Genomic DNA, 57,671 nt, shown 5'->3' on the forward strand with positions numbered 1-57,671 from the left:
CTAGGAATATAACCAAATAAGATGGGTAATGTTAAACTTTTACCCCGTGAATAACACTAATAACAAGAATCTGGTCCGGCTCAGCGCCGCGGCATCGGTGATTGTTATTGGTGTTTTTTCTTTTTGGGGTGGCTTCGTACGCCGCTGGATTTCCGACGATGGCCTCATCGTCCTGCGCACCGTACGCAACCTCGAAGCCGGAAATGGCCCCGTGTTCAACATGGGCGAGCGCGTCGAGGCTAACACTTCCACGCTCTGGCAGTACCTGATTCTGCTGCTGCGCTGGATCACTGGCGCCGACCTCGCAGGCATTGCCATCTACTTAGGGCTTTTCTTTGCTGTCTGTGCGATGGCGCTCGGCGCATTTGCCACCGCTGGTCTTGTTTCGCGGGGCAAGAGCGCAACCCTCGTCGCTCCTGCCGGCGCACTGGTCTACCTCGCGTTGCCACCAGCTCGCGACTTTTTCACCTCCGGCCTCGAATGGGGCCTAGCCATCTTCTATCTGGCCGTGCTGTGGTGGATGCTGCTGAAGTGGGCTCGGGGCGTCGACAAGCATGCGGCGAATGCCAGCGACTCCATGCCATATTGGCTGGCTGTCTGGGCTGGTCTGTCCTGGCTCGTGCGCCCAGAGCTCGCTCTCTATGGCGGGCTGGTTGGTGTGCTGCTGCTGGCTGCCCACCGTAATTGGAAAGCATGGCTCGGCATTCTCGCTGCGGCGCTGCCTTTGCCGCTGGGCTACCAGATTTTCCGCATGGGCTACTACGGCCTACTTACCCCGCACACTGCGGTGGCGAAGTCCGCATCCGGCGCAGTGTGGAGCCACGGCTTTAACTATTTGGGCGACTTCGCTCTGCCTTATGCGCTCTACGTACCGCTCATTGTCCTCGCTGCGTGGGCGCTGTGGAGCCTGCGTCGTGAACTGCGTCCCAGTGGGTTTCGTACTCCGGCCACCGCAGCCTACCTTTTGCTCGCGGCCGGTCTTTTGCATCTGATTTATGTCCTGCGCGTCGGCGGTGACTTCATGCATGGCCGAATGCTTTTGTTGCCGCTTTTCGCTTTGCTGTTGCCGGTCTTCGTCCTCCCGTTGCGTTCGATTCTTGGGGGTCTAACCGCTGCTATCTGCGCAGTCTGGGCATGCGTGATTGTTCTGCGTGGGCATTCCGTTGACTGGGATGATTTTTCTGGCCCGCTCAACATCGTCGACGAGCGTGAGTTCTGGACGCATGCCACCAAGCGCCAAACCGGCCACCCGCCGCGCTCGCTGGAAGACTTCGGCCACATGCGCTTTATTGAGCACTACAAAGAGGGCATGGATGAGCTCGAAGCTGGCGACGCCCTTGCCGTTCTTTATGCCAAGAAGGGTGAGGAGGATGCCTATGGCTGGATGGGCATCGAACGAGACCCCAGCATTGATGAATTACCCACGGTCTACTTCATCAACATGGGCATGACTTCTATGTACGCACCGCTCGAGGTGCGCGTGCTCGATGACATCGGCTTGGCGACGCCGCTCGCCGCCCGCCAACCACGCATCGCCGACGGCCGCATCGGTCACGACAAGAGCCTGCCGACATATTGGCAGGCGGCGCAGACCGCGGTGGACATTGACGAGCTGCCATCCTGGTACGACAAGGAAGAAACCCGGAAGGCGCGCAAAGCCTTGCAGACTGAGGACTTCCAGAAGCTGTTTGCCACCTACAAAGATCCGCTTGATGCGAAGAGATTTTTCGAAAACATCAAATTCGCGCTAACCGACGGCCGCACCCTGACTTTTTCCGAAGATCCTGGCGATTACCTTGGGAAATGATAGGGGTTTAATCTCCGTTACGGCGTGGCAGCTTCCCTAAACTGCCCTGCGCCTACCCAGCTAACGTGGTTCTGGATGGGACTTTGCTGGCTAAGTGGGTTAAGCTGCTAGAGATTCCTCGTTATATTTCTGTGACGTTAACGTTTCCAGATGTGGCGACGATATGTGTCAGTAGCACTAAATTTTTCTATCTAGCTCTTGTTGAGAAGTACATAAAGGAGAGACATGACTTCACTGAGTTCGGGTCTCAAGGCGCGTGTTCTCACAGTTGTGATGGCCGTTGCGGTCGCGCTTGGACTCGCTGTTGCCGCCGGTAGCCAGGAAGCGTCCGCTGCAAACCGCGACTTTTTGCGTGCCGATGCCACGGGCACCTGTGACTGGGATGCCGTCGGTTGGTGGGTGCAGCGCTGTGACGTTTGGTCCCCAGCAATGGGCCGCAACATTCCGGTGCAGATTCAGCCGGCTAAGAACGGCGGCAACGCTGGTCTGTACTTGCTCGATGGCCTGCGCGCGACGAACCGCACCAACGCTTGGGTCAACGACGTAAATGCTGCCCGCACCTACGAGCCGCACAACATCACCCTCGTAATGCCGGTTGGCGGAGAGGCCTCCTTCTACGCTGACTGGGAGGGCCCGGCTACCTACAACGCTGTTTCCCCGATCAACTACAAGTGGGAAACCTTCCTGACCTCCGAGCTGCCAGGCTACCTGGAGCGCAACTTCGGCGTTGCTCGTAACAACAACTCTCTTGCTGGTCTGTCCATGGGCGGCACCGCAGCCATCACCCTGGCTGGCAAGCACCCAGACCAGTTCCGCCAGGTTCTGTCCTACTCCGGCTACCTGACCACCACCTTGCCGGGTGCGCAGACCTTTATGCGCCTCGCGCTTCTCGACGCCGGCGGATTCAACATCAACGCAATGTACGGTTCTCTGATTAGCCCGCGCCGTTTCGAGAACGATCCGTTCCGCGTCATGGGCGGTCTGCGTAACACTGACATCTACATCTCTGCAGCTTCCGGTATCCCAGGCGCAGGCGATGCAGGTTACTTGCCGCAGCATCAGCTGTCTGGCGCCGTTTTGGAGATGTTCGCTGGTGCGACCACCCGCATCTGGGAGGCTAAGGCTCGTGCAACTGGTCTGCGCGTGACTTCCAACTACCCAATGCAGGGCCTGCACAACTGGGCACAGTTTGGCTACCAGTTGGAGCACTCTAAGCCACAGGTTCTCAATGTGATGAACGCTTGGTAAGCATCTAGGGAATTCGTTAGGAAATCGCTCCGGCGAATTGTCCTAGATGGGTTCTTAACCGGCCGCAGGTTTTCCTGCGGCCGGTTTTGTGTTTTTGGCGTGTTCCTCTTCCAAAAGTCTCAAGTTCAACTTAAACTTGAGCGCACAATAGACAGCACTTCGCGGCCTAGATGAGGAAAGTCCGGAGGAGGGGAACCTTCGGAAAACCACGCCTAGTCCGCTACCTCGACATTAAAACCTCGACTTCATACAAGGACTCATCTATGCGTAAAAATGCGTCTGCATCCAGCCTGCGCTCTCCAGGTTCCCCGACCAAGGCTCGTAAGGGTCTGGCCATCGCAGCTTTGCCTACTGCTGTAGCGGTGGGCTTGTCTCTCCTGCCGAATGCAACGGCTCAGTCCTCCCTTGGTTCATTGACGCAGAACCTGGGTAGCTCCAACCTATCTGATGCTTTCGCTCCTGGCACCCCGCCGGAGCGCACTCCGATTCAGACCGAGTACCCAGAGGTTGAGGGTCTTCCGAAAGGCGTCGATATTTCCCGCGTGGAATACCTGACCAACCGCAACCTGCGCGTCTACATCAAGTCCGCAGCGATGCCGGACAAGGAGCAGGTTGTCCAGATCCAGCTTGCTCGTGACTGGTACTCCAGCCCGGATAAGAAGTTCCCAGAGGTATGGGCACTCGACGGCCTGCGCGCACGCGATGACGAGTCCGGCTGGACCATTGAGACCGACATCGAGACTCAGTTCGCTGACCGCAACGTCAACCTCATCATGCCGGTGGGCGGCGAGTCCTCTTTCTACTCTGACTGGCAGAAGCCGGACAATGGCCGCAACTACAAGTGGGAGACCTTCCTGACCAAGGAGCTCGTCCCGATTCTCGATAAGGCCTACCGTTCCAACCAGAAGCGCGCCGTTACCGGCATCTCCATGGGCGGTACCGCGGCTATGAACTTGGCGGAGCGTAACCCGCACCTGTTCAAGTTCGTTGGTTCCTTCTCTGGCTACCTGGACACCACCACGCAGGGCATGCCTGAGGCTATCGCCGCAGCCCAGATGGATGCTGGCGGATTCACCTCCACCAACATGTGGGGCCCGCACTACTCTCAGGATTGGATCGACCATGATCCGAAGCTGGGCATCGAAGCACTCAAGGACATGAAGGTCTACGTCTCCGCCGGCTCCGGTAAGGACGACTACGGCAATCTGAAGTCCGTGGCAAAGGGCCCCGCAAATGCTGCTGGCGTTGGTCTCGAGGTAATCTCCCGTATGTCTACCCAGACCTTCGTCGATTACGCGAAGCGCGCCGGTGTGCCAGTTGTTTCCCGCTTCCGCCCATCTGGCGTTCACAGCTGGGAATACTGGCAGTTTGAAATGCGCGAGGCTTGGCCAGTCATGGCTGACGCCCTCGGCATCGCTAAGGAAGACCGCGGCGCAGATTGCACCCCGGTTGGAGCTATCGCAGAGGCAACCAAGTCCGGCATCCTGGGCTCCTGCCTGAACAACGAGTACGACGTCGCCGGCGGAAAGGCCGAAGACTTCCAGGCGGGTACCGCTTACTGGTCCCCAGAGACCGGCGCACACGCCATCTTTGGCCGCATCGGCGCACGTTACGCAGAAAGCGGCGGACCGACCTCCTGGCTGGGCTTCCCAACCACCGGCGAGACCAAGACCCCAGACGGCAAGGGCCGCTTCGTCCACTTCCAGCACGGCTCCATCTACTGGACCGCAGAAACCGGCGCTTGGGCTATTCCAGGTGACATGGTTGAGGCATGGGGCAAGAACGGCTTCGAAGGCGGCGACCTTAAGTACCCAACCGGCCCGGTCACTAAGGTCGGCGAGGGCTTCGCACAGGACTTCCAGAATGGCGTTCTGACCCGTAACCCGGATGAGTCCCACTCCATCGTCCACGGTGCTATCGGTGCCAAGTACAAGGAGCTGGGCGGCCCGTCCTCCCCGCTGGGCTTCCCGAAGGGTGGCGAAAAGCCAATCAAGGGCGGCTTCTTCCAGGAGTTCGAGCACGGCAACATCTACTGGTCCGCTGAATCCGGTGCGCACTACATTCTGTACGGCGCAATCATGGACGAGTGGGGCAAGCGCGGCTTCGAGCAGGGCGAGTTCGGCTGGCCAACCAGTGACTACAACCAGATTGCAGCCGGCGGCATCTCCCAGACCTTCCAGCACGGTGAGATCCGCGAAATCATGGGCAGCGTTCAGGCGGAAAAGAAGTAATCATGCGTACCTCCTTCCGGGTTCCTGTAATGTGCGCAGCCTTCATGGCTGCAGCACTCGGCCTAAGCGCCTGTGGTTCCGCAACGGTTGAAAGCGAGAACTCTCCCGAGCAGACGAAAGTCGCCCCGCTCGAGCGTTCTTCGCAGCCTGCAAGTGCTTCGGAAAGCGCCTCTGAAGCTAGCTCGCAGTCGGCGGATTCTTCGGACGAAAAGTCCTCTTCGGAATCCAGCGCTGCTTCGGCAAGCGATGAGCCTGAAGACCGTGGCGCCCGGGAAATCTCCGCTATCCCTTCGCCTAGCCAGACTCAGGGACCTGAGCAAGATTTCCTAGCTGCAGTTCAGAAAGCTGGAGTAGAAACAGAAGGTGCAGAAGATCAAATCATCGGTGCAGGCCAAGCTGCATGCAACGAAGGCGATGCCGTAACCATCCCCGCTGTTGCAGGTCAGCTCATCGAGCAAGGCCGCGCACCTTTGTCACATGAGGAGCTAACCGCCGTCCTCACGGCCCAAGCGCGCGGCACCCTGTGTGCTAAATAAGGTAGAAATTTATGCGAAAAACACTCACGGTTGTTGCCGTCCTCGTCGTATTAGCTGTCATCGGCGCGGGAGCGGTTCACTTCTTAAACGCCAACAAGGCAGGAGAATCCAACAATCTGAGTGAGCCGGCGCCCACCGAGCAGGGCGGGGGAGTCGAGGCCCCTGCCCAGCCGGATTGGTGCCCGCGCTTCGAAGTGATTTCTGCCCCTGGCACTTGGGAATCTAAGGCCGATGATGACCCCATCAACCCGAGCGCCAACCCCAAGTCCTTCATGCTTTCCATCAGCAACCCGCTGAAGGAGGCCTACGTTCCTGAAGACGTAAAGGTCTGGACGCTCCCTTATACCGCGCAGTTTAAAAACATCAACGCTCAACAGGAGATGAGCTACGACGAATCTCGTGATGAGGGTACCTCTCGCCTCGAGGGCGAGCTGACCACCATGCACGAGAACTGCCCAGCCACCAAGTTCATCATTGCCGGTTTCTCTCAGGGCGCTGTCATTGCGGGCGACGTCGCAGACCGCATCGGTGGTGGCAATGGCCCAATCCCAGCCGAGGCTGTCTCGGGCGTTGCGTTGGTGGCAGATGGGCGCCGCCAAGCAGGTGTAGGCCAGAACCCCGGCGTGCCCGTTGCTGGTGTCGGTGCAGAGATTGCTCTGCAGCCGGTTGGCATGCTCATCCAGGGCATCGTTCCTGGCGCATCCATGCGTGGTCCACGCGCAAACGGCTTCGGTTCCTTGGCAGATCGCACCTTCCAGATTTGTGCACCTGATGACTCCATCTGCGACGCCCCACTCGATGGCCCAAACGGCCTTGAGCGCGCACGCGGGCTCATTGAAGCAAACGGTGTGCATGCAATGTATGCCACCAACCCGAACGTGATTCCGGGTACCACTGCTAACCAATGGGTCGTCGGCTGGGCGCGGGAAATTATCGACCGCACCTAACTTCGTTCAAACTTAAAACGGCCGCGTTATGTAACACTGCGCGTCTCCGAGATGATATTTTTAATGTCAAAAGTAAACAATCTAAGCCCAAAAGGAGATTAGATGGACCTCCAAGCATTGATTGGCCAGTTCTTTGACGGGAATGGTCGCATTGTTCTGCCGCCTCACTTGACCCTGCCGGGGCTTGGTGAGCACGTCTTTGAAATGGAACAACAATCAGGAGTTCCTGATCGCCCGGTTTTGCGCCAGTGGCTTTTTGATGATGACCCCGCTGGTACTCCGCGCGATTTCACCCGCTCAGAGGTAAACAAGCGAATCAAGGTTGTGGCCGCGCGCCTGCAGCAGGTCGGCGCAGTAGGGGACCGTGTAGCCATCCTCGCTGGTAACTCTCCGGAGTACCTGTTTGGCTTCATGGGTGCGATGTATGCCGGAATGACTCCGCTGCCACTCTATGATCCCAACGAGCCCGGCCACTCCGAGCACCTGCGCGCAGTCTTTGGTGATTCGAATCCTTCGATTGTGCTGACTAACAACGTTTCTGCAGCCGCAGTTCGCCGCTACTTCGCAGACTTGCCGTCGGCGCAGCGCCCACGCGTGATTTCCATCGATTCTCTGCCGGATTCGCTCGCGGCTTCGTGGAAGAATCCAGTTGAACAAGGCGCCGGTGAGGGAGCAGCAGCGCCCGTCGACGCTCCCGCTTTCCTCCAGTACACCTCCGGCTCTACCCGCACTCCAGCGGGCGTGTTGCTGACTAACCGCTCGATTTTGACGAATGTGCTGCAGATTTTTGCTGCGGTACACATCAAGACGCCGCCGCGCATCGTTTCCTGGCTGCCGTTGCACCACGATATGGGCATTATTTTGGCTTCTTTCGCCACCATTTTGGGCTTGAACTTCGAGATGATGTCACCGCGTGACTTCGTGCAGCAGCCGAAGCGTTGGGTGCGCCAGATTAGCCGTCAGCCGGGTGATGAGAACTTTGCGGGAATTTATGCCGTGGTTCCGAACTTTGCGCTCGAGCTGGCTGCTCGTTATGGCGCACCGGTTGCGGGTGAGGATATTGATCTGTCGCATGTCGATGGCATTGTCATCGGCTCCGAACCTGTAACAGAGACTGCAGTGGACAATTTCTGGGAGGTCTTTAGCGAATACGGGCTCAAGCGCGAGGCTATGCGTCCTTCCTACGGCCTGGCAGAAGCTTCGCTGATGGTGGCTACTCCGCAGGAAGGCGAGCGCCCGCTCATCACGCACTTCAACCGTGAGCAGTTGACGGCAGGCAAGGCCGTTGTGGAGGACAAGTCCGAGCAGACGGTGGCTTTTGCATCAAATGGTCAGGGCATGCCTGCTCAGTATCTGACGATCGTGGATCCAGAAACCAAGGCTGAGCTTGCCGACGCCCAGATTGGCGAGCTGTGGTTGCACGGCGACAACATGGCGGCCGGTTACCTGGGCCGCGAGGACGAGACAGCTTCTACTTTCCGGAATACTTTGGCCACGCGCCTGCCAGAGGGCTCCCGCGTTGTTGGGGCGCCGGAAGATGACAAGTGGATGGCCACGGGCGACCTTGCCACCATCGTGGATGGTCACCTCTACATCACGGGCCGTTTGAAGGACTTGATCGTGGTTGCAGGACGAAACCACTACCCGCAAGATATCGAGGCAACCGTCCAGGAGGCCTCGGCGCATGTGCGACCAGATTCCATCGCTGCTTTCTCCGTGGAAGGTGGAAATACCGAGCAGCTAGTGCTGCTGATCGAACGTGCTGATGATGCAGATTCTGCAGGCGATGAAGCAGCGACCGAGGTTATTCGTACCGCCGTCTCGAAGGCACACGGTATTACGCCGGAGGTCATTCGCTGGTTTAGTGCGCATGAAATCAATCGCACTTCTTCTGGGAAGATTGCACGCCGTGTAGCAAAGAAGCACTTCCTCGCGAGCTAACGCCGCGCTCTAATCGCTTTCTCACCTCTGCTGTATTGCACTGCCATATAGCAGAGGTGAGTTGTTATCGTGACAGAAGTTAACAAAATGAGACAATAAAGCGATAAAGATTGCAGGCATGCGGCAACCAGTGCTGTGCAGAATTGTGCGGAAACTCCCCATTTATAGAAAGCTAATTTAGATGACTGTTGAAGAACTACGAGGCTGGCTACGCAATTGGGTCGCGCAAACCACCGGCCTATCCGCTGAGGAAATTACTGATAGCAAGCCTCTAGAAAACTTCGGGTTGTCCTCCCGCGATGCAGTAGTTCTCTCCGGTGAGCTGGAGAACCTACTCGGGATGAAGTTAGAACCGACTGTCGCTTATGAATACCCGACTATCGCACAGCTCGCTGACCGTCTGGTCAACGGCGTAGCATCCTCGAGCAACTCCGCGGTCGATTCCAGCAGCGGTGCCGCCTCCACGCGCAATGCCGGCATCATTGGCGGCGATATCGCGATTATCGGTGAAGCTGGCCGTTTCCCCGGAGCACAGAACGTCAAAGAGTTCTGGGACATGTTGGTCGAAGGCCGTGCCGGAACCGGCCCGCTACCTATGGGCCGCTGGTCGGAGTACGCCGCAGAGCCGACGGTCTCGGAAAAGATCGCTAACCAGAACACCGATGGCGGTTACCTCGAAGACATTGCTAGCTTCGATGCGGAGTTCTTTGGGCTTTCTCCCCTCGAAGCCGCGAACATGGACCCTCAGCAGCGCATTCTTCTTGAACTAGCTTGGGAAGCGCTCGAGGACGCAGGGCTTCCAGCCAACCAGCTGCGCGGCACTGCAACGGGCGTGTACATGGGTTCGACTAACAATGACTACGGCATGCTCATCGTCGCTGACCCTGCAGAGGCGCACCCTTATGCCATGACCGGCACTTCTTCTGCAGTGGTGGCCAACCGCATCTCCTACGCACTGGACCTGCGTGGCCCTTCCATCAACGTGGACACTGCATGCTCTTCCTCGCTGGTCGCTGTTAGCCAAGCCGTCAATGACCTGCGCACAGGTGCCTCTGACGTAGCTTTGGCCGGCGGCGTTAACATCCTCGCTGCTCCGCACGCCTCGACTGGATTTAGCGAACTTGGCGTTATCTCCCCGACCAGCGCTATCCACGCTTTCTCCGACGACGCCGACGGTATCGTCCGCTCTGATGCCGCCGGCGTTTTGGTGCTCAAGCGTCTCGCCGATGCTGAGCGCGATGGCGATAACATCCTCGCCGTCATCAAGGGCACTGCCGTTAACTCCGACGGCCACTCCAACGGACTAACCGCCCCGAACCCAGACGCGCAGGTTGACGTCCTCGAGCGCGCCTACGCCGACGCTGGTATTGACCCGCAGCTAGTCGACTACGTCGAAGCACACGGCACCGGCACCATCCTCGGAGACCCAATCGAGGCCACCGCCCTTGGCCGTGTTCTCGGTTCCGGGCGCGAAATGGCAGCGCCGATGCTTCTCGGTTCTGCGAAGTCGAACATCGGTCACTCTGAATCCGCTGCCGGCGTAGTTGGCCTCATTAAGGTCATCGAGTCGATGCGCCACGGCGTCATCCCGCCAAGCATCAACTTCTCCGCCCCAAACCGCTACATCGATTTCGACAACGAGCACCTCGAAGTCGTTGAGGATCCCCGCGAGTGGCCGGAATATTCGGGTCAAAAAGTCGCTGGTGTTTCAGGCTTCGGCTTCGGTGGCACTAACGCGCACGTCGTCCTCACCGACTACCGCGGCCTGACTGCCGAGACCGCAGCGCAGGTCAACATCGACGAGGGCGCTCCAGTCTCCCTGCCGATTTCCGGTCTTCTGCCATCCCGTCGCGCGGCTGCTGCAGGCCAGATCGCTGACTACATCGAGCAAGAACATCCTGACCTGCTTTCTCTCGCGCGCACTCTTGCGCGCCGAAACCATGCACGCTCCCGTGCAGTGGTGACGGGCGTCAGCGAAGAGGACGTCGTCAAGCGTTTGCGTCAGGTAGCCGACGGCAAAGTCTCCATGGGAATCGCCTCTGCAGATTCCCCGTCTGTACCAGGCCCCGTCTTTATCTACTCCGGCTTCGGTTCCCAGCACCGCAAGATGATTAAGGACGTTCTCGAGATTTCTCCAGCGTTTAAGGAACGCTTGGAAGAACTCGACCGAATCGTCGAATTCGAGTCCGGGTGGTCCATCCTCGACATCGTTACCGACGACGCCCAGACCTACAACACCGAAACCGCCCAGGTAGCGATTACCGCAATCCAGATTGCTTTGACGGACCTTCTTGCATCCTTCGGCGTTCGTCCGGCGGGTGTTATCGGTATGTCCATGGGCGAAATCGCCGCTGCCTACGCTTCCGGCGGTATCACTGCAGAGGACGCCATGCTTATCGCCGCTCACCGTTCCCGCTTGATGGGCGAAGGTGAAAACTCGCTCGGTGAGGAAGAACAAGGCGCAATGGCTGTTGTCGAGCTTACTTCTGCCGAGATCGAAGCTCTGGACGGCAACATTGAGCCTGCCGTCTACACCGGCCCTGGTATGACAACTGTTGGCGGTCCGCGCCCTGAGGTCCTCGCTTTGGTGGAAAAGCTGGAAGCAGAAGGAAAGTTCGCACGCGCGCTTAACGTGAAGGGTGCAGGACATACCTCGGCTGTGGACCCAATTCTGGGCGAGCTGTATGCAGACATCGCTGGTATCGAACCACGGCCGCTGCACACGACGCTGTACAGCTCTGTCGACCGCGGTGAAATCTACCGCCCAGGTGCCCTTGTCCACGATGAGGATTACTGGATTCGTATGACTCGCCAGCCGGTCATGCTGCAGGATGCTACGGAAGCCGCTTTTGCCTCTGGGCATACGCAGATTGTGGAAATATCACCGAACCCGATTGCGTTGATGGGGCTAATGTCGACTGCTTTTGCGGTTGGTAAGTCTGATGCGCAGTTGCTGTTTAGCTTGAAGCGGAAGGTCGATCCGACGGAGTCTTTGTTGGACCTTCTGGCGAAGCTGTATGTGGCTGGCGCACCGGTAGACTACACGGCGGTCTTTGGTTCGGGCGCGCTTGTCGACGCCCCTCACACCCAGTTCAAGCGCCAGCGCTTCTGGACGAATGCCCGTCCTTCTTCTGGCATCTCTGGTTTGCCAGGTGCGCGGGTTAACCTGCCGGAGGGCAAGGTTGCGTTCTCGACGAATGCAGACCAAGCTCCTTCTGCTCTGGCAATTTTGGAGGCTGCTGCTGAGGCAGTTACCCCGGGCTCGCAGATTGTGGCTTCGGAGGAGCACGGTGACTTGCCGCCGCAGGGTGAGGTAACCACTGTGGTGTCGAAGTCATTGGGCGGCCTGTCGATTGCGGTTTACTTTGTGAACGGTCCGGCTACGCAGCTGGTGGCAGAAGGCTTTGCATCTGCGCTGAACTTGACTGAAGCTTCTATTCCGGGCGTGGCTGCGATTGCCGAACCTGCCGCACCGAGTGCACCGGCGTCGTTTACTGATGTGAGCGATGTGGAGGCTGTGCGTTGGGACCCATCGAAGGAGACTGTGGAGGAGCGGCTTTCGCTGATCGTCTCTGAGTCAATGGGCTACGACGTTTCTGACCTGCCGCGTGAGTTGCCGCTAATCGACCTAGGCCTGGACTCGTTGATGGGCATGCGTATTAAGAATCGCGTGGAAAATGATTTCCAGATTCCACCGATGCAGGTGCAAGCGCTTCGCGACGCCTCCCTCGCCGATGTCATCACCATGGTCGAGGATGCCGTTGCTGGTAAGTCTGTTGCTGGTGCTGCCGAGACCGGCGCCGTGGACGTCGGCGCTGGAGAAGTCGGCGCCGTGGACACCGGCAATGCAGGAGCCAACTCTGCAGAATCTAGCGCTGCGGAGGTAGGCGATGTAGAAGCCGATGCTGAAAAGGACGGCGTCGACAAGCACGATGCAGAAAACAGCGCTGAAGGCGTGGGTGTTGCCCCTCGTGATGCCTCGGAGCGCATGGTCTTTGGTACCTGGGCAACGTTTACGGGCAAGGCAGCAGCGGGCGTGACCTCTCAGCTTCCGCAGATTGATGAGTCTGTAGCGGCGGATATCGCGCAGCGCCTGAGCGAGCGCGCCGGCATCGAAGTCACAACTCAGCAAGTCCTCGATGCACAGACCTTGGAGCCTTTGGCAGACCTCGTACGCGAGGGGCTGGAGACTGAGGTCGAAGGCAACATCCGCGTTCTGCGTGAAGCCGAGGGGCCCGCTGTCTTCATGTTCCACCCAGCTGGCGGAACGACGGTTGTCTACCAGCCACTGGCGCGTCGACTGCCAAGCGATGTCGCAGTTTACGGTGTCGAAAGGCTCGAAGGCTCCTTGGAGGAGCGCGCTACTGCCTATATAGATGACATCATCAAGTACGCCCGCGGCCGCAAGGTAGTTCTCGGCGGCTGGTCCTTCGGTGGTGCTTTGGCTTATGAGGTTGCCTACCAGCTAGCGGACCGCACAAAGCGCGGTGAGGAAAGCGCAGAGGTTGCTTTCATTGCTCTGCTCGATACCACTCAGCCTTCAGATCCTGCTCCGGATACTCTCGAGGAGACTAAGGCGCGGTGGGGTCGTTACGCTGCCTTCGCAAAGAAGACTTATGGCCTAGACTTCGAGCCGCCATACGAGATGCTCGAGACCATGGGCGAGGATGCTTTGATGACCATGCTCGCAGAGTTCCTGTCCAACACGGATGCTTCTGAGCACGGCCTGGCTGCTGGTGTCCTGGAACACCAACGTGCGTCCTTCGTGGACAATCAGATTCTGGGCAAGCTGGATATGCAGCGTTGGGCTGATGTTGACGTTCCGGTGATTTTGTTCCGCTCGGAGCGCATGCATGACGGTGCCATTGAACTCGAACCGCGGTATGCCGAGATTGACCCGGATGGCGGCTGGGGCGCTATCGTTGAAGATCTGGAAATCGTGCAGCTGCAGGGCGATCACCTAGCAGTTCCTGATGAGCCGGCTATCGGTATCGTGGGCAAGCACATCAATGATTGGATCGAGGAGAAGATTCGGTAGTGACTACTACTGCTCATAAGCTGGAAGACCTGCGCCAGCGCTTGGAACGCGCGCAGGACCCAGGCAGCGAGCGCTCCCGCAAGCGCCGCGATGACGCCGGCCGCTCAACCCCACGCCAGCGTATTAATGCGCTGCTAGACGAGGGATCTTTTGTTGAAACGGGTGCTTTGGCAAAGACCCCGGGTGACCCGGACGCGATTTACTCGGACGGTGTCGTCACCGGTTATGGTCGCGTGAATGGCCGCCCAGTGTGCATCTATGCGCACGATAAGACGGTTTATGGCGGTTCGGTTGGCGTCATCTTCGGTAAGAAGGTTACCGAGATTATGGACATGGCCATCAAGATCGGCTGCCCAGTAATTGGTATTCAGGACTCCGGTGGCGCGCGTATTCAGGATGCGGTGACTTCGCTGGCGATGTATTCGGAAATTGCGCGTCGCCAGCTGCCACTTAGTGGTCGTAGCCCGCAGATTTCCATCATGATGGGTAAGTCTGCTGGCGGTGCTGTGTACGCCCCGGTTACTACTGACTTCGTTATCGCAGTCGATGGTGAGGCCGAGATGTATGTGACCGGCCCTAACGTCATCAAGGAGGTCACGGGTGAGGAGATTACTTCCCATGACCTTGGTTCTGCGCGCCAGCAGGAGCTAAACGGAAACGTTAGCGCTGTGGTTGCCTCGGAAGACGATGCTTTCGATTTGGTACGAGACTTGCTGGACCATCTGCCGCTGACTTGTTTCGATGAGGCGCCGGAGTTTGCAGCTCCCGAGGATTCGGAGCTCGAAGATCCAGAGCTCAATGAGTTCATGCCTGACGACACAAACGCGGGCTATGACATGTTGGAGCTTTTGGCACAGCTTGGTGATGACGAAGAAATCATCGAGCTACAAGAAAACTACGCGCCGAACATGATTACCGCCTTTGGTCGAATTGATGGCAAGGCTGTCGGTTTTGTTGCCAATAACCCGATGCATCTGGCCGGTTGTATCGATGCCGATGCTGCGGATAAGGGCGCGCGCTTTATCCGTATTTGCGATGCTTATAACATTCCGCTCGTCTTCGTCGTTGATACTCCGGGCTACCTGCCGGGCGTTGAGCAGGAAAAGGCGGGGCTCATCCACCGCGGCGCTAAGTTCGCATTCGCGGTGGTGGAGGCAACGGTGCCTAAGGTATCGCTGATTGTGCGAAAGGCTTATGGCGGCGCTTATGCGGTTATGGGTTCAAAGAACCTGACCGGTGATATTAACCTGGCCTGGCCGACTGCGCAGATCGCTGTGATGGGCTCTGCGGCCGCAGTCGTGATGATTGCAGGCAAGCAGCTCGAAGCTGCAGAGACCCCGGAACAGCGTGCATTGACGAAGAAGATGTTTATGGACTTCTATGACGAGACCATGACCGCTCCTTATGTCGCTGCAGAGCGCGGCTACTTGGATGCAATGGTGGAGCCGAGCCAGTCGCGTTTGGCTTTGCGTCAGGCTTTGCGACAGCTGGCCACGAAGACCGAAAGTGACTTGCCTAAGAAGCACACCATCGCGCCGATGTAACGCCCTAAAGAGGAGCGGACGATAAAGGTGGATGAAACGACCTCAGAAATGAAGGAGAAAGTAAATGTTGCTGTCTAGCGCACTCGATATTGTCGGTGAAATCATCAACTACGTCGTTATGATTTTCAACCATGGCGCAGCAATGTCCAGCTAAGAACTTTTGCCAGAAGCCTTTCTGGCAGCCGAAAGCAGTCTTCCCACAGGGCAACTTGTGGGAAGACTCTTTTTGTATAGCGGGGTTTATATTGCGGGGCTGGGAATTACGACTGGTCTGCCACCGCCGGGCGGCAGCCAACATATTCGCCCTCTAAGGCGGGCCATTCTTCCGCGGCCGGTGGGTTTATCGGGTGAATCATCGTTGATGGCGTTGTGGTATTGGCATAACGGAACCAAATTGTCGATGTTTGTCATCCCGCCGTCTTCCCATCTATCCAAGTGATGGAATTGGCATTCGTTGGCTGGGCGTCGGCAGCCCAGCCATGCGCAGGTTGGATGCTCAGCCGCCAACATGGTGCGCTGTTTTGCCGACGCAAAACGCCGCGTGCGGTACAAGTTAACCGGGCCCACTTCCGGATGAACGAGGGTAACGAAGCCGATGTCCGCGAAACGCTTCTGAATGAACTCTGCGCCGCTAAGCGTGCCGCCGTCGGTGGCCAGAAGCTGGATATCGTCGCCTTTACCGCGAGCGATTTTATCTAGCTGATCCAATCGCACAATCACGTGCGTATGCAGCCGTGGCGCGCTGGAGCCAGCGCCGCTAAATACTTGGCGGACTGCTCCGAGCAAGTCGAGGCCGGCTGCAGCTGCTTCAGCCGCAGTTGCGGCGGCAGTGGGGGCTTTAGCAGTGGCTTTGATGGTGCCGAATAAATCGGCAATAGCGCGCGGGGAGTCAGTAATAACAAGACTGTGTGGGCCATTATCGCGCCGTAGCACCTTTACCCCGCGGGCAACCTGCGGTGGCTTCCGCAGTTCTTTCAGGCGGGCGACAGCCACCTTGGCAATATCGCGCTCCCGAGTGGCACACAGTTCTTCTCGTAGGCGCCAAGCTTTGCGCTTATCTCTAACGCGCCCGACGTATTTTTCAATCTCGCGCAGTGACTCCAAAGAGTGCGAAGTATTTCGCGCTGCGCGCTGCATGGCGCTGAAAGCAGTCTTTCCAAAATAGATTTCATGCAAGGACAACAAAGACTGCGCAAAAGACTCGGTGGCGCCCATCGCCACCAACTCGCTGCGGTTGTGGCCCGCACATAACGAGACCACGTGCATACCGCGCGCAAGTACCCCGAGTAAGTCCCCCAACTTCATGCCCCACACCATAAACGGGGTGGGGTGGCCCCGCAACCGGAACTAGTGGCGGCGGGAAGCGAGTGCGGCGATACCTCGCCAGCCGAAGAAGAACAGTGCCGACATCGTGGTTGCAACGATAAGGAAGCTGTAGTGCGGAAGGCGGCCATTAACCAGCATCCATAGAGCCATTCCGCCAATTACAGCAGAAAGCCAAACCACGAGGCCTTCCTTCCAACGACCTTCCATTTTGGTGGCGAGGATGATGACCCAACCAATTAGTGCGCCTACAGTCCACGGCCAGAAAGCATCGACCCAGCTACTGAAGGAGAGCCCTCCATGCGCAATTCGGGCGAGAACGGCGAAGATGGCGAGGGCGATGATGTCGATAATCGGTGCTGTGCGCATGAGTGTTTAAGTGTCCTTTCGATTCAGCGCTTGGTAGGTCAGCCCCTTGCTGGCGTAATGCACAAAGTAGATGACCCAGCCAATGATAGTGACCAGAGCAAAGGAAATAAGGCGGTAGATAATCGCAGCGGAAGTGGCATGATCTGCAGTCAGGCCCGTAGCCACCAGCGGTGCGATAAGAGCGGCCTCCACCGTTCCAAGACCACCCGGTGTAACCTGCGCCGAGCCCGCCAGCTTTGCGGCGAGGAAAGCGAGGGCGATGCCGGCCATCGTTGTGTGGTCTTCAGCGGCGCGTAGCCAAGGGATTTCTCCAGTAATGGCCCACACGCTGGCCCATAAAGCGAGCATGTCGCACAGGCGGTGCAACAGCGAGGAGATACAAATGACCGCAAACGGGCCGCGGCTCAAGTGCACCTCGTCAAGGTTGTTTACTTCCTGGCGGACGCGCGCTAGCTTCGCACCCTTGAGAACTCGCTGGTGGTTTAGCCAGCGCTGAATGGTTGCCGGGTGGGATGTAATCCAGAAGATAGCGCCCATTGCGGCCAGCATGAGGACGATGGTGGTCAGCAACGACCCCAGCGCCATATCGGCGTTCAAGAAAAACACACCGGCGACGCCGATGAGAGCCAGGAACATCGAGGAAATGATCGATGACAGGAACAGGAAGTAGCTACACAAAGCCACCGAGGCGCCCCAACCACGCTGCACCTGGAAAGTCAGGATCGCAGCGAAGGCCGGGCCTGCGGGAAGGGTGGTGGACCAGGAATTAGAGGCCAGCGTAATCGCATAAGTTTCCCGCAGCGGGACCTCAATCTTGCCGGCCTTGATGAGCAGACGCATGACCTCCGCCATGCCGGCAATAGACCCGAATGCGAATAACACAACCAATACAACAGGCAGTGGCTCCGCATGCCGAAGGCGGCTTAGGCCCTCGGCGATAAAACTCAGGTGGTCACGAAAGAACCATCCGAGTGCAATCAGGATGAGCAGCGAAACAATCCAGGTCAACCAGTTCTTTTTCATCGCTCTCCCGTGCGCTTATCGGCTTGGAGGCGTTGCATGAGCTCGCTGAATGGGATGAGGGAAGAGTCTTCCGCGAGGGAACGGCCACTGCGTTCAGGGCCATCGTACTTGTCCTGGGCTGGGGCGGGTTCGCGGCAATGACCCAACTTGTCGTAAGCGCGATGGATGAAGCGGGGCGCCCACCAGTTGTCTTCCCGCAGCAAGTGCATGACGGCGGGGACGAGCAGCATGCGGACGATGGTGGCGTCGATAAGCAGTGCAAAAATCATGCCGAAAGCGATGTACTTCATCATCACGATGTCGGAAAAGCCGAAAGCGCCTGCCACCACAATCATGATGAGAGCCGCAGCCGTGATAATGCCTCCGGTGTGCGCAGTGCCGATGGCGATGGCTTCATCTGTATCGGCACCGTCCGTACGACGGCGAGCCTCCACCATGCGGGAGACTAGGAAGACCTCGTAATCGGTGGAAAGACCGAAGACGATGGCAATGATAAGCACCAGAATTGGACTCATCAGCGGGCCGGCAGTAAAGCTCAAAGCGCTCGCTCCCAAGCCGTCGACGAACATCAGGGTCAAAATGCCGAGCGTTGCGCCGAGGGAGAGCAGCGTCATCAAAATGGCCTTAATCGGCAAGATGAAAGAGCCGAAAACTAGAGACATCAGCACGAATGTTGCCAGGACGACGTAGAGTGCCATCCACGGCAGCTTGTGGAAGAGGGCATCCAAAGACTCAACCTCCATGGCCGGAGTGCCTCCCACATAGAGCTCAACGCCCTCCGGTGCTTCCACCTGCTCGAGTTCGTGGACGATACGGGCGTAGTCATCACGATCCTTGATACCCGCAGCAAGGACGGTGGTGCCGTCCTTCGTTGGAGTAACAGGGCCCATCGGCTTGGTGAGGCCTTCGAGCTGGCGTACTTGCATGACGACGTCGACAAGCTGCTGATTGGTGGCGTTAGTTACCACTAGCTTTACCGGTTCAGTGCGGAAGGACGGGAACTGCTCGTTGAACTCGTCCTGAGCCATGCGGGTTTCATGTTGTGGCGGCAGGTAGGTCTCGTTGATGCCACCGAACTTAACGCCAAGAACCGGCAAGGTAAGGGCAATGAGCAGGCCGCAGATGGCCACGGTCATGAGCTTGGCATGGCGCATGGCCCAACGAGGAAGCTTGTACCACACTGTGTCTTCTAAACGGCGGGCTTTTCGAGAAGTCTTGCGCACGGAGAACTTGTCGATGCGCTTGCCCAGCAGGCCGAAAAGCGCCGGCAAGACGGTCACAGACAACAGCGCTGCTAGGCCTACTGCAGAAATCGAGCCATAAGCCACGGACTTCAGGAAGGCCTGCGGGAATAGGAAAAGACCAGACAACGCCACGGTCACCATGCCCGCGGAAAAGACCACGGTTTGGCCGGCTGTGGCGGTAGTGGTGGCAACGGCATCGGGGGTCGAGCGGCCTTTATCCAGCTCCTCGCGGAAGCGAGAGACCATGAACAAGCCGTAGTCGATAGCAAGGCCCAAACCGAGCAGCGTTACGACGGCCTGGGCAAAGACGTTGACCTGCTGGAAGCCAGCGAGCACAGACAAAATACCCAGCGAGCCCAAGATAGAAAGGCCACCTACAACAAGCGGCATGCAGGCAGCGACAACCGAGCCGAAGACAATCAGCAGTAGGAGACCAACCAAAGGAAGGGCTGCTTTTTCAGCGCGGGAGATGTCGTGCGCCATGCCCTCATCGAGGCTGTCAGCGACGGCAGTAGCGCCAGCGACTTTGACCGGGATGTCGGTGGCGGTGAGGTCGCTTTCAATCGCGCGGAAGTCCTTCAGCGTCTGTTCGCCGTCGCCTTTGAGACTGATAGCGGCAAAGGCAGTGCTGTGGTCACGATTGACCAAGTTTGGGTTCTTGGTATCAAAGTAGCTGGTGATGCCATCGATTTCCTGCGGGTGCTGTTCTTTTAGCGTTGCGAGGTGGTCCTTTGCTGCGGCAAAGTTCTGATCGGGATCAGAAAACAGCAGGATGACGTCGCCGGAGTTATCGCGCCCGAAGGTTTCCTGTTCGATGCGGGCTGCGCTTGTCGACGCCGCGCCGGGATCCTCCCAGCCTTCCTGGCTCATGCGCTCGCCTAAGCGAGTACCGAAGCCGATGAAAAGCAGCAGGATGATGCCAACAATGACGAGCGGGACGACTTTGCGATGCGCATAGGAAAAGCGGCCCCAAGCGTAGAACATGGTCCTCCTAACGCTGCTTGAGTAGGGCGGTGAGCGGGCGGAAGGGTTGCAACCAGGCGCCGCCTTCTGGCAGGTTGTCGAGGTTGATGCGCGGCAGTGGCTCGCGGAAGACGCCTTCGATGTCCTCGAGGTCGACGAATTCGATGTCATCGTGTGTCACGGCCCAAGAGGCATGCTCGTGGAAGCCGAGAACGCAGACGGGCTTGCCCTCGGCTGCGATTTCTTCGAGGAGGGACTGGAAATTCTGGCCGTCGGCGGAGGCGACGATGACGCCTTCGAGTTTGTCGCGGTTGGCCTGGATGTAATCCACCATGTCTGGATCGACATCGTCGTCCTCGTGCAGCTTCGGCTTGGCAAAGACTGCGAAGCCGACGTTACGGATCGCCTCGACCCACGGGCGGATGACGTCAGCGCCGCCGGGGGTGACGTTGGTGAAGACGGCAGCTTCTGGCTGGGCGTCGTTCTGCAGAGCGATATCGACGAGCCAGCGGCCGATGGCATCAAAACGTGGGCGGTGCGCTGCAGTTGGGCGGCCACCGAGGATCGCGCCTAGCCCCATGTCCATGTTGGGGGCGTCCCAGATGAGTAGGTAGGAACCTTGCATTAGATTTTCTCCCACAGGTACTCGGTGATGACGTGGTCTTTGTCGAGGCCCTTGCCCTCGAACTTGGTGATGAGCTGGCGATCAGTCAGCTGCGGGCACTCGGGCCATGGCCAGCCTTTGTAGCGGAGGGCGGGCTCGACGTCGACAAGCTCGTTTATCCACTCGGCGTAACCTGCGTGGTCAGTAGCGACGTGCAGAACACCGCCCTTTTTCAGGCGGGAGGCAAAAAGGTTGAGGGTGCCGGATTGGATGATGCGGCGCTTGTGGTGGCGGGCCTTCGGCCATGGGTCAGGGAAGAAGACACGGATGCCGTCCAAGGATTCTGGCGCAAACATGCGGACCATCACCTCGATGCCGTCGCCGCGGATCATGCGGATGTTGTCGATGTCGTTGCGAACGACAGAGCCTAGGAGCTTGGCTAGGCCCGGCTTGTAGAGCTCGACGGCGATGATGTTGGTGTCCTGCTCGAGCGGTGCCATAGCGGCGGTGGAAGTGCCGGTGCCGGACCCGATTTCGACGATGGTCTTGGCGCCGGTGCGGCCGAACCAGGAATCGATGTCGAGGCGTTCGTCGGCAAGCATTGCTCCTAGGCGTGGCCAGTGCTCTTCGAAGAGGGCATTCTGGTTGTCCGTGAGTGTGCCGCGACGGAAGGTGACGTTGCCGAGGCGTGGGTAATCGAGGTCGTTGCCGAATTCAGCGTTGAAGTCGGTCTGCAGCGGGCGGCCGTGAGGCATTTCGCCGGCTGGGGAGTTTTGAGGATTATCTGCAGTATTCATTGCTCTTTATTGTTCCCTGTGCTTATGCCTCTAACAAAGTGCCGCGCCGCTTTTCGCTGGGTGGTGGAGGGAACTTTACGCGGTGGATATAACCGGGTTGAGTCTCGAGGGGGTGGATTATTCCAGACAAAGCTGCGCCCACTTCTGAACATTTCAGCCCCGTATTGGGGTGGAGTGAGGGGCTGTATGCTGTATGTCACAACGGCATACGCTTGGTTAAGTTGTGGTGAACGGCATGGTTATAACCATATTGGCTTTGAATGCCTAATTTTGACCCTAATTCGCGGCGACGTGGGGTTAATCTTGTGGTGAAAGACCCGTGGGGGACGTGTGCTCCGGCCAAGAACCCGGTAGATGTTCCTCGGCGGTAAAAATCCTCACGAACCGGACCACTAGGAGATTCTTAGATGACCGCCACCATTAAAGGCCTCGTCGGCGAGTTGCCAACGAGCAACGAAAAGCTCATTTCTTGGATTAGCGAAAGTGTTGAACTCTTCCAACCGGAGCGCGTGGTCTTCGTAGACGGCTCCCAGGAAGAAGCAGATCGTCTGGCAGGCGAGCTCGTCGAAAAGGGCACGCTCATCAAGCTGAACGAGGAAAAGCGCCCGAACTCCTACTTGGCTCGCTCTAACCCTTCCGACGTCGCGCGTGTAGAGTCCCGCACTTTCATCTGCACTGAGTCTGAGGAAGATGCGGGCCCTACGAACAACTGGGCACCGCCAGCGGCGATGAAGGAGGAGATGGCAGAGGCATTCCGCGGCTCCATGAAGGGCCGCACCATGTACGTCGTTCCTTTCTGCATGGGGCCAATCAGCGACCCAGAGCCAAAGCTGGGTGTGCAGCTGACTGACTCCGAGTACGTCGTTTTGTCCATGCGCATCATGACCCGCATGGGAGCACAGGCACTGGAGAAGATCGGTGCGGACGGCGACTTCGTGCACGCTCTGCACTCTGTCGGCGCTCCTTTGGAGGAGGGCCAGGAGGATGTGGCTTGGCCGTGCAACGAGACCAAGTACATCACCCAGTTCCCAGAGACCAAGGAAATCTGGTCCTATGGTTCCGGTTACGGCGGAAACGCCATCTTGGCCAAGAAGTGCTACGCGCTGCGCATCGCTTCTGTTATGGCCAAAGAAGAGGGCTGGATGGCTGAGCACATGCTCATCCTGAAGCTGACGAACCCAGAGGGCAAGAACTACCACGTTGCGGCGGCTTTCCCGTCTGCTTGTGGCAAGACCAACCTCGCGATGATTACCCCGACCATCCCGGGCTGGTCCGCAGAGGTTGTCGGTGACGACATTGCTTGGATGCACCTGCGCGAGGACGGCCTGTACGCCGTCAACCCGGAGAACGGCTTCTTCGGCGTTGCGCCGGGCACCAACTACGATTCCAACCCGATTGCCATGAAGACCATGGAGCCGGGCAACACCCTGTTCACCAACGTTGCGCTTACCGACGACGGCGATGTCTGGTGGGAGGACATGGGCGAGGCTCCAGCCCACCTCATCGACTGGCTTGGCAATGACTGGACCCCTGAGTCCACCACCAATGCGGCACACCCGAACTCTCGCTACTGCGTTCCGATTACCCAGTGCCCAACCGCTGCACCGGAGTTCGATGACTGGAAGGGCGTCAAGATTGATGCCATCCTGTTCGGCGGCCGCCGTGCAGATACTGTTCCACTGGTTACCCAGGCATTCAGCTGGAACCACGGCACGATGATCGGCTCCCTGCTGGCTTCCGGCCAGACCGCTGCCGCAGAGGGTAAGGTCGGCGCACTGCGCCACGATCCAATGGCTATGCTGCCGTTCATCGGCTACAACGCTGGCGATTACCTGCAGCACTGGATTGACATGGGCGAAAAGGGTGGCGACCGTATGCCGTCCATCTTCCTGGTCAACTGGTTCCGCCGTGGTGAGGATGGCCGCTTCCTGTGGCCGGGCTTCGGTGAGAACTCCCGCGTTCTGAAGTGGATTGTGGATCGCATCGAGGGCAAGGCTGAGGCTGTCGAGACCGTCGTCGGCCACACCGCTCGCGCTGAGGACATCGACATCGAGGGCCTCGACTTCGATATCCAAGATGTCCGCGAGGCACTGTCCGTCAACGCTTCCGACTGGGCTGGAGACATGGAAGACAATACCGAGTGGCTGCACTTCCTGGGCTCCCGCGTTCCTTCCGAGGTGTGGGACGAGTTTAATGCTTTGAAGTCCCGCGTGGAAAACGCCTAATCTTCTTACTTCCCGCGATTGGCTAACTCTAAAACAGTTAGCTGATTGCTGAAGAGGCTGACGTCAGGCTGTTTGGGCCTCTAGGGTCTGGTTCCGATCGTGCATCGGAGCCAGACCCTTTGTGTTATTTCGGGCAAATGGTAGGTCAAACAATGGTGCAGCTGTAGTTATTTTTACCCACGACGAACGTGTTCGGAAACAATGTTTCCGAACGTTTGAATTGGATACATTTTGCGGGGAATCGGGTTCAGCGGCGTAGCACGAGGACGAGGTTTGAGGTAAGGAACTCGCGCAGGACGGGCACCCGCGTGACCCACCACGCCCAGCTGGGGTGGTAGCGCGGGAACGTCGCTACTAGCGTCGAACTATCCACTGAGGCGCCGCCAGGTGCGGCGCCACTGCTGGTGATAGCTTCCGCCCACTTAAGGCCCTCGCGGGCAGAGACCGCGAAAAGCGAAGTGCCGAAGACGTTCTTCGGCAGGTGGCCGTGGCGGCGGGTATAGCGATCGCGGGCGAAGGCGCCGCCGACGTAGTGCTCCCACAGGCCGGTCTCATGCCCGCCGAAGGGGCCCAGCCACACGGTGTAGCTGAGCACAACCAATCCGCCGGGCTTGGTCACGCGCAACATCTCTTCTCCCATATCCCACGGATGCGGGATATGTTCGGCCACGTTGGAGGAGTAGGTGATGTCGAAGGTATCTGCAGCAAAGGGCAGCTGCGTGCCATCTCCGCGCACCGCGTTGGTCAGCTGGATTCCCGCGGCCGACATCTCGCCCGCATCGGGCTCAACGCCAAAGTAGCGCGCCCCGCGGCGGGCGAAGGCCTCTGCGAAATAGCCCGGGCCGCCGCCTACGTCGAGAACGCGCGCGCCGGCGAGTTGGGTGCCGACGTCGTGGCAAAGGGCGTCGATGAGCAGTGCAGTGTCTTCGGCCAGACCGCCGTAGAAAATTTCCGGCGCAGTCTGCTCAAAGCGGAAAGAACGTAGCAGGCGCCACGAACGCGCGAGCGTGGCCAAGGCACGGGTTTGTTTCATAACCCACTAGGCTAGTAGTTCGACATGAAGATTCTTTTACTGTGCTGGCGTGATTCCACCCACCCGCAGGGCGGTGGCTCGGAACGCTATCTGGAGCGCGTCGGGGAGTATCTGGCGGCGCAAGGCCACGAGGTGGTCTTCCGCACCGCGCGGCACATGAATGCTGCAAAGCGTGAGCATCGCGAAGGCGTTTTATATTCTCGCGGCGGTGCCAAGTTCAGCGTGTATCCGCGCGCGTGGCTAGCCATTTTGGCCGGGCGCTTGGGGCTTGGCGACGCCAAGAACATCGATGTCATCGTCGATACCCAGAACGGCATTCCTTTCTTCGCCAAACTGGTCTCGAAAGCGCCAACTGTTTTGCTCACCCATCATTGTCATCGCGAACAATGGCCGGTTGCGGGCCCGCTCTTGGCGCGTTTGGGATGGTTCTTGGAGTCGAAGGTTGCGCCAAGTGTCTACCGCAATAGCCCTTATGTAACGGTCTCGCAGGCTTCGAAGCAGGATTTGGAAGAGCTGGGAATTAAAGGCGCGCACATCATCGAAAATGGTGTCGACCCACTGCCAGAACATGTGCCGACCCTGCAACGCGAGACGGCCATCCATCTGGTGACGCTCTCGCGGTTGGTTCCACACAAGCAGATTGAACATGCGATGGACACGGTGGCAAAGATGGCTGGCGCGGTCCTCGACGTCATCGGTTCCGGCTGGTGGGAAGCGCAGCTGCGTGAGTACGCCGAGCGCATTGGAGTGGCCTCGCGGGTTCGCTTCCGCGGGCAGGTCACCGAGGACTATAAGCACGCTTTGCTTGCGCTTGCCGACGTCCACCTCATGCCCTCGCGCAAAGAAGGCTGGGGGCTGGCAGTGATGGAAGCCGCGCAGCACGGTGTGCCGACGGTGGGCTATTCCTTCGGGCTGCGCGATAGTGTCATCCCGGGCCAGACTGGCGTGCTGGTCGATACCGAGAAAGAGTTTGTGAGGGCGGTCCGCGAGCTTGTTGCGGATGCGAATTTACGCCGTCAGTTGGGCGAGAATGCCCGTGAACTGGCAGCACACTACTCCTGGGAGAAGACGGGGCGCGCTTTTGAGAAGTTGCTAACGCAGACCGCTCGTGCGACGGCGGGTAGCCAGAAGGCCCGGACGGACTAGCAGCCAGAGCACTAAGCAGGCCAGCGGGCTAGCTACCCAGGCGGCGGTAAGGGCCCACGGAACCTTGGGCGCGGGGGCGGGCGGCTCGGCGACGATGCGGCCGTCAACAACCACCGCGCCCACGCCGAGTTGGGCGAGCTTATCTAAGTCCTGGTCCTGCCAAGCTTGCAGCGCTGCGCGGTAGGCGGGCTGGGCTTGGTCGACTACAACGCCGTCGACGCGCAGTTCGCCGGATTCCAGTTTGTTCACGGCCTTCGAATACGGGTCGACTGCGGTGGTGCCGTCGGGCAAAGTGACGAGGGAGGGGCGTTGCGGGAAGAGTGCTAGCCGGCCGTCTAGCTCTTCGACGAGCTGGTGATTAATACCGCTGGGGCGTGGCGTGAGGACAGCTAGCTCGCCTGGAGTGTCGGGAGCCTGAAGCAGGCAGGCGAGGAGCGCCAAGGCTGCGGGGAGGTTAGGCAGGGCGCCGATACCGGCGACGTAGAGGGGTAGGGCAAGTAGCGTTAGCTTGGAGGCGTCGCGAAGCAGGCCCGCGCCGGGAACCGTTTCAATCAGCCACGCCAGCGCGCCGGGGCAAGCCCAGGCAATAAGCGCGCTGCCGAGGCCTAAGGCGGCGAGGAGGAGAAGGGGGCGTCGGCAAGCGGGGGCGAGGCGGCGGGCGCCGAGCAGCGCAACAGCTGCAACCACGAGCCCTGCGAGCGCAAAGCCGTGGTGGCGGGAGTCGGGAACGGCGTCGGCGCTCCAGATGCCGCCGAGACCAAGGAGAGCGCCGACGGTGCCCACGCCGGCTTCTGCGCGAGGCGCGAATGCAGCCACCTGCGCGGCGGCCGGACCGGGAACCGCGTTGTTGGTAATTGCCGGCACCAGCCACGGCAGGCACAGCGCCACGCCACCCACGGCGAGCTTGAAGCGGCCGGTGACAAGGGCGATTACCACGCCGAATACGCCGCCGGTGGGAGTAAGGGAACTTGCCCACAGACTCAGCCACGCGGGAATCGCGCGCTTGTGCAGGCACGCCCATGCCAGAACTGGCGCGAGCCATCCCGCAATTGCAAGGGACCAGTGCCCCAGGAGCAGGCGCTCGACGATGAAAGGATTGGCCACCGCACAAGCCATCGCGGCGGCGGCGGAAAGCGAAGTGCGGGCCCACTTCGCGGCAACGTATGCGCTAGCACTTGCGGAAGCGGTGACGAGCACGCGTGCGAACCAATCACCGCCCAGCAAAGCTAACGCGCCGTCCTGGGGCGCATTACGCGCGGGCAGCGAACCCAGCCCAAAGTTGGAGGCGGTAAAACCGGGGTTGTGGAGTAGAACCATATCGCGCCAGACCAACTCGCCGGGCAGGAAAAACGGCCAGCACACTGCCACCACGAGCAGGGCGCCCCACAGCCCTAGGCCCCAGCGCGCGGATCTGCGGCGCGCGGGTTTAGGCGCCGACACGGTGGCGGCGCATGTACATAAAGGCGGCATAGGCCAGCAAGATAACGCCGATGACCTTGCCTAACCAGCCGACGATGCTGAGAATCTTCACGTTGTTGATGGTCGTGCGCACCGTGTCCAAACGTTCCTTCTTGGTGGCATCGGACCAGTTCAAGTTGGCCTGGAAGAGGGAGCGGTCGGCAGTGTCGTCCTCGGCAACCATCTTCTTCGCCTGGTCCTGGTCGGTGGCGAGGAAAATCTTTATGTCCTCATGAGCATCGACGATGGTGCCGGTGGTTGGTTCTACCCAGACGTCACGCGTGACCGTGTAGAAAGGCTCGAGGCTGACGTGCTCGGTGGGGTCCAGCCCGAAGCGGCGCAGCGACTCCTCATCGAACATCGCCTGCGCCGGGCCGGAGCGCTGTAGCTTCTCTGGGCTCGTGCGTGTGGCTTTCTCATCGGGGGTTTGCTGCTGCAAGACACCCAGCGAATAGGCCAAGGCAACCGGCTCAATTTCCTGGTGGAAGATGTAGGTCGGAATCGTCTCGCGCTTTTCGGTGCCGGTGAAGTCGATGGGCGCTGTGGTCTGCGTCATCGGATCGAAATACGGGTAGCTGCGCTGTTCCGCCTTAGCCGGGAAGAAGTAGCTGATGCCATCGCGCGAAAAGTCGTGGCCTGCCGCAGAGATATTCAGCGGGGCGATATCAACCTGCTGTGAGCTATTGGGCCCTGCTACCGGATAAGCTGATTCGCGGTTGAGCAGAGAGTTTTCCTTGATCTCCGCGATAGTCTGGCCATTCGAGGTGACCTGGAGGAGGGAATCGGCGGAAGCCACGGCGTCGTCGGCAGTAGGCGAGGTGCGGGTGGTGCGTTTGAGCGAAACGTCTCGTTCCTCTGCATAGCAATAGAGTGGAGCATCCTTGGCATCGCAGTCAGGGTTGCCATGGGTATCCGCTGGCTTCTTGTGTTGCACAGCGCGGCTGACGTTGATTGCTGGGCCCTGGGTAGGAGCGGTGTCGATGGTGAAGTTTAAGTCATCTGGCAGCGGCCGGGCTTGATTGTTGTACAACGGCGGCAGCACAGAACCGAGGAGCAAAAAGACGATTGCGGCGACGATCACCTTCGTCATCCGCGAGCTCCAGTTAATCAGCCGCTTCATTACAGTAGAGTTCCAATCAGTTTACGTGCGCCGTGCATTATGAGGAGGAAGGAAAATTAGTGTGGCTTCCCATTCTTCCTTAAAGAGCCTACCCCGCCATATTTCTGAGTTGGATGGTATGCGAGGCTGCGCCGCTTTGGGAATTGTGGTCACGCATGTCTCCTTTCAAACGGGCACCGGTTGGGGGATTGCGGAGCGTTTCGATTACTTCGTTTCGGTGTTCTTTGCGCTGAGCGCTTTCCTGCTGTGGCGCCGGCGCGCCCTGCACAGCCCGCGGGATTATGCGTGGTCCCGCGTGGGACGCCTGGCGCCTGCGTATCTGGTGTGTGTGGTGCTGGTCTTCGCACTGCTTCCCGACGCCCATTCCGCCACCGCTACCCAGCTATTCAGCAACCTAACGGGTACGCAGATTTATGTAGTCGACGGTTTGGCGCCGGGGCTTACGCAACTGTGGTCGCTGTGTGTGGAGTTCGCGTTTTATCTGGTGCTGCCGCTGCTGGCGGCGGTGATGCGCGGATGGTCGCGGCGGCACAGAGCGTGGGCCATTGCCGTGGCGGCGGTGCTGAGCTGGGGCTGGGGTTTTGTTCCCTTTGTGGCTGATTACGCCAAGGGGGACGTGAATTCGCAGATTTGGCCGCCGGCGTATGCCTCGTGGTTTGCAGTCGGGATGCTGCTGGCTGAAGCAGAAACTGCGCGCGGGCAGTTTCCAGGGTGGCTAAGACGTGCGCTGCGGATGCGGTGGGCGTGGTGGCTGGCGGCGTGTGGTTGCCTGTGGCTGGCTAGCCGCGAGTGGTTTGGCCCGCGGGGTTTGGCGCATCCGGAGCCAGGTGAGTTCGCGCGACGCATCATGGTGGGCGCGGTCTTTGCGGTGTGCGTGATGGCGCCTGTGGCTTTGGCCCCACGGGAGTCTTCGCTGCTGAGCAGCCAGTGGGGGCAGGCTTTGGGGCGTTGGTCCTACTCGCTGTTTTTGTGGCACGTTGCGGTGTTGTCGGTGGTCTTTCCATTGCTGGGAGTGCCGCTGTTTTCGGGCAAGGTCATGGACTTCTGCGTGGTCTTCGCGGTGACGGTGGCGGGCAGCCTGCTGGTTTCGGCCGCTAGCTACGCCGTGGTGGAAGAACCCGGCAAGCGGTTGGTTGGTCAGTTCGCGCGGCGGCTGGGCCACAGGACGCAGGCTAGCGAGGCCGCGCACAAGCAGGTCACGAGGACCGAATCGCCGGCATAGCTGCCGCTGGCCCACGGAGCGCGGGCAAGCATGGTCCCGGCCGCCGCCGTCAGGGCGGCGGCTAAAGGAGCAGCGCTTAGCGACGTCCATCTCAACACCACCCACGCAGCAACACCCGCGAGGACGGCGGGCAGGCCGAGCAGGCTGAGCGTACCCAGGCCGCATACTGCAGCGAGAATGTGGGCGCCGCGGCCATCGTCTGGCTGCCACGGCGCGGTGGGGCGGCGGCGAAGAGAAAGCAGGCAGCCGGCCACGGTCAGCAGGGCCAGCGCGCCGCCTAAGCCAAGCGCGGCCTTATAGGTACGCGCCGCGGCAAAGCTCATGCGGAAGCTACCGCTTCTGCCTGCGGGAATAACAAAAGCCTGGAGGGAAGCGTTGATCTCTCGCGGCGCGAGGTCGATGCTGCCGGCCTCCGAATCGAGGTGGCCCTGCAGGCCGGGGTTAAACGCATTGCCGGTGATAAGCAGCCGGTCCTGCCCCGTGGCTTCGATGGTGCCGGAGGTTCGTTTGCTGGCGGCGGCCGGTGACCAGCCCACCTCGCGCAGGCTGATCCATCCGCCGGTGCTGCGCACGCGGTGGGTGCCGGAGCGGAGGGTGAGGTGCGCACCGGGGTTATAACGCACACCGTCGATAAGCACGGGCTTGCGGGCATCCAGCTCCAACCGCATGGTGCGGGGCACCGTGAAGTCACGGATGAGGATACGGGTGTCCTGAGCTAGCTGCTGGAAGAAGAACTGGTGGACGTCTGGGGAAGTCGCCGGAACGGTGACCACGCGCTCGATGGGGGAGCCCACGACCTGCGCGTTGGCGATGCCCACGCGCTCGGAAAGATCGATGCGGATGCTGCGGGTATCCCCACCCGGCACGCGCACTTCGCGGGAGCGGTAGGGCTTGAGTTTAACCTTGACCTTCGCGCTTCCCGAGCGCACGGTGACCTCGGTGTGGGCAGTGGCCATGAGCTTGACCACCGGCGCGTGCCACGCCGGCGTATTCGGGTCCTTGTTTAGCTCCAGCCAGCCGGTATCGCCGGGGGCGGGCCACCAGGCGGTGGAATTTTCGCCGTCAACAGCAGCGGTGCGCGAGCGCGCGGGATTGGCACCGCCGAAGGCATCGGCGTCGGCAGCCGAGGAAGAAGCGCGGACTGTGCCGCCGTGCGAAACCACCTTTGTCAGCGGCCCGGCGGAGGGGTAGTCGCGCAGGCGGTTATTCACCGTCGAGGGATCTCCCTCGGCCAAAGGCGCGGAGATGGGCCCGTCGAGGGTGCCGTAGTTGCGGTCGGTCAGCGTGGGCGTATCGGTGACGATGTCGGCGTCACGATCGACGAGCTCGTAGGCAGGAGCCGAACCGTCACCATGGGCATCCAGGAAGGCCAGGGACTCCCCGCCGCCGGCCACGCGGACGGGATTGGCGGAGGTCAGCGTGCCTACGGCATCGTCGGCATGCGGGAGGATGATGACCTCCACCTCGTCATCAGGGCCGAAAGAGTGGACCTGCCCGCCGTAGGAGGAAGCATCGCGCCAGGCCGCCAGCTGGGAGTCATCGCGGCCGTTCGCGCCCTCTGTAGAGACTAAGTCGTGGCGCAGCAGCACCGCACCGATGCCGAGGCGGCGCAGCGTGGCGCTACCAGTGGCGGGATCTTCGTGGAGGGCTGCCACCACTCCGTCGAGCCCGCGGATGGCCTCTGGTGGGACGAGGGGGATGGCGTCGCGGACGGCCCACGGGACGTCGAGAAGCGGCTGTGCCGGCTCATCGCGTGTCCAACCCCAGTCTTGGCGCGCGAAAGAGGTCTCGGGGAACAGCAGCGTGCGCGTGCCTTGGGCATGGGTGTTGAGGAAGTCCGCGGCCTCGTGCCAGTACTCCGGGACCTTTTCGTAGGCGCCCTTGGGAAGCAGGCGCCCAGTCCACGCGGGCGAGAAGGACGCGCAGGCAATGGCGGCCACCAGCACCGCCACCGCTTGGCGACGTCCCGGTCGCAACCATTCGCCCCGTACCCGCGGCAGGGGCAGGGCGGAGGTTGCTGCGGCGAAACCGAGCAGCAGGGGGATGCGCACGAGCGGATCGAACTTGTGGAGGTTTCTTAGCGCGGCAAGCGGGCCGTCGAGCGCGTTGAGATACCAGGCGGCGTGGGTGCCGAGGATAGCGATGCCCACGCAGGCCATGACCGGCCAGACCCGCGGCAGTCGTGCTAGGCCGTAGAGGCCAATTGCTGCCACCGCCATGGTGACCAGCACGAAGAAAGGCTGGGTGGCCAGTGCATATCCGGCCACGCGCTCCGTGTCGACGAAGGGCGCCCAGCTGGTGGTGCCGCGGAGAATTTCCGGCAGGTTTAGCCAGCGGGTGGTGACATAGGAAGACTCGATGAACTCAGTAAACGGCGGGGCGTAGCGCCCCAGCACCAAAAGCGGCACTATCCACCACAAAGAAACCGCCGCGCAGCCGGCCAGCCACACAAGGCCGGGACGCCAGGCTCGGCGGTACAAAAGCACCACCGCTGCCGGAACACACGCCGCGAGGGTAGCGGTGGCATTGACCGCGCCCATCGCTGCCACCGGCAAAACTGCTGCCGCAGCGCAGCGCCACGTTAGCTCCCGGCGCAAGAAGGGCAGGATGACCCACGGCGCCAGCATGACCGGCCAGGTCTCCGAGGAAATTGCGCCTATCGTAGTCAGCGCGCGGGGCGAAAGCGCGTACAGCAGCGCCGCAAGAAAAGGCCAGACGGGCGAAATCTCCCGCCTAATGCCCTCCCTCCTAAGGCCTCTGAACTGCGGAGGAAGAGACGCATAAATCAGCCGGTGGAAGCCCCAAAAGCCCACGCCTAGGACGAGTAACCACCACAAGCGCTGAGCTACCCAATCCGGCAGCGGCGAGGTAAGAAGAAAAAACGGGCCCTGCGGGAAAAGATAACCATAAGCCTGGTTCTGTAACTGGCCGAGCGTAAAGACCTCGGTATAGGCGCTGGTCGCCCCGCGTAGAAAGCCTAGGGGGTTAGCGGTGAGATCGTGCTTGGTATCCGCCGCAACCAAGCCAAAGGGCTGGGTAAATACGAAAACAGCGAGAGCTAAAAGCCCGCCTATGCGCCAGCGGGACTGCGCATTCATTAGTTCCTAGAGCCGTACTCCGGGCCGCCCATTACGGCATCAGAAGCGGAAACTGCACCGTCCGACGGAACTGCATCAGCATTAGAAAACTGCGCGATGCCGATGATGGTGATGACGCCGAGGGCGATGCCCACGACGGTGCTGCCCACGGCGGGGCCGAGGGTGCGCTTGTTGAGGGAGTCCGTCTCGAGTGCCATAAACCCACATCCTAGCAGCTACCTGCTAGAAATTTAGCTATCTTCTTCCTCCGCGTCGTCGTCCAACTCGGGCGGAACAATAAAGACCGGAAGGCCAGCGTTACGCACGATGTGCTCGGCCGTGGAGTTGGTCCACCAGCCGCGGAAGCCACTGAGAGCGCGGGTGCCGGTGACGATGATATCGACGTCGAGTTCTTGCGCGGCGTCGACAATAGCGGAGGCAATCGTGGTCACCGACTCCACCAAGTGGGCGCGGCCGGAAAGGCCCAGGTTTTCTGCAACCTCGACTCCTTGCCTACAAATCCGCAGCGCTTCCTCATAGGCCGGATCATCTTCCACCGCTTCCGGCGCCACCGTGGACTGGTGCATGCCAGTACGGCTGACCGCACGCGCTGCCTGACGGGCCATCGGCTCCCACGCCGTCAAAATCTCGACGTGGCGCGGGCGCAGCAGGCGGGCTGCGTGCTCCATCGCGCGGGCTGCCCGAGTGGAGCCGTCGTAAGCAATTAACATCGTCTCACCGTTACTCATGGATGCCATACTAACCCCCTCCGCGGGCATATCGCTGGGAATCGTGCACACTGGAAGACATGGAACTTTCCCCGTCCCCGATGTTCTCGGCCCGCACTGCGGCTACCGCTGTCCTCACGCTTGGGCTTGGTTTTGGCCTGGCTTCCTGCGATAGCGAGCAGCCGGAAAGTACGCAGGAGCCCGCGGCGTCGAGCTCGGCGCCTGGTGCGGCGTCGGCAAGCGCGGCACCGAGTACAACCCCCAGCGAGGAAGTGCCTGTGCCCGTGGACCGCCGCCAGCTGGCCGCATCGGTGCTCATGCCGCCCGCGGTGAACTACGACGACGCGCTGGCCAAACTGCAGGCCGGCGCCGGCGGAATCTTCATCCCCAGCTGGGCAGACCCGGCGCTGCTCAGCGAGCCAGGACGCGACATTAACGCCCTGCGTGCGGCAGTGGGCCGCGATTTCCAAGTCTCCATTGATTTCGAAGGCGGGCGTGTACAGCGCTTTTCCGAAATCCTCGGCGAGCATCCCGCGCCTGCGCAGATGGCCGCCGAGCATAGCCCAGAAGAGGTCGAGCAGATGGGGGCCGAGATCGGGCGCGTACTGAAAGAACATGGCATCAACGTGGACTTCGCGCCGGTTCTCGACGTCGATGGTGGCGAACTCGAAGTAGTAGGCGACCGTTCCTTTTCCACCGACCCCAAGCTGGCCGGCGAGTACGGCGCGGCTTTTGCCCGCGGCCTGGAATCGGCGGGAGTAAAGGCTGTGTTCAAGCACTTCCCAGGTCACGGCCGCGCTTCCGGTGACACCCATCTCGGCGAGGCTGTGACTCCGCCGCTGGAGGAGCTTTACGGCCACGAGTTTGTGCCTTTCCAGGAGGCGATCCCGGCGGCTCCTGCGGCGGGACTCATGATGGGGCACCTCGTTGTGCCGGGGTTGGGCGACGGGCAAACCCCCGCCTCCATCAATCCCGCGGCATACCAGCTTGCGCGCGAGCAGCTGCACTATGGCGGGCCTATCTACACCGATGACATCGGCGGCATGGCCTCTATCGCAGACACCATGAACGTCCCGCAGGCGGTGGTGGCTGCGCTGGCTAGCGGCGCGGATATGCCACTGTGGTCCACGGATGCTGAATTCCCCGCGGCTGTCGATGCGGTGGCCGCAGCACTCGATGACGGCACGCTCACCGATGTGCAGCTGCAAGCCTCCGCCCAACGGCTTACGGGTGGAAAATTGCCCGAATAGTAAGAGCTGATCAGGACCTTACTAGGAAAGTTTCAGCTTGAACGATAGTCTTTAAGGCGTGAAAAAGGCAGTAGGAAAGCAAACTGGCAAAGGCTGGCACATCACACTCGGTGTGATTGTCGGCCTTCTCCTCATCGCAGGCATCGCCTATGGGTGGGATGTAGTTGCGAATCAGGGCAAGGTCCCGCGCGCGACGTCGGTTGGCGGCGTCGACATTTCCGGAATGGAGCGCACCGCAGCGGTTGAAAAGCTGGAGCGGGAGCTTGGCGACGTCGAGACCAAGCCTGTCTCGGTCACCTCTGGAGAAAAGTCATCCCAGCTGGTGCCGAATGAATCCGGCTTATTTTTGAACTATCAAAAGGCCGTGGACGGTATCCCTGATGCTTCCTATAATCCGTTTAGCCGCCTGTACAGCTTCGTGAAATCCACCAAGGAAATCCCGGTGACCGTGGACGTTGATGCAGCGGCTTTGGACAGCAATTTGGAACGGGTAAAGAAGGAACTTTCCTTCGAGCCGAAGGACGGCATGCTGGAGCTAAACAACGGCGGTCTGAAGGCAACTAAGCCGGTCCTTGGCCAGACCGTGGATGATGCGGATCTGAAGAAGTCGGTGAAGGAGAACTGGTTGGACCCAGCCGGCGTTGAGGTGGCTCCTGTTGTTGTGGAGCCGGCGATTAACGACGACGCGATTGAAGCAATGCGCACCGGTGACGTCGCGAAGGCTTTGGATAACCCGCTGACCTTGAACGGTGAGAACAATGTCTCCGGCACGCTGCGCAAGGATGAGATCGCGCAGTTTGTTTCCATCGAGGCAAAAGACGGCAAGCTGGAACTGAAGGTGGATACCCCGAAGGCGCAGCAGTTGTTTGAAGAGCACATGGATGGCTCGCAGGTGCCAGGCCAGAATGCCAAGATTTCCTTCAGCGGCAGCAAGATGAACGTGACTCCTTCGGTCGATGGCTCGATTATCGACTGGGAGAAGACCATGAAGGATTTCGACAAGCGCGTTAAGGGCGACGAGCGCACCTGGGATGCGGACTACAAGCCGGATCCGGCGGAGTACACCACGGAAATGGCGGAGAAGGCAACCTTCAACGACACTGTTTCTGAGTTTTCTACCGGTGGCTTTTCGGGCGCTTCGGGTGAGAACATCCGCCGCGTGGCGGAGGAAGTAAACGGCGCTGTTGTCAGCCCGGGCGAGACTTTCTCTCTTAACGGCTACACCGGCCCGCGCGGTACTGCGCAGGGCTATGTGGAATCCGGCATCATTATTGATGGCCACTCCGGTACTGCAGTGGGCGGCGGCATCTCGCAGTTCGCCACCACGTTGTACAACGCTGCCTATTTCGCCGGTATGGAAGACGTAGCGCACACGCCCCACTCCTATTACATCTCCCGCTACCCGGCGGGTCGCGAGGCTACCGTCTACGAGGGTGCTATCGACCTGCAGTTTAAGAACACGACCAATACCCCAATCCGCATCGAGACCGACTTTGGCGGCGGCAAGATTGCGGTCCGTTTCAAGGGCACGAAGACTTACGACGTCGAGTCCGTCAACAACGGCCGTTGGGCCACCACCCAGCCAACCCGTATGTCGGTGGGTGAGGATTGCTCGCCGTCGTCAGGCGCGCCGGGCTTTACTACCTCGGATACCCGCATTATTAAGGACCTCTCCGGCCGCGAGATTTCGCGCGAAACCACCACCACGGTCTACGACCCGCAGCCCATCGTCTCCTGCGGTTAGGTCATGGCTCGGCCGATGCACACCGCGGTGAAGGACCCGGCGGACGTCGATCAGCTGGCCCAGCACCCGATTGCCTTTCGCCGCGTGGCCGGCCTTTTCGCAGCCCACCGCGGCACGCTGCTTGTGGTGGTAGCGCTCATCATCGCGACCTCTGGGCTGACGGTGGTGCAGCCTTTCTTGGTGCGCCGCACCGTGGATGAGGCCATTCCCAACCACGACACCGCACTGCTTCTGTGGTTGGTTGGCGGCATGCTGGCCATCACCGTGGTCTCCCAAGCCATTGGCGTTATCCAGTCCTTTTTATCCGCGCGGGTGGGGCACACCATCATGCACGAGCTGCGCACGCAGGTCTTTGCCAACCTGCAGCGCCAGTCGCTGCAGTTCTTTACCAATAACCGCGGCGGTGAGATTCAGTCGCGCCTGACCAATGACATCGCGGCGATGCGCGGCATGGTGACCACCACCGCGACGTCCGTGGCTAGCAACCTCACCATGACGGTGGCCACGTTGGTGGCGATGGTGGCGCTCTCACCAACTCTCTCGCTGTTGTCCCTGGTGGTGCTGCCACCCGCCGTGTGGCTCACCCGCCGCGCCGCCGTTCTGCGCCGCAGCCTCATGGAGAAAAACAGCCGTGCGCAGGCGACGTTGCAGCAGACCATTTCGGAAAACCTCTCTGTCTCCGGCATGCGTCTGGCGGCCACGCTGGGCGCGCAGGAGCGCGTCTATGACGGGTTTGAGAAGACCTCCCGCTCCCTCATCCGCTTAGAGCTGGAGTCCCAGCTGGCCGGGCGCTGGCGCATGGCGCTGACCCAGATCATTTTCGGGGTTATGCCGGCGCTGATTTACCTGGTTGCTGGCCTGCGCCCGGGGATCACGATTGGCACGCTCATCGCCTTTTCTACCCTGCAGACTCAGATATTCCGCCCCATTACTGGCCTGCTCAACGTGGGCGCGCAGTGGGTGGCGTCGATGGCGCTGTTCAGCCGCATCTTCGAGTACCTGGACCTGGAGCCCGAACTCAAGGAGGCCACCGAGCCCGCCCAGCTTGCCGACGCCTCCCTCACCCTTAGCCACGTTTCCTACCGCTACCCCGGCACCAACACCGACGCGCTTTCCGACGTCTCCCTTTCCATCCCCGCCCACACCACCACCGCACTTGTGGGGCATACCGGGTCCGGCAAATCCACGGTGGCCGCGCTCCTGGCGCGCTTGGCCGACCCAACGGAAGGCGCCGTGCTCTTAGGTGGGGTAGACCTGCGTGACATTCCTGCCGAGCAGCGCGCGGAGGTCATCGGCGTGGTCTCCCAAGAGACCTACCTCATTCATGGCACGGTGCGCGAGAACCTCCTCTTCGCGCAGCCGGATGCCAGCGAGGAACAGATGTGGGCGGCGCTTAACGCCGCCCGCGTGGATGAGGTCATCGCTGCGCTTCCCGAGGGACTCGATACTCTCGTAGGCTCGCGTGGCTACCGCTTCTCCGGCGGTGAGCAGCAGCGCCTCTCGCTCGCGCGCACGCTGCTGCGCCAACCCCAGGTGCTCATTCTGGATGAGGCCACCTCCGCCCTCGACAACGAGACGGAGCGCGCCATCCAGGAGGCAGTGCTTGGCGCGGATGCTACCCGCTTGGTCATCGCCCACCGCCTGTCCACTATCCGCGATGCCGACCAGATCATCGTCCTCGACGCTGGCCGCGTGGTCGAGCGCGGCACCCACGCCGAGCTGCTTGCGTGCGGCGGTGCCTATGCGGCGCTTCTTCGTGCTGTCGACGAGGCTCAGAGTACGTAGAGAGCTCTTGTCAGGAATCTTAACGCTATTAACTCTTTGGTACGTGGGCTGTTGAAGGCTGAGAATCTAAATGAGTTCAGGGTACCTTGAGCGCTCTTGGTGACGCTTCCTTTTATGGGTCATCAAAGGGGATGTTCTACCTGGTGGTATTGGCAGCATATATGGTTCGTTTCGTCGTCGTTGGAAGGTGCTCTCTGGGAAGCTACTCTCCTGCGTGAAGCTTGCATTCTATGTAACGGGTGTAAAATCGAGCAGGCTTACCCCCTTAAAGGGGCAATGTGTTCAGTTTCACACAAAACTAGATGACGTCTCGAAAGCATTAGTTGAACTGCAGAAGGAGTCTTCACGTTTGGGTGGACCGTGCGGATTCTTGAGAAGTTTAGCCGGTTTTGCGGGGGAGGAGCTTTAGTCGGGGACTTTGCCCAACACGCTGGGGTAGAATCTAGTTATGTAATCCACAGGCTATCGTTAGTTAAGGTTGGGGCCTGCGTAGACGTTTCCACCTGAAAACTACTCTCGGCAGGCGAAAGATTCTTAGCAACGAGTCAGGTCATGGTGCGTGAACCGTGGGGAATGGATTGCACACAGCCAATGAGGCGCGGTGCCTCATTTCAGAACTCGTGTAAAGGACCAGTTTCCGTGAACAAGATCTCTCGTACCGCTCGTTCGGTTACTTTCGCTGCCGTCGTTGGCCTCTCTATGGGTATCTCCGCTCCGGGGGCCCTGGCGCAAGACGGTGCTGTCGATGCACAGCCTGCTGCTGAGCAGGGCGCCGTGAACAAGGCAAACATCAATTTCAACCAAAAGGGCTCTATCACCCTCTTCAAGAAGAAGGGTGCTGAGTCTGGTACTGAGGCTACCGGTAAGGAAATGGCAGGCGTTCCGGGTAAGGCTCTGTCTGGCGTGACCTACAAGATCACCAAGCTCGATTACGACCTGCAGAAGGATGATTGGGCGGCGTTCCCGAAGTCGGCTGCTGACGTCAAGGACGACAAGAAGACTGCGAAAACCAAGGAAGAAACCACCGACACTGATGGCAAGGCAGCTTTCACTGATCTGCCTTTGGGCATCTACTTGGTAGAGGAAACTAACGCTCCGGACGGCATCGTTGCCGGTGCTCCGTTCATCGTGTCGGTGCCGATGGTTAACGAGGCATCGGATGCCTGGAACTACGACGTCATCGCGTACCCGAAGAACACGGAAACCACGACCAAGAAGACTGTCAAGGATGCAGATCAGAACATCCAGGACGCGTACACCTACACCATCAACGCGGATGCTCCGACCTGGGGTGCGGGTAAGAGCCTGACCGCCTTCCGCTTCGAGGATCGGCTGGACCAGCGTTTGGACTTCCAGAAGGTCACCCAGGTCAAGGCTGGAGAGACCGCTCTGGGTGCCGGTGACTACGAGGTCAACAATCCGGCTGAGAACGGAAACAAGCTCGTCGTTAAGCTGACCGACCAGGGCCTTGCCAAGGTTAAGTCCGGTGACAAGATGTCTCTGACCTTCGAGGTCAAGCGCAAGGAGGTTGGCAACACCACTGAGTTGACGAACCAGGCTGATGTCATCTTCAATAACCCGAACACCGGCAAGGAAGTCAAGAACAAGACCAACGAGGTCGTGACCTACCACGGCAAGCTCAAGGTTGTTAAGAAGGACGGCAAGGAGGACGGTAAGGTCCTGGAAGGTGCTGAGTTCGAGCTATACCAGTGCACCTCGGCCTCCGACCTGGGTTCCAAGATCAAGATTGGTAACGCAGAGAATTGGACCACCGGCGCTGACGGTACCTTCACTATCGATGGCCTGCATGTCACTGACTTCGCAGACAACGCACAGGTCACTGACGCGAAGAAGTTCTGCCTGAAGGAGACCAAGGCTCCGGCTGGCTACGCCAAGCTGGACAAGCCGGTGGAGATCAACTTCACCCGCAAGGACATCGCAGCTACCGGAGAAGGTGACGACGCGGTGACTCTGGTTGCTAACGTTGACAACGTCAAGCAGGATACCCCGAACCTGCCGATGACCGGTGGTGCCGGTGTTGGCATCCTAGCCGCCATTGGCGCAGCGATTGTTGCTGCTGGTGCTTGGTTCGCTCGTCGCACCGCACGTAACTAATAGCCGGGCATAGTTCCGGTGGTGCAGACCATCCATGATGGTCTGCACTGGGGGTCGGGTAACCAAAGTAGGGTGCTCGACCCAGTTAGGGGACTGGGCTAGGCATAGATTGCAGTCCCCTTCTTTCTCTCTCGTTGTTATCCCGGTCGCGCGGTGTTTGCGCGTGGGACATTGATTTGGGTGGTGCGGGTCGTTGACTTCGGTGTTAGACCAAGATTCGAGCCGGCGGCACAGGCGCCGTGGAGGCTTAGTTCTTCCGGCGGTAGTCGTTGTCGTCGGGTTGTTGGTGATGCTGTACCCAGTGGTCTCGACCGCATGGAACAATTGGAATGCCTCAAGGGTGGCGCAGGAATATGCGCGACTGGATAAAGCGACACCGGCGCAAGTGCAGGATTCGGTTTGGGATGCTGCGCATGCATACAACGAGGAGCATACGTCGGGTCCGATTCTGGATCCGTGGCTGAACCGTATCGGGGTGGACAATCCCGACTATGAGGCTTATCTGAAGCAGTTGGGCGAGAACGAAGCGATGGCTCGCCTCGTGTTCCCAGCGGTAGACGTTGATTTACCGGTGTTTCACGGCACCGCGGATAAGACACTGCAGCGTGGATTGGGGCATTTGTATGGCTCTGATTTGCCGGTAGGCGGACCAGGAACCCACTCCGTCATCACGGGGCACACCGGTCTGGCGAATTCGACGATGTTTGATCACCTCGACTCTGCCATCGAGGGAGATGTGTTCTACATCCAGGTTGCTGGCCACAAATTGAAGTATGTGGTTGACAACATTCAAGTGGTGCTGCCGAGTGAGGTTGATGGCCTGCGGCCAGTCGCCGATCAGGATTACGTCACGCTGATTACCTGCACCCCGTACGGGATCAACACACATCGCTTGTTGGTACGTGGCCATCAGGTTCCTATGGAGCCGGGGGAGGAGTCGGTATTTGATGGCTCCCACGGCCCGGGTTGGCAATGGTGGATGTACGCACTGTTGGCTGCTGTGATTGTCATTGGTTGCTGGCTGGTGTGGTGGCTGCGTCGCCAGAAGGCGGCTACCGGGGTGCAAGAAGTTATTAATAAGGAAAGTAGCGTGCGGGAGTAAGGCGATGAAGAGGTTGACAAATACATGGTCGGCCCGAATGGTTGCCGTCGGAGTAGCGTGTGCAATCGCGTTCGCGGGGCCGGGCATGGTTGCTGCGGAAGCGGTGCAGGTTGCCGGGCAACAGACTACTGGTGCGGAACGCACCGTAGATACGGATACAGTGACTGTTCGGCTTACGCAGGGCAATCCCGACGACGATGGGCAGGCACCTTCGGGAAAGATTCAGGGAGTCACGATACATCTGGCCCGGCTCGCCGGCCTAGATCCAAACAACGCTGACGATGTAGCACGCGTGCAAGACGCGGGTCTGGCCGAGGTTCGTGAATGGCGTACCGACGTGCACGTGGACCAGGTCACCGATGCCAATGGAGAAGTGACCTTTGACGGTCTAGCGGATGGCTTCTACGTAGTGACGTCGTCGGCGCCAGATAACTCCTACCGGGAGATCAACCCATTTGTGGTAGCGGTTCCATTCCACACTGTGGCGGACAATCCGAAACCAGTGCCAGGAGTAATTGTGGCCAAGACTCACAAACCGGGTGAAACACCAACGCCGCCCACGACGCCGACTACTCCGCCGTCGCATCCGAATACGCCGCAAACAACTCCAAACTATCCACCGACTAAGCCTGGGAATCCGCCACACCAACCCGAGACAACACCGTCGAGTACTCCAGGTGCAGGTAAGACCTCCACTCCGGCAGCTCCGTCGGGGAATGGTGGCTCATTGGCGATGACCGGTGCACAGGTACTCGGTGTGGTTGCCGCAGCGATGGTGTTGATCGCCACTGGTTTCGTGATGATTGCCTTTAGCCGTAGGAAGAATTCAGAAAGCGAGGGACGCTAATGTCCTGGACAGATTCTCATCCGATTGAGCCGGTAGTGTACCGCTGGCGCGTTGTCGGGGCGTTTGTTGTGGCGCTGGCCCTAGTTTTCAGCGTCGCTGCGCCGGCTGCTCTTCCAGGTATCGTTGGCGCTGTCGCCGAAGCACAAACCACGGCGTTGCGTGCCGAGCTTGATTCCGCAGACCAGTTGAGCATTCCCGCTGGCGACACCGCTACATTTGAAGGCCACTTCGTCGATGGCGGAACGGTGGAGGAGCTGGAGTTCAATGCCAAAGCTTCGCAGCTTGAATTCGAAGGCGCGGCATTTACGCTGACAATCGACGGTGAGGAGATCCCCGTTCGCGAAGGTGACAACCTCGTTGTAGACACGACGAGCAATGCAGTAGTTTTCCGCGTCACCGGACTCAACGCCGATGTACCCGAAGGTGCAGCTTTCTCTTTGAAGACCCCGGCGGTCGCAGAGGAATCCGAGCTGAGCGGAATGTCCGTTGATGCGCGTGGTGTAGCCGAGGAAAACGCTAGTGCTTCTGCAAATGAAGAGAGCGAAGCTTCGGAAGCGCCCGCGGAGGACGGTGAGCCGCTGGAGGTTTCTGACGTTGACTCGGCCCCAGCACGCCTGATGGCGGCACCGAACATTACTCCATACGCTGCCGGTGACCACACCATCACTATGCAGAACGATGGATATGTGCTCAAGGGAACCCGTTATATTCCGAACTTCAAGATCCCATCTGCTGAGCTTCCAACAGGCAGAATGACCATTCCGAATGGCACGGTGGTTACTCTAAAGTCCAATGTCAACAGCTACCTTTCGACGAGCCCTGACGATCTTACGGTCTATTACACCGGTGCTAATGGCGGCTGGTACGAGGCCAAGGCAACCTACAAGAAAATCAGCGCTAAGGAATATCAAGTCACCCTCCCACAGATCACTATCGGCGGTAACGCACAGATCCAGTTCAAGGGTGTTCATCGTGGACCGGATACTACGGTGTTTACAGCCTCTTTTACCGTGCCAGAGCCGGAACAGTGTAAAGAGGACACAAAAAAAGTAGCTAGGCAACCAAGGCGTGATCTGACTGACGAGGAGTATACCGACGGTAGCCCAGTCTATGTCGTAACCAGTGAACCAAAGGATCTTCGCCGAGATACTTCTGTCCTAAGCCGGCAAGTAAATCACGGCCGAGATTTCCGCCCGGTGGGGGAAAAGTCACCGTGGGTATACAATGCGCTGGCATTCAATTCAAATGATAATTGGCTCTATGCCGTGAGCCAGAAGCGTGGCCTGAACGGTGATCCGTGTTACCCTGCCGGAAACCTTCTTCAGATCAATCCCGCCACGGGTGAGGTGCATAATCTTGGTCCGATTCTCGCACCAGGAAGCAGTGGCACGCCATTCGAGAGCGAAGGCGACCGAGACTTCCTTAACGCGGGAGTTTATACCAGTGAGGGGTTCTTCGTAGGCAACGCTTCGACGTCCGGTACTCGCCATCTCTACAAGATTGATCCTGACAAGCTAACTGCTGATCGCACTTTGCGCAGCGCGGAGTCCTTCGCTGAAGACTGGGCCGTGCTCCCCCAAGCCCAGAAGTACATGTGGGGCTTCCAAAGTACGGCAAAGGCGGGCAATAGTCTCATCCTTGAGCGAATTGATACACAGACTGGCGCAATCCAGACTTGGGATCTCACTAAAAAGCTCAAAACGTTGGATGGGCGCACGATTTCTAATCCCTCGGCTTCTTGGGGCAAGGCATGGACCTATTCCAACGGTAACCTCGGATTTGGCTCAGGCAGTAAAGACGCAAACCAGCTGGGCTTCGAGCTAAAGATCACCAATCCAGATTCCGGAAGTCCGAAGTTCGAGCTGGTCAACATCATGGATAACTTGCCGGCCTCCTTCAACACGGATGCCGCTTCCGACCTCTTGCCGCCACCGTCGATACTACGATCAAACCTTGCGGTGAAGAAGCAACGCTCAGAGACCAAGGTGGTGAACGGCGAGGTACGGACATTCTGGACCATCTCCGTGGAAAACACCACGGATAACACCAGTTCGGGTGGCACATTCTGGGAGTACCTGCCAACGGATACACACTATGGTGTGAATGCCACGGGCCCTACTGCGAAATTTGAGGGATTTGGAGAAGGATCTACCGAGGTCAACGGTCATAAGCCAGGTCCTGACCAGATTGCGCCGGGAACCGGTATCTATGCAGGCATGACTGTCCCGTCCGGAGCGGACGGTGAGTCCCGATACATGAAGGGCTATGTTGGTACACTTCCAGGACACGCGAAGGTAGAGTATGTCGTCTCTGCGCCGGTGCGAACGGATAAATACGGCAACCTCAAGACGGTGTGTAGCCCGAACAAAGTGGCTTTCCAAGCCACTGATGGTGAGGCCGGTAGCGACAACGTTGCTACTGAAGCCTGCTTCAGCAAGGTTGCTGTCGACAGTGCACCGCAACCTGTTCCTGGTGCGGCGAATGAATATACCGCGAAGTACAACGTCGTAGTAGCCGCCCCGGATGCTCCCGGCTTCGACACCAATGAGGTGATCTACGGAAAGCTGACGGATACCCCGAAGTTCGTTGGTGCCGCCACGGTTACTGGGGCCACTGTGGTCTTCAAGGACGAGTTCAACAAGACCAGCCAGCCGCAGTCGTACCAGGGGGCCGGTCCGTATGAACTCAACAAGAACGACACTCCAAAGATCATTAAGCCCAAGGGCGTCAATGGAAGCTCCGGGCAGCACGTCTACGAGGTGACGGTGCGCTTCAAGCTGGATCGAACCAAATTGAATAGCACATCCGTCCCTGCCGGGTACCCGAGTCAGCCTGCCGGTAACTCCCGCTGCTACACCAAGGATGGCCTACATGAACCCAACTTTGGCCTCATGAACGAGGCAGAGATGGGCGGTTGGAAAGACACCTCTTGTATCCCGCTGGAGACCAAGCAGATGGATGTCCTGCTTGAAAAGGTTAGCTATGATCCAGCCGCGCCGGACAAGATTCAAACCGACGAGTTGCTCGACGGCGCGCAGTTCACCGTCCACCGTGGTGACGCTGACGGCAACTTGAAGCTCAACGCGGATGGCACCGTCAATACTGATGCTAACCCCGTAGTGAAGCAGTCCACGACCACCACCACAGGCCGCGTCAAGCTCGAAGGCTTGGACGCCCCTGGCGTGTATTACCTCATCGAGACCAAGGCGCCGAAAGGCTACAACCTGCTGCCCGCGCCGATCAAGTTCTCGACGGAGTGGGATCAGAATGGCAATGCAGTCATCAAGGTGCTCTCCGGAAAGACTGCGATCACCAGTAATAGGTGCGCTGAGTCCGACACCGCTGCCAATTGCGTGAAGAAGATCGGCGTCCTTCAGGTCGCTGACATCACCAAGGGCGCACTGCCCAAGACCGGTGGTGAGGGCGTGGGCCTGTGGGCTCTCGCCGGTGCCGCTATCGTCGCGGCAGGGTGCCTCGCTTTGCGACGTCGCCGGGTATAGAACCAGCGCTTGCGGCTACTTTTAGATGAGGCCCGCTCTTCTAACCAGGGAAGGGCGGGCCTTATTGCATGTTCATTGTCGGTTAGGACTCTTGCGGGTCGTCGTCAAGCGCGGTGTCCTTGGCGTTGCTGACATATTTGCGCCACCAGTAGATGAGCAGAAGCACGATGATGGCAGCGGCAGCCAGGATGGCCCACATCCACCACTGCCAGTGAATACCAGAGCTGTTGAATGCGGCCTCGTCTTCCGGATCCATTGGCACTCGGTGGCCGGTGACGAGCAAGCGGTGGGTATTTACACCGTAGGGGGTGCAGGTAATGAGCGTAACGAGGTCCTGGCCTGGCTCACGGTGGAGCAAGCTGGTGTCCGCAGGCTCGACGACCCGAATATCGTGTACCTCGTATTTGAGCTTCTCGCCGCCGGCGGCGATGTAGAAAGCATCACCTTTCTTGACCTTGGTGAGGTTGTCCCACAGCGTGGCATTCTGTAGACCCGTGTGAGCAGAGAGCGCTGCGTGCCTGCCCTCGCCGTTCCCCACGCCACCGACAGGTAGGTCCGTGCCGTAGAGGTGGCCAGCGCCGCGGGAGAGTGCTTTTTCTGAGGTGCCGTGATAAATGGGCAGATCGGAATCAATAGAGGGGATGACGATGCGACCCATGGCATCGGTCTCCGACAGCACAGACAGGTATTGGCGGTAGCGCTGGTACTCGGGAGAGTTCTCGTCATCGGTGGTGGTCCAAGCGTCTTCCACACTGATTTGGCCCAGCTGGGCGTTGTAGGCCTGTGCCTCCTCCCAGGCGGTGTGCAGTACTTCTGGCGGGGCTTGCTTCTCCAGCTTGGCGTATTCCTCGGCGGCGCGGGATTGGGTGTGGTTGTTCCACTGCGTGGCCACGACGGGGTAGAGCAAGACACCGAGACCGACGAGGATCAGAATTAACGCAATGATGGCGTTGGGGTTGACGACGCCCTTCTTCTTGGGTGCGTCGCTGATTTCCGCTGGTTCGTGCTTGCCCATTGTGTCCTGCCTGTGTGGGGGTCTGTTGCCGCGCGTCCTAGGGGTTGACGTGGGGTACATAACGTGAGTGTTAGAACCTCAGACTAGATCGGAGAGAATCCGAAACTGTGCCTAGTCGCCGATAACGAAGCACAGGGCTTCATACCGATTTAGAGTGGCCTCATCGATGGCTAAGTTTTGATCGACCGCGCACAGTTCGCGGAGTTCATCGATTGTGCGGGGCGCAAGCTCTTGGAGTAGATGCTCACACTCAGCGCGAAGATCCGCTGTGGTTTTGGGCGTGAAGATAGGGGCTGTCATGGTCCATCCTGTAAGTATGAAATTAGTCCATGAAATGGGAAAATAAGTGGAGCCGACGACGGGAATCGAACCCGCGCCAGCAGCTTGGGAAGCTGCAGTTCTACCATTAAACTACGTCGGCGCAATGCATCTTGTGCATCGTCGTAAAGCTTAGCACCGCCGCCGCCTAAGGCCATAAAAGGCCCAGTGGGGAGGTAGACTATCAACCGTGCTTCTTTCTGATCGTGATATCCGTGCCGCCATTTCCGCTGATGCTCCCGAGCGTTTGAGCATCGACCCTTTCGACGCCGAGATGGTCCAGCCTTCCTCCATCGATGTGCGCTTGGACAAGTTCTTCCGCGTGTTTAATAACTCGCGCTATACGCATATTGACCCCAAGCAGGAGATGCCGGACCTCACCAGTGAGGTGGAGGTGGCCGAGGGTGATGCCTTCGTCCTACACCCCGGCGAGTTCGTGCTGGGCGCCACGCTGGAAAAGTTCACCTTGCCGGCCAACCTGGCAGGCCGCTTGGAGGGCAAGTCCTCCCTGGGTCGCCTAGGCTTGCTGACGCACTCCACGGCAGGCTTCATCGATCCGGGCTTCTCCGGACATATCACACTCGAGCTGTCCAACACCGCTAACCTGCCCATTTCGCTGTGGCCCGGGATGAAGGTGGGCCAGTTGGCTATCTTTAAGATGTCTTCGCCGGCGGAGGCTCCGTATGGTTCCGGCGCGCTGGGCTCGAAGTACCAGGGCCAGCGTGGACCGACGCCGTCGAAGTCCTATCTGAACTTCCGTTAAACTTTTCGTTCTCGCCGCGCGCTTCAGGTCAACCGCGCCTAAAATTCCCGGTTATGCGTATGACTGTGATTGGTACCGGCTACCTAGGTGCGACTCACGCCGCCTGTATGGCGGAGCTCGGCCACGAGGTACTCGGTGTAGATGTTGATGAAAGCAAGATTGAAGCTCTCAAGAACGGCCGCGTGCCGTTCTACGAGCCCGGCCTGCCGGAGGTACTCGAGCGCAACATCGAGGCCGGCCGCCTAGATTTTTCCACCAGCTATGACGACGCCGCGGAGTTCGCCAACGTGCACTTCCTCGGCGTTGGCACCCCGCAGGCCCACGGCTCCTACGCCGCGGATCTCACCTACGTGAAGTCTGTCATCACGGAGCTCGTACCGCGCCTCAAAGGCGAGCACGTCATCTTTGGTAAGTCCACCGTTCCCGTGGGAACTGCGGCGGAGCTGCAGGAGATGGCGAATGAGTTGGCCCAGGAGGGCAGCCACGTGGAAATCGCGTGGAACCCAGAGTTTCTGCGCGAGGGCTATGCAGTAAAGGACACCATCGCTCCAGACCGCATCGTTTTGGGCGTGCGGGGCGGGCAGTCCCGCGGCGAGGCTGTAGCCCGTGAAGTCTATGCCAAGCCGTTGGCGCAGGATACGCCGTTTATTGTGACTGACCTGCAGACTGCCGAGCTGGTCAAGGTCTCTGCGAATGCGTTTCTGGCCACCAAGATTTCTTTCATCAACGCCGTGTCTGAGATCTGCGAGATTGCGGGCGCGGACGTCGTAAAGCTTGCCGATGCTATCGGTTACGACGAGCGCATCGGCCGTAAGTTCTTGGGCGCAGGTCTGGGCTTCGGCGGTGGCTGCCTGCCGAAGGATATTCGTGCATTCATGGCACGTGCCGGCGAGTTGGGTGCGGACCAAGCGCTGACCTTCCTGCGTGAGGTCGATGCCATCAATATGCGTCGCCGTGACCGCACCGTGGACATGGCTAAAGAGGCCTTCCAGGGTTCGCTGTTAGGCCACCGCGTGACAGTTCTGGGATGCGCTTTCAAACCGAACTCTGACGACGTTCGCGATTCGCCAGCGCTGTCCGTGGCGGGTTCTTTGTCCTTGGCTGGCGCTGCGGTTACCGTCTATGACCCAGAGGGCATGGAAAACGCCCGCAAGGTGTTTCCTACGTTGAACTACGCCGCTGACTGTGAGGAAGCTCTGCGCGAGAGCGAGCTGGTTATTCTCGCCACCGAATGGCAAGAATTCCGCCAGCTGGACCCCGCCGAAGTGGCGGAGCTGGTCACCAACAAACACATCATCGACGGCCGCAACGTCCTCGACGTTGAGGCGTGGAAGCAGGCCGGCTGGACCATCGAGGCGCTGGGCCGCAGCCTCTAGCGAACGGACAGGGCGCTATTAGTAGCGTCAGGTTCGGGACCCGCCTCACGCTGCGGGATGGTCAGCGCTGCGATGAGAGTGGTGATGGGCACTGCTAGGGTCAGTGCCATTGCACCCACGGCGGAGCGCAGGAGCTCGGTGGCTACGAGGTCGCTGGAAAGAATCTGGCCCGCCGGGCGCTGAGCTGCTGTAATCAGCATGAGCAGCGGCACTGACGCGCCGGTATATGTGAGGACGATGGTGTAGACCATGGAAGCGATATGGTCGCGGCCGACCTTCATGGCGGACTTGAACAGCTCCGCAGGGCCTGCTTCGGGGTTGAGCTCATTGAGCTCGCGGACGGTGGAGGCCTGCGCGATGGAGATATCGTTGAGGCTGCCCAGCGCGCCGATGATGAATCCGCAGAGCAGGACACCCACGATGGAAACTCCGGGCATGTAGAGCAGGAGCTTGAGGTTGTCTTCGGAGCTAAGTCCCTGCAGGCTCGTTGAGTTGATAGTGGAGCTGGCCAGGAAAGCCGCCAGCAGCAGGGCGATGAGTGCACCGCCCAAAGCAGAGGCGGACTTCCAGTTGAACCCGTGCACGAGTGGTACAACGATGAAGATGATGGCGGCGCTGGTTACCAATGCCAAGCCCAAGGGGTTTGTGCCCTCGACGAGAGCGGGAAGCAAGTAGAAGAATACGATTGCGAGCGAAATTGCCAGGCCAATGAGCGAGCGCAATCCGTGCCATGCCGCGAAAGCAATGATGACGATAGCGGCGATGATGGCCCAGAGGACGAGGTTGCCGCTGCGTTGATAATCGGCGAAGGCATAGTCTACGTCCCCGTTGGGGCCGGTGGCCTCGGAGAGCAGGATCTTGTCACCCTCCTGCAAGTCTGGGTCACCCGCGACGCCAAAGTGCACCAGCTGGGTCATCTTGCCTGCGTTGTCCCCGGAGGTGATATCGATGAGGGAGCGGGTGCAATCGCCACCTGGCTCCGCCGGAATGAGTGGTGGCTTGTCGAAGGCCTTGCCGGTCTGATCCGACTGGCAGATGGCGTGGTCGACAGTCTTGACCGTGCCCTCGGCCTGCGGGTGGTTCAGAGCGTAAGTCTGCGAGAACTCTGCGCTCGTGTGATCTACCGGAGAAGTGGTAGGGCGCAGGAAAATAGCGCCGATGATGGTTACAAGGACGGCCAGCGCAAGCCCGATAAGCAGCGCGAGACGCCACGGGTTTTGGTTCGTCGCTAAATAAAGGCGGCCTCCACTAGGAAAGGAGACCACCGGCTTGGAAGCCGTCGTGTGTTTGCCCATGCAGCTTATTGTGAACGATTGTCAGTTCAAATGGCAACTGCGCACAAAAATTGCAAACAAATACGAGGCCTTTCACTTAGAAAGGCGGCTTGAGCTACTGGCGGTAGCTGGCCAGGAAGTTGCCGAGGCGCTCGATAGCGTTTTCCAGCTGGGAAGCCCACGGCAGGGTAACCACGCGGAAGTGGTCCGGGTTTGGCCAGTTAAAACCAGTGCCCTGGACCATCAGGATCTTCTCCGAGCGCAGGATATCCAGCATCAGCTTGGAATCGTCGTGAATCTCGTAGACATTCGGATCCAAGCGTGGGAAGCAGTACAAAGCACCCATCGGCTTGGTGACGGAAACGCCCGGGATCTCGTTGAGCTTCTCGTAGGCCACGTTGCGCTGCTTGAGCAGGCGACCGCCCTCGCCCGTGAGCCCGTAGATGGACTGTCGTCCGCCGAGAGCTACCTGGATTGCGTGCTGTGCCGGAACGTTCGGGCACAGGCGGGTGCCCGCCAGTAGGTCGAGACCCTCGATGAAGCCGCGTGCATGGCTCTTCGGGCCGGTCAGAACCATCCAACCAGCGCGGTAACCAGCCACGCGATAAGCCTTGGAAAGACCGTTGAAGGTAATCGTCAGCAGATCCGGAGCGAGGGACGCGATCGAGATGTGCTTCGCGCCGTCGTAAAGAATGCGATCGTAAATCTCATCCGCCAAAATTAGCAGGTTGTACTCACGCGCTACGTCTACAATGCGCTGCAGAACCTCGCGGGAGTAGACGGCGCCCGTTGGGTTATTCGGGTTGATGACCACGATGGCCTTAGTCTTTTCTGTGACCTTCGCGCGGATATCCTCGATCGAAGGATTCCAGTCATCCTCCTCATCACACAGGTAGTGCACCGGCGTACCGCCCGCTAGGGAGGTGGCGGCAGTCCACAAAGGGTAATCGGGGGCTGGGATGAGTACCTCGTCGCCGTCGTTAAGCAGCGCCTGCGTGGTCATGGTGATGAGCTCAGAAACACCATTGCCCAAGTAGACATCGTTGACGTCGAAGTGCGGGAAATCCTCCAGCTCGTAGCGGGTGACAATCGCGCGGCGCGCCGGAATGATTCCCTTCGATGTGGAATAGCCCTGGGAAGTCGGCAGCGCTGCGATCATGTCGCGCATGATGACGTCCGGGGCATCGAAACCGAATACGGCAGGATTGCCGGTGTTCAGCTTGAGGATGCTATGGCCGTCTAGCTCCATGCGCTCCGCCTCCGCAGAGACCTCACCACGGATGTCATACGCGACGCCTTGAAGCTTGGTGGATTGGTCAAAAATGCGGTTGTTCGGTGTAGTCATGGAAAATATTCTGCCACTTACAGGCTATTAAGGTCTCAACTAGACTACTTTTTGTTCCATTGCTCAAGCTTGCGCTTGGCCAGATTCATGGCCTCGCTGGTCAGCTCACCTGCTTGGCGGCGCCTCTCCGCCCACTGCGCTTGCTCCAAAGCCTTCTGCTGGGCGCGCTCTTGGGCCGTTAGTTGCAAAAGCTCGCGGCGGTGCTGGCGCTCAATCTTGCGCGGGGAGGGCCGGTGCCAGGACTCTGGGCCGATTTTGGCGACGTAGAGCATAATCCACAGCGCTGGGATGAGGAACAGTGCGCCCACGCCGCTGAGGAGAGCAATCGTGCCGGCGGTTTCGGAAACGACGAAGCAGGTGGTGGCGGCGAAGGTTAAGGCCATCGAGCCAATCAGCGCGGTGGCCAGGCGCGGCTTTTTGCTGGACTGATAGGCACGCTCGACCTCGCCACGGGAATAGACCTTGATTTCGGTGGAAGATACGGCTGGAATATCGGCAAACAGCGGCACGAGTTCGCGGCGCGTGTTCGCGCGCATGACGTCGTCAGAGCGCTCCTCGAATTCCTCCATGCTGAGCCTGCCCTCGCCGACGGCGCGGGCGAGATCGTTGATGGCGTCGGTCTTCTCTGCGTCGGATAGGCGCATCGAATTCGCGGGATCAAAAGGGGAGGCTCCGAAGCTATGCGTCATGGTTTTACTATAGGAAAACCGGAGGACACATGCGTATGCTGCTAGCGATCATTCCTTCTCGGCGCCTTCTTGTAAAGTGCCCTCTCGGCCCTCTTGCTTGGCGTCATCGATGGCGTCGTCAAGCGCTGCTTCGGAGTCCTCTTCTTCTTTCTTGGACTCGGCGGCTTTCGCCTTGGACTGCTCGTTTTCTTCCTTGCCCTTAACGAGGCTGGACAGGAGAGGGAAGATGGCGACGGTCAGTGCGCCACCGGCGACGAAGATGGAGGAGGTCTCCTCGTCCACGATGCCGGAGCTGACTGCGATGGTCATGACAGCGACGATGATCGGTAGACCCGTTGCTGCGTAGAGGGCCACCTGGAGACGCTCGCGGGTGGTCTCGATGTCGGACCCTGTGTGGTGGATGTTCTCGCGCAGGAAAACGGGCAGGCCACGGGTGACGAGAATGAGGGCGGGGATGCCAAGCACTTTGAGCGGGTTGTTGACGATGACGTGCCAGTCGATGGACATGCCGGAGACCACGAAGAAGACCGGAATCAGCATGGAATAGAAGACAACGTCGAGGCGGTTCTCGAGCCCCTTATGGAACTCGTCGGGGATGATGCGGTTGAGGATGATGCCTGCTGCGAATGCGCCGAGGACGATGTCGAGCTCGAAGACCGAGGTGACGGCCATCAGGATGGCCAGGATGAGGATGATAAGGCGCAGGATGGTCTGGTTCGTGGAGCCAGCGCCGGAAAGGAATGCGGTCTTGAGCCACGGCACTGCGACGATGAGCGCGCGCGGCATGACAGCGACGCCGACGGCGATGACGATGAACGCCAGCAGGATGAGCATGGTGCCTAGCGTGGAGCGGGTTCCCAGCAGGAGAGCCATGGCGGTGATGGGAGCGACCTCGCCGATGGCGCCGTGAATCATGACCGAGTCGCCGACTTTGGTGCCGATGAGTTTGTCCTGCTTGAGCATCGGCGTAATCGTGCCGAGCGCGGTGGAGGTCAGTGCGATTGCCATGACGATGGCACTAGGGATGTCATGCAGCAGGAAATATGCGCCGGCCAGACATGCGACGAGACAGATAAGCCACGTGGAGAAACCGGTGATGGCTTCCTTGGACTTGAGGGTAGAGATTTCGATCTCGAAGCCGGCTAGCAGGAACAATGCGCCGACGCCTAGCTCTTTGACCATGCCGATACCGGGGTCCTCGTGGGCGAGGTCGAGCATCGAGGGGCCGATGATCATGCCGAAGATGATGAGCAGGGCCACGGCGGGCATTTTGTTCTTGAGCATGTAGGAGACCAACGGGGCCAGAAGAGCGGCGGCCATGATCCATGCAAAGGAGACGAGGGAGGGGGTGTAGTCAGCTTCCCCAGATGCGAGCACCAATGTGTCGGCGGCGCTTAACGCGTCGAAAATCATGTGAACAGCGTACGCGGCGAGTACCCCGACTGCCTATTCATCCAGCAAGTTTGGTTTATCCGTCGCTTATTTGTGGCCCACTTGTGGCTAACTTGTAATGCAAAAGGTCTTGCCCGGGCTCCGTTGTTTCGCGTTTCTCCGTCTCCCCGCAATAGCCCAGACCTGGAACCCCACACCTGGATACTCAGACCTCCAGGTCGCAGATAGTTTCATGGCTAAACTTTTTAATCGCGACCTCAAGGTCTGGTTTTCCAGGGGTGCATTTTTAAAAACGCCCTCAGAGTCCACACACTTCCGGTGCCCCAAAATACAAAAATCCGGAGCAACTCAAGGAAGTCGTTGCTCCAGATTTACGAAATTAGTCAGCGGCCGGTGGTGCTGGAGGCGCCGGCGGTGCAGGCGGAGTTGGTGGCTGCGGCGTATCCGCACTCGACTGTGGTGCTGCTGGCGGGGTAGGTGCCTTTGGCAGTGAAGTTGCGCCAGGAGCAGCCGGCGCACTTGGCGGCGCCGGTGTTGGAGCCTTCGGTGCTGGTGCTGCAGGCGCTGCCGGTGTGGATGCCTTTAGTGCCGCGGGTGCAGGCGCTGATGGCGCACTCGGTGCTGCAGGTGCAGGTGGCGGTGTGGCTCCCGACGCGGCTGGCGGTGCGGGCGGAGTTGGTGCTGGCGCTGCTGGTGCTGCAGGCGCTGCCGGCGGCACTGGTGCAGCTGGCACGGCGGGAACTGCAGGTGCAGGAGGAGCTGTTGGTGCGGATGGCGCTTGGGGAGCGCTTGGTGCAGCTGGTGCGGCGGGAGCTGCAGGAGCCGGGGGTGCGGCCGGAGCGGGAGCGGTCGGGGCAGCAGCCTTGGTGGTAGGTGCGCTGGCAGTTGCTTCGGTCGGCGCAGCGGGGTCGACGGTCGTTGCATCTGAAGACGCAGGAGACGCAGGAGCATCCGGGGAGGCCGTGGCAGCTGGCTTTTCGGACGCACGCAGACGGGTAGGCGTGCCGAGGAACGCCTTCGGCCGCGGCTCGGGGAGGGCGCCGTCGGCGTCGGCGACGGAAGCGCGGAGCATGAGGGCAACGTCGGTGACGGCAGGTGCAGCGGACGCTGCTGCAGAACCGGGGGCGTCGGCAAGCGCTTTAACGCCGCCGGTGAACATGACGTTGCAGAATGGACAACCCGTGGCAATCTCCTCCGCGCCGGTGGCGATGGCCTGCTCCGCGCGGAACTCGTTGATGCGGGTGCCTAGCTTTTCCTCCATGAACATGCGCGCGCCGCCAGCGCCACAGCAGAAGGCCTCGTCGCGGTTACGGTCCATCTCACGGAGGGAAACGCCAGTGGCTTCCAGCAGCTCACGCGGCGGATCGAAGACCTTGTTGTGGCGGCCCAAGAAGCACGGATCGTGGTAGGTAATTGGCTTGCGGTTTTCCGGGGTACGCGGGATCGGCTTGAGCAGGCCCTCACGCACTAGGCGGTTGAGCAGCTGGGTGTGGTGGAAGACGTCGAAGTGCCCATCGAAGTCTGGGTACTCGTTACGCAGCGTGTTGAAGCAGTGCGGGCAGGTGGTGATGATCTTGCGCTGGCCTTCCGGAACGCCTTCGAAAGCGTTGTTTAGGGTCTCAACGTTTTGCTGCGCCATCATCTGGAACAGGAACTCGTTGCCAGCACGGCGCGCGGGATCGCCGGTGCAGGTCTCACCAGTAGAAAGCACGCCGAACTTCACGCCCGCCGTGTGCAGCAGGTCCACCACGGCGCGGGTGGTCTTGCGGCCCTGTTCGTCGTAGGCACCGGCGCAGCCGACCCAGAACAGGTACTCCATGTCGGCAAAGTCCGTGGCGTCCTCGCCGATGATAGGCACCTCGATGCCGTCGGCGCGTGCCTCATCGATCCAGGCGCGGCGCTCAGAGTTATTGCGGCCCCACGGGTTGCCCTTGGTCTCAATGTTTTTGAACAGTCCGGTCAGCTCAGAGGGGAAGTCGGATTCCGCCAAGACCTTGAAGCGGCGCAGGTCAGCGATGTGGTCGATGTGCTCGATGTCGGTCGGGCACTGGTCCACGCAGGCGCCGCAGTTGGTGCAGGACCAGAGGACGTCGTCGTCAATGGCGTTTGCCATTGCCAGCACGTTGACGCCCTCGTGCGGGTTGTAGTTCTCGACGGCGGCATCGCGTATGTCCATCACGAACTTCTTCGGACTCAGCGGCTTCTCGGTGTTCCACGCCGGGCAAAGGTCCTGGCAGCGGCCGCACTCGGTGCACGAGGTGGTATCGAGCAGCATCTTCCAGCTGCCGGGGGCGATGTCTTCTTCGAGGTCCGGGGTCGGAAGGGAGCCGAGTGCCTTGTCGCCGCTGACGTTGCGCTGGAAGAAGATGTTGAAAAACGCCATGAAGCGGTGCCACATGACGCCCCAGGTGAAGTGGCGCGAAATCAGGAAGATGAAAATCAGGCCGGTAAGCAGCTTGAACAGCGCGAAGAAGGACACCAGCGCTGGCGAGGCGGGAAGCAGCTTGGCCAGGTGGATGGAAAGGAAATCCGCCCACGGGGAGCCGTGGCCAAACGCCGCGATTTTCGACGCCTTGACCAGCAGCATTCCAAGCCCCTCCAGGAAGACCACGGCCTCGACGATGCGGGCAGGGCCTGGCTGGGAGTTGTAGAAACGGGAGCCGCGCTCGGTGTGTCCATACTTGAGGCGAACGCCGATGAGGAAGCTAATGCCCACAACGGTGGCGATACCGAGGACCTCTTCGATGAAGTGATAGACCGACCAATGCGATAGCAGCGGCCAGCCTCGCGACGGCGCGAAGGTCTGGATATAGGCTTCAAACCAGACGAGGATGCCGAAGAGGAATCCCACCATGACTGCCCAGTGCGCCGCGTTGACGAAGGGGCGGCCCTTGAAGTGCGTGTGGCCGAATACTTCCACCACGACCCGCCACAGGCGCTTGCCTAGGTGGTCGAAACGCTGCAGCAGAGTTGGCCCGCCGGAGCGAATGAAAGCGAACATGCCCCATGCGCGGTACGCAAAGTAGCCCCACACGGGGATCGAAACGAGGATGGCTAGCCAACCGAAGACGGCTGTCATTTCACGGACTCCTTATAAAGTTGCGCGCAGATATAAACAGCCTAAACGGTGGGCGCGCAAAGATGGGAGTCGGTATTCATCGCGGTTTCGAACCGAGCCCAGCCGGCAAACGCGAGGCACAGCTTTTCGACGCACTCGCCGAAAGGCTAGTCCTCTTCGGCGAACTGCGCCTGATTAAGCCGCCAGTAGGCGCCTTCGCGGGCAAGCAGCTCGGCGTGGGTGCCTTGCTCGACGATGCGGCCTTCCTCCATGACGAGGATGAGGTCCGCATCCCGGATGGTGGAAAGACGGTGGGCGATGACGAAGGAGGTGCGGTCGGCGCGCAGCGCATTCATCGCGTGCTGGACGAGCATCTCGGTGCGGGTATCCACAGAGGAGGTGGCCTCGTCGAGGATGAGCAACGCCGGCTGGGCCAGGAAGGCGCGTGCGATGGTGATAAGTTGGCGCTCGCCA

Annotated in this window: 39 protein-coding genes and 1 tRNA gene (1 of these 40 cut by a window edge); 20 read left to right on the forward strand and 20 right to left on the reverse strand. The window is 59.7% G+C overall.

Features of this window, described 5'->3' with window-relative positions; all coding sequences use genetic code 11:
• The first annotated feature begins 46 nt into the window (after window positions 1–46).
• From zomB to HMPREF3158_RS07235, 8 genes are all read left to right on the forward strand, one after another.
• Window positions 47–1,807 (forward strand): arabinofuranosyltransferase AftB family protein, encoded by a 1,761-nt coding sequence (gene zomB / locus HMPREF3158_RS07200; protein WP_371326201.1) that lies wholly within the window; start codon window positions 47–49, stop codon window positions 1,805–1,807.
• A gap of 225 nt (window positions 1,808–2,032) precedes the next feature.
• Window positions 2,033–3,055 (forward strand): alpha/beta hydrolase, encoded by a 1,023-nt coding sequence (locus tag HMPREF3158_RS07205; RefSeq protein WP_070497881.1) that lies wholly within the window; start codon window positions 2,033–2,035, stop codon window positions 3,053–3,055.
• A gap of 263 nt (window positions 3,056–3,318) precedes the next feature.
• The gene (locus HMPREF3158_RS07210; protein WP_070497882.1) at window positions 3,319–5,286 is read left to right on the forward strand and encodes an alpha/beta hydrolase-fold protein; all 1,968 of its coding nucleotides are present in this window, start codon (window positions 3,319–3,321) and stop codon (window positions 5,284–5,286) included.
• 44 nt (window positions 5,287–5,330) lie between these two features.
• A complete protein-coding gene (locus tag HMPREF3158_RS07215) occupies window positions 5,331–5,822 on the forward strand; it encodes a DUF732 domain-containing protein (protein ID WP_235591233.1) in 492 nt (163 codons plus the stop codon).
• A gap of 11 nt (window positions 5,823–5,833) precedes the next feature.
• Window positions 5,834–6,769 carry a cutinase family protein gene (locus tag HMPREF3158_RS07220; protein WP_062036839.1) on the forward strand — a complete coding sequence of 312 codons (936 nt, stop codon included), beginning with the start codon at window positions 5,834–5,836 and terminating at the stop codon, window positions 6,767–6,769.
• A 102-nt stretch (window positions 6,770–6,871) separates the two neighbouring features.
• Window positions 6,872–8,710, forward strand: a complete 1,839-nt coding sequence (locus tag HMPREF3158_RS07225) for a FadD32-like long-chain-fatty-acid--AMP ligase (protein ID WP_070497884.1) — start codon at window positions 6,872–6,874, stop codon at window positions 8,708–8,710.
• 181 nt (window positions 8,711–8,891) lie between these two features.
• Window positions 8,892–13,748, forward strand: a complete 4,857-nt coding sequence (locus HMPREF3158_RS07230) for a type I polyketide synthase (protein ID WP_070497886.1) — start codon at window positions 8,892–8,894, stop codon at window positions 13,746–13,748.
• Window positions 13,748–15,292, forward strand: coding sequence for an acyl-CoA carboxylase subunit beta (locus tag HMPREF3158_RS07235; protein ID WP_062036855.1), 1,545 nt, complete (start codon window positions 13,748–13,750; stop codon window positions 15,290–15,292). The genes HMPREF3158_RS07230 and HMPREF3158_RS07235 overlap by 1 nt, the downstream gene beginning before the upstream one ends.
• Before the next feature lie 240 nt (window positions 15,293–15,532).
• On the opposite strand, the gene HMPREF3158_RS07240 is transcribed toward HMPREF3158_RS07235, so the two are convergent.
• The 6 genes from HMPREF3158_RS07240 to trmB are packed head-to-tail and all read right to left on the reverse strand — an operon-like array spanning window position 15,533 to window position 21,615.
• A complete protein-coding gene (locus tag HMPREF3158_RS07240; RefSeq protein ID WP_070497888.1) occupies window positions 15,533–16,597 on the reverse strand; it encodes an HNH endonuclease signature motif containing protein in 1,065 nt (354 codons plus the stop codon).
• A 42-nt stretch (window positions 16,598–16,639) separates the two neighbouring features.
• The gene (locus HMPREF3158_RS07245; protein WP_062036861.1) at window positions 16,640–16,984 is read right to left on the reverse strand and encodes a DUF3054 domain-containing protein; all 345 of its coding nucleotides are present in this window, start codon (window positions 16,982–16,984) and stop codon (window positions 16,640–16,642) included.
• A 6-nt stretch (window positions 16,985–16,990) separates the two neighbouring features.
• Entirely contained in the window at window positions 16,991–18,007 is a 1,017-nt protein-coding gene (locus HMPREF3158_RS07250) for a lysylphosphatidylglycerol synthase transmembrane domain-containing protein (protein ID WP_070497890.1), read from the reverse strand.
• On the reverse strand, window positions 18,004–20,235 hold the full coding sequence (locus HMPREF3158_RS07255) for an MMPL family transporter (RefSeq protein WP_141741019.1): 2,232 nt from the start codon (window positions 20,233–20,235) through the stop codon (window positions 18,004–18,006). The genes HMPREF3158_RS07250 and HMPREF3158_RS07255 overlap by 4 nt, the downstream gene beginning before the upstream one ends.
• 7 nt (window positions 20,236–20,242) lie before the next feature.
• Window positions 20,243–20,839 (reverse strand): NYN domain-containing protein, encoded by a 597-nt coding sequence (locus HMPREF3158_RS07260; protein WP_062043147.1) that lies wholly within the window; start codon window positions 20,837–20,839, stop codon window positions 20,243–20,245.
• Window positions 20,839–21,615, reverse strand: a complete 777-nt coding sequence (gene trmB, locus HMPREF3158_RS07265; RefSeq protein ID WP_061925002.1) for a tRNA (guanosine(46)-N7)-methyltransferase TrmB — start codon at window positions 21,613–21,615, stop codon at window positions 20,839–20,841. The genes HMPREF3158_RS07260 and trmB overlap by 1 nt, the downstream gene beginning before the upstream one ends.
• A 407-nt stretch (window positions 21,616–22,022) precedes the next feature.
• Here trmB and HMPREF3158_RS07270 point away from each other — a divergent pair, with 407 nt between their 5' ends.
• Window positions 22,023–23,840, forward strand: coding sequence for a phosphoenolpyruvate carboxykinase (GTP) (locus HMPREF3158_RS07270; protein WP_070497892.1), 1,818 nt, complete (start codon window positions 22,023–22,025; stop codon window positions 23,838–23,840).
• Window positions 23,841–24,087: 247 nt separating this feature from the next.
• Here HMPREF3158_RS07270 and HMPREF3158_RS07275 read toward each other — a convergent pair whose 3' ends face one another.
• A complete protein-coding gene (locus tag HMPREF3158_RS07275) occupies window positions 24,088–24,873 on the reverse strand; it encodes a class I SAM-dependent methyltransferase (RefSeq protein ID WP_062036880.1) in 786 nt (261 codons plus the stop codon).
• A 24-nt stretch (window positions 24,874–24,897) separates the two neighbouring features.
• Between HMPREF3158_RS07275 and HMPREF3158_RS07280 the strand changes: the two genes are divergently transcribed.
• Window positions 24,898–26,019 (forward strand): glycosyltransferase family 4 protein, encoded by a 1,122-nt coding sequence (locus HMPREF3158_RS07280; RefSeq protein ID WP_070497894.1) that lies wholly within the window; start codon window positions 24,898–24,900, stop codon window positions 26,017–26,019.
• Here HMPREF3158_RS07280 and HMPREF3158_RS07285 read toward each other — a convergent pair.
• A complete protein-coding gene (locus HMPREF3158_RS07285; RefSeq protein WP_070497896.1) occupies window positions 25,966–27,459 on the reverse strand; it encodes an MmpA family trehalose lipid delivery protein in 1,494 nt (497 codons plus the stop codon). The two genes, HMPREF3158_RS07280 and HMPREF3158_RS07285, sit on opposite strands and share 54 nt — an antisense overlap.
• On the reverse strand, window positions 27,446–28,597 hold the full coding sequence (locus HMPREF3158_RS07290) for a PorA family protein (protein WP_062036886.1): 1,152 nt from the start codon (window positions 28,595–28,597) through the stop codon (window positions 27,446–27,448). The genes HMPREF3158_RS07285 and HMPREF3158_RS07290 overlap by 14 nt, the downstream gene beginning before the upstream one ends.
• A gap of 61 nt (window positions 28,598–28,658) precedes the next feature.
• On the opposite strand from HMPREF3158_RS07290, the gene HMPREF3158_RS07295 reads away from it, so the two are divergent.
• Window positions 28,659–29,819 (forward strand): acyltransferase family protein, encoded by a 1,161-nt coding sequence (locus HMPREF3158_RS07295; RefSeq protein WP_305764345.1) that lies wholly within the window; start codon window positions 28,659–28,661, stop codon window positions 29,817–29,819.
• Here HMPREF3158_RS07295 and HMPREF3158_RS07300 read toward each other — a convergent pair.
• The 3 genes from HMPREF3158_RS07300 to HMPREF3158_RS07310 are packed head-to-tail and all read right to left on the reverse strand — an operon-like array spanning window position 29,735 to window position 33,645.
• Complete coding sequence (locus HMPREF3158_RS07300; RefSeq protein ID WP_070497900.1) at window positions 29,735–32,917, reverse strand: alpha-(1->3)-arabinofuranosyltransferase domain-containing protein; 3,183 nt, start codon at window positions 32,915–32,917, stop codon at window positions 29,735–29,737. The two genes, HMPREF3158_RS07295 and HMPREF3158_RS07300, sit on opposite strands and share 85 nt — an antisense overlap.
• A complete protein-coding gene (locus HMPREF3158_RS07305; protein ID WP_061924980.1) occupies window positions 32,917–33,114 on the reverse strand; it encodes a DUF2613 domain-containing protein in 198 nt (65 codons plus the stop codon). Before HMPREF3158_RS07305 ends, HMPREF3158_RS07300 begins: the two co-directional genes overlap by 1 nt.
• Window positions 33,115–33,147: 33 nt before the next feature.
• Window positions 33,148–33,645 carry a universal stress protein gene (locus tag HMPREF3158_RS07310; RefSeq protein WP_061925158.1) on the reverse strand — a complete coding sequence of 166 codons (498 nt, stop codon included), beginning with the start codon at window positions 33,643–33,645 and terminating at the stop codon, window positions 33,148–33,150.
• Between the two features lie 59 nt (window positions 33,646–33,704).
• Between HMPREF3158_RS07310 and HMPREF3158_RS07315 the strand changes: the two genes are divergently transcribed.
• The 7 genes from HMPREF3158_RS07315 to HMPREF3158_RS07345 all read left to right on the forward strand — a co-directional run bounded on the left by HMPREF3158_RS07315 (window position 33,705) and on the right by HMPREF3158_RS07345 (window position 45,967).
• Entirely contained in the window at window positions 33,705–34,874 is a 1,170-nt protein-coding gene (locus HMPREF3158_RS07315; protein ID WP_246816194.1) for a glycoside hydrolase family 3 N-terminal domain-containing protein, read from the forward strand.
• 58 nt (window positions 34,875–34,932) lie between these two features.
• Window positions 34,933–36,618, forward strand: coding sequence for a VanW family protein (locus HMPREF3158_RS07320; protein WP_210386634.1), 1,686 nt, complete (start codon window positions 34,933–34,935; stop codon window positions 36,616–36,618).
• Between the two features lie 3 nt (window positions 36,619–36,621).
• Window positions 36,622–38,403, forward strand: coding sequence for an ABC transporter ATP-binding protein (locus HMPREF3158_RS07325; RefSeq protein WP_070497904.1), 1,782 nt, complete (start codon window positions 36,622–36,624; stop codon window positions 38,401–38,403).
• Between the two features lie 639 nt (window positions 38,404–39,042).
• Window positions 39,043–40,518, forward strand: coding sequence for a SpaH/EbpB family LPXTG-anchored major pilin (locus HMPREF3158_RS07330; RefSeq protein WP_070497906.1), 1,476 nt, complete (start codon window positions 39,043–39,045; stop codon window positions 40,516–40,518).
• 193 nt (window positions 40,519–40,711) lie between these two features.
• The gene (locus HMPREF3158_RS07335; protein ID WP_070497908.1) at window positions 40,712–41,620 is read left to right on the forward strand and encodes a class C sortase; all 909 of its coding nucleotides are present in this window, start codon (window positions 40,712–40,714) and stop codon (window positions 41,618–41,620) included.
• Window positions 41,621–41,624: 4 nt separating this feature from the next.
• Complete coding sequence (locus tag HMPREF3158_RS07340) at window positions 41,625–42,467, forward strand: isopeptide-forming domain-containing protein (RefSeq protein WP_070497910.1); 843 nt, start codon at window positions 41,625–41,627, stop codon at window positions 42,465–42,467.
• Window positions 42,467–45,967, forward strand: a complete 3,501-nt coding sequence (locus tag HMPREF3158_RS07345; RefSeq protein ID WP_070497912.1) for a prealbumin-like fold domain-containing protein — start codon at window positions 42,467–42,469, stop codon at window positions 45,965–45,967. Before HMPREF3158_RS07340 ends, HMPREF3158_RS07345 begins: the two co-directional genes overlap by 1 nt.
• A gap of 82 nt (window positions 45,968–46,049) precedes the next feature.
• On the opposite strand, the gene HMPREF3158_RS07350 is transcribed toward HMPREF3158_RS07345, so the two are convergent.
• Both HMPREF3158_RS07350 and HMPREF3158_RS07360 read right to left on the reverse strand, forming a co-directional pair.
• The gene (locus tag HMPREF3158_RS07350; protein WP_070497914.1) at window positions 46,050–46,982 is read right to left on the reverse strand and encodes a class C sortase; all 933 of its coding nucleotides are present in this window, start codon (window positions 46,980–46,982) and stop codon (window positions 46,050–46,052) included.
• 347 nt (window positions 46,983–47,329) lie between these two features.
• Window positions 47,330–47,403, reverse strand: a tRNA-Gly gene (locus tag HMPREF3158_RS07360).
• A gap of 87 nt (window positions 47,404–47,490) precedes the next feature.
• Here HMPREF3158_RS07360 and dcd point away from each other — a divergent pair.
• Window positions 47,491–48,063 carry a dCTP deaminase gene (dcd, locus tag HMPREF3158_RS07365; protein ID WP_062036915.1) on the forward strand — a complete coding sequence of 191 codons (573 nt, stop codon included), beginning with the start codon at window positions 47,491–47,493 and terminating at the stop codon, window positions 48,061–48,063.
• A gap of 53 nt (window positions 48,064–48,116) precedes the next feature.
• Window positions 48,117–49,439, forward strand: coding sequence for a UDP-glucose dehydrogenase family protein (locus HMPREF3158_RS07370; RefSeq protein WP_070432263.1), 1,323 nt, complete (start codon window positions 48,117–48,119; stop codon window positions 49,437–49,439).
• Here HMPREF3158_RS07370 and HMPREF3158_RS07375 read toward each other — a convergent pair.
• The 6 genes from HMPREF3158_RS07375 to HMPREF3158_RS07400 all read right to left on the reverse strand — a co-directional run.
• Window positions 49,436–50,734, reverse strand: a complete 1,299-nt coding sequence (locus tag HMPREF3158_RS07375) for a YibE/F family protein (RefSeq protein ID WP_083281207.1) — start codon at window positions 50,732–50,734, stop codon at window positions 49,436–49,438. The two genes, HMPREF3158_RS07370 and HMPREF3158_RS07375, sit on opposite strands and share 4 nt — an antisense overlap.
• 94 nt (window positions 50,735–50,828) lie before the next feature.
• Window positions 50,829–52,058 (reverse strand): pyridoxal phosphate-dependent aminotransferase, encoded by a 1,230-nt coding sequence (locus HMPREF3158_RS07380; RefSeq protein ID WP_061924969.1) that lies wholly within the window; start codon window positions 52,056–52,058, stop codon window positions 50,829–50,831.
• Window positions 52,059–52,102: 44 nt separating this feature from the next.
• Window positions 52,103–52,747 carry a DUF1707 SHOCT-like domain-containing protein gene (locus tag HMPREF3158_RS07385; protein WP_246815570.1) on the reverse strand — a complete coding sequence of 215 codons (645 nt, stop codon included), beginning with the start codon at window positions 52,745–52,747 and terminating at the stop codon, window positions 52,103–52,105.
• A 48-nt stretch (window positions 52,748–52,795) separates the two neighbouring features.
• Window positions 52,796–54,160, reverse strand: coding sequence for a cation:proton antiporter (locus tag HMPREF3158_RS07390; RefSeq protein ID WP_083291055.1), 1,365 nt, complete (start codon window positions 54,158–54,160; stop codon window positions 52,796–52,798).
• Window positions 54,161–54,518: 358 nt separating this feature from the next.
• Window positions 54,519–57,218, reverse strand: coding sequence for a (Fe-S)-binding protein (locus HMPREF3158_RS07395; RefSeq protein WP_070497916.1), 2,700 nt, complete (start codon window positions 57,216–57,218; stop codon window positions 54,519–54,521).
• A gap of 146 nt (window positions 57,219–57,364) precedes the next feature.
• Window positions 57,365–57,671 carry the end of an ABC transporter ATP-binding protein gene (locus tag HMPREF3158_RS07400; protein WP_070455366.1) on the reverse strand. It continues 1,661 nt past the right edge of the window, so 307 of the gene's 1,968 nt are visible here — the last part of the coding sequence; the start codon falls outside the window, past its right edge — the gene reads right to left on this strand; the stop codon is at window positions 57,365–57,367.

Origin of the sequence: Corynebacterium sp. HMSC06G04 (assembly GCF_001807365.1) — a bacterium.
Taxonomy (GTDB): Bacteria; Actinomycetota; Actinomycetes; order Mycobacteriales; family Mycobacteriaceae; genus Corynebacterium; species Corynebacterium simulans.

Bases quoted from the DNA above. Each gene is read 5' to 3' on its own strand.
- HMPREF3158_RS07375 (WP_083281207.1), bottom strand. From the start codon at position 50,734: ATGGGCAAACACACGACGGCTTCCAAGCCGGTGGTCTCCTTTCCTAGT.
- HMPREF3158_RS07205 (WP_070497881.1), top strand. From the start codon at position 2,033: ATGACTTCACTGAGTTCGGGTCTCAAGGCGCGTGTTCTCACAGTTGTG.
- HMPREF3158_RS07220 (WP_062036839.1), top strand. From the start codon at position 5,834: ATGCGAAAAACACTCACGGTTGTTGCCGTCCTCGTCGTATTAGCTGTC.
- HMPREF3158_RS07315 (WP_246816194.1), top strand. From the start codon at position 33,705: ATGGAACTTTCCCCGTCCCCGATGTTCTCGGCCCGCACTGCGGCTACC.
- HMPREF3158_RS07240 (WP_070497888.1), bottom strand. From the start codon at position 16,597: ATGAAGTTGGGGGACTTACTCGGGGTACTTGCGCGCGGTATGCACGTG.
- HMPREF3158_RS07305 (WP_061924980.1), bottom strand. From the start codon at position 33,114: ATGGCACTCGAGACGGACTCCCTCAACAAGCGCACCCTCGGCCCCGCC.
- HMPREF3158_RS07390 (WP_083291055.1), bottom strand. From the start codon at position 54,160: ATGATTTTCGACGCGTTAAGCGCCGCCGACACATTGGTGCTCGCATCT.
- HMPREF3158_RS07225 (WP_070497884.1), top strand. From the start codon at position 6,872: ATGGACCTCCAAGCATTGATTGGCCAGTTCTTTGACGGGAATGGTCGC.
- HMPREF3158_RS07260 (WP_062043147.1), bottom strand. From the start codon at position 20,839: ATGCAAGGTTCCTACCTACTCATCTGGGACGCCCCCAACATGGACATG.
- HMPREF3158_RS07215 (WP_235591233.1), top strand. From the start codon at position 5,331: ATGGCTGCAGCACTCGGCCTAAGCGCCTGTGGTTCCGCAACGGTTGAA.
- trmB (WP_061925002.1), bottom strand. From the start codon at position 21,615: ATGAATACTGCAGATAATCCTCAAAACTCCCCAGCCGGCGAAATGCCT.
- HMPREF3158_RS07300 (WP_070497900.1), bottom strand. From the start codon at position 32,917: ATGAATGCGCAGTCCCGCTGGCGCATAGGCGGGCTTTTAGCTCTCGCT.
- HMPREF3158_RS07345 (WP_070497912.1), top strand. From the start codon at position 42,467: ATGTCCTGGACAGATTCTCATCCGATTGAGCCGGTAGTGTACCGCTGG.
- HMPREF3158_RS07310 (WP_061925158.1), bottom strand. From the start codon at position 33,645: ATGAGTAACGGTGAGACGATGTTAATTGCTTACGACGGCTCCACTCGG.
- HMPREF3158_RS07250 (WP_070497890.1), bottom strand. From the start codon at position 18,007: ATGAAAAAGAACTGGTTGACCTGGATTGTTTCGCTGCTCATCCTGATT.
- HMPREF3158_RS07340 (WP_070497910.1), top strand. From the start codon at position 41,625: ATGAAGAGGTTGACAAATACATGGTCGGCCCGAATGGTTGCCGTCGGA.
- HMPREF3158_RS07230 (WP_070497886.1), top strand. From the start codon at position 8,892: ATGACTGTTGAAGAACTACGAGGCTGGCTACGCAATTGGGTCGCGCAA.
- HMPREF3158_RS07245 (WP_062036861.1), bottom strand. From the start codon at position 16,984: ATGCGCACAGCACCGATTATCGACATCATCGCCCTCGCCATCTTCGCC.
- HMPREF3158_RS07385 (WP_246815570.1), bottom strand. From the start codon at position 52,747: ATGACGCATAGCTTCGGAGCCTCCCCTTTTGATCCCGCGAATTCGATG.
- HMPREF3158_RS07290 (WP_062036886.1), bottom strand. From the start codon at position 28,597: ATGAAGCGGCTGATTAACTGGAGCTCGCGGATGACGAAGGTGATCGTC.
- HMPREF3158_RS07210 (WP_070497882.1), top strand. From the start codon at position 3,319: ATGCGTAAAAATGCGTCTGCATCCAGCCTGCGCTCTCCAGGTTCCCCG.
- HMPREF3158_RS07370 (WP_070432263.1), top strand. From the start codon at position 48,117: ATGCGTATGACTGTGATTGGTACCGGCTACCTAGGTGCGACTCACGCC.
- HMPREF3158_RS07325 (WP_070497904.1), top strand. From the start codon at position 36,622: ATGGCTCGGCCGATGCACACCGCGGTGAAGGACCCGGCGGACGTCGAT.
- HMPREF3158_RS07395 (WP_070497916.1), bottom strand. From the start codon at position 57,218: ATGACAGCCGTCTTCGGTTGGCTAGCCATCCTCGTTTCGATCCCCGTG.
- HMPREF3158_RS07255 (WP_141741019.1), bottom strand. From the start codon at position 20,235: ATGTTCTACGCTTGGGGCCGCTTTTCCTATGCGCATCGCAAAGTCGTC.
- HMPREF3158_RS07270 (WP_070497892.1), top strand. From the start codon at position 22,023: ATGACCGCCACCATTAAAGGCCTCGTCGGCGAGTTGCCAACGAGCAAC.
- HMPREF3158_RS07350 (WP_070497914.1), bottom strand. From the start codon at position 46,982: ATGGGCAAGCACGAACCAGCGGAAATCAGCGACGCACCCAAGAAGAAG.
- HMPREF3158_RS07380 (WP_061924969.1), bottom strand. From the start codon at position 52,058: ATGACTACACCGAACAACCGCATTTTTGACCAATCCACCAAGCTTCAA.
- HMPREF3158_RS07275 (WP_062036880.1), bottom strand. From the start codon at position 24,873: ATGAAACAAACCCGTGCCTTGGCCACGCTCGCGCGTTCGTGGCGCCTG.
- HMPREF3158_RS07280 (WP_070497894.1), top strand. From the start codon at position 24,898: ATGAAGATTCTTTTACTGTGCTGGCGTGATTCCACCCACCCGCAGGGC.